Source organism: Corynebacterium sp. HMSC27B11, assembly GCF_001815985.1.
GTDB lineage: Bacteria > Actinomycetota > Actinomycetes > Mycobacteriales > Mycobacteriaceae > Corynebacterium.
Map to the genome: position 1 here is coordinate 1 of NZ_KV823583.1, position 57,671 is coordinate 57,671.

Sequence of the window (57,671 nt, forward strand, 5' to 3'; positions counted from 1 at the left end):
AAACAAATCGACGAATCCGGACACACATTTTGTCGTTTAACCCGAGGTTTCGCGTTTCCTAGGCTCAGCCCCCGTTAGCCGTTGATCACACTGGCGCTAAAGATTCCGCCCCGCTGCTGTGCAGCGGGGCGGAACGGAGTAAGGGGGGGGACTTTAAGCCTGTGTCTTGTCAACCTTCTTGAGGCGGGAGTAGACCAGAGCAGTGAGCCCGACGAAGGCGATGATGCCGATCCACTGCGCCGGTCCGGCGAAGCTCTCGCCGACCACGGCCAAGGCGTCGCCGTTGGAGGTCGCCGCAATGATGCCAGCGTTGATGACTCCGAAGAGAGATTCGCCGACGATCAGGCCGGTGGCCATGAGGACGCCCATGCGCTTGCTGCGCTGCGGATTAGCCTGCTTGTCGGCCCACTTGTTGTAGACGTAGCCCAGGGCAGCGCCGATGGGGATGATCAGCGTGAGAGAGGCCGGAAGGTACATTCCCATGCCCACCGCCAGAGGTGGCAGGGAGTAGCGGGAGGCCTTGCTCAGGACCTCGTTGATGACGATCACCACGGCGCCGATGGCCGCGCCCAGGCCGATGAGCCCCCAATCCAAGGAGTCTCCGAAGATGCCCTCGGCGACGGAGCTCAGCAGTGCAGCCTGAGGCGCTGCGAGAGCGTCGGGGCCGGCGCCCGGAGCGCCAGCGAAGCCGAAGCCCTTGCGCATGAGCTCCATGATCGGCGGGATGATCGCAGAACCGAAGATGACACCCAAGATGAGGGCCACCTGCTGCTTCCACGGGGTGGCGTCGACCAACTGGCCGGTCTTGAGGTCCTGGAGGTTGTCATTGGAAATCGTCGCGATGCCGAAGACAACCGACGCGGTGAACAGGGTGTAGGCGACGAGTGCGGTGGAGTCGGCCTCTCCGCCCACGACGACCTTGATCAGCAAGGCAGCAGACAGCACGACGATGATGCCGACGCCCGAGATGGGGGAGTTCGAGGAACCGATGAGACCGGCCATGTACCCGCAGATCGACGCGACGATGAGTCCCACCAGGAGGGTGTAGATAATCGACAGGGCGATGAGGCCGGTCATGTGGTGCGTGATGGTGGTGTCCTTCACGAAGAGCCACAGGAGCAGGCCCACTGGCAGCATCGACGCCACCGTGACTCCGGCGACGATGGGGAACGGGATGTCCCTTTCGGTGAGGTCCACAGCCTGGCCATCGTGGCGTGCGCGAGAGGAGGCAAGAGCCTCCTTGATGCCACGGATGATGGGGCCGATGATCTTCAGGAGGGTCCATACCGCAGCGATGGCCATGGTGCCTGCGCCGATGAAGCGAACTTCGGAAGAGAAGGTGGCCGAGACGATCTCGGAGATGTCGCCCTCGGCGGGGATGAGGCCCGACGTGCGCAGTGGCATGAGCACCCCGTAGGAGATGATCAAGCCAACGATCATGGCGATACCGACGGACATGCCGACGAGGTGACCGACGCCGATGAGTGCCAGCGAGAGCGAGCCACCCATCATCGTGGCGCCAGGGCCGAGGCGGAAGTAGGAAGACACCGAGGAGGCTGCGAGCTTCATGGCGCTGAGGATGGACATCACCGCAGACGCGATGGAGCCGAGGATGATCAGACGCAGCCCGGTCTTGTTTTCCTCAGCGGAGTCCTGGTTTTGGGTGTCGCCGACCTTGAGCACCTCGGCGGCTGCCACGCCCTCGGGGAAAGGGAGGTCTGAGCCTGTGACGAGCGCCCTGCGTAGCGGAATGGAGAAGGTCACGCCAAGGATGCCGCCGATAGCAACTACGGAGGCGGTGGTCCAGTAGGGGAAGCCCTGCCACCAGCCGACCATGATCAGGCCGGGGAGGACGAAGATGATGGCCGAAAGTGTGCCTGCCGCCGAGGCGATGGTCTGCACGATGTTGTTTTCCTGGATCGTGTGATCCTGGAAATTGCGCAGAATGGCCATGGAGATCACGGCTGCGGGGATCGAGGTGGCGAACGTCAGGCCAACGCGCAGCCCGAGGTAGACGTTGGCCGCCGTGAAGACGAGCGTGATGATGCCGCCGAGGAGCACCGCACGGAAGGTGAACTCTCGGACGGGGGAGCGGCGGGGTGCTGCAGAACCGGTGCTGACAGCAGCACTGCCGGTGCCTGGTGAGCTGGACATGGGGCGAACTTTCTAGTCAAAACTTCATGTTCTGAAATGATCGTAGACCCCAAAAGCCCTAGAGGTGAATCTCGATTTCCTTTGCCGTTTGCCGCAGCGCGTCCCCGAACTTCTCAGCAGGGGAGTCACCCATGCGGGCGACGGGCCCGGAGACGGATAGCGCAGCTACCATCGTGCCGGTCGAGTCGAAGATTGGGACGGAGGCGGAAGCCAGGCTGGCGTCGCGTTCTGCGACGGATTCGGAGATCTGGGTTTGACGCACGCGCTCCAGCTCCGCGGCGCTGTACGCGGCGGTGGGCAGCACCGCCTGCTGCAGTGAGACGGGGGCCCAGGCGACCAAGATGCGGGCCGCGGAGCCGGCGTTGAGGGTCATCCGGGTGTTGCGAGGAACGGTGTCGCGAAGGCCCGTGGCAGGTTCCGCGTTGGCCACACAGAGTCGCTCGAAGCCGGAGAGCTGGTAGACCTGGACGGATTCCTTGGTCTGCTCCACGAGCTTCGGGAGTAGGTGCTCGGCCGCTTCCTCCAGGCGCGGGCTGGTGCGCGGGGCGAGCTCGGCGAGCGCGGGCCCGGCTGTCCACTGACCGTCGGCCTGGCGCTCAATCAGCCGGTGTTTCTCCAGTGCCACGGAGATCCGGTGGGCGGTTGCCCGTGGCAGGCCGGTTTCGTCGCAGACTTCCGAGAGGTTGTGCGGACGGGCTGCGATGATGGAGAGGATGTAGACCGCGCGGTCGAGAACCTGGATGCCGCTGATCGCCGGGATGTCTGGCTTCTCGGCGCCAGCAGGGTGCGCGTCCCCAGGGTCGACCCCCAAGTGGGGTGGCTGCGGTGCCGAGTTGGTATTTCGCTCAGATGTATATCCCATGATTTGATACTATACATTCCATCAAGTGGAACTGGCGAACTTTCGGGTGACTCCCGAGGTTCGCAAGATTCTGGAAATGAGGAGAGCGTAGTGAACACCACAACTAATACCACCCGCGGCGCAACAGAAAAGCCGCTGACGCTCGCCGAGAAGGTCTGGCGCGACCACCTCGTCGCCAGTGGATCGGACGGCGACCCGGACCTGCTGTACATCGACCTCCACCTCGTCCACGAGGTTACCTCGCCGCAGGCCTTCGACGGGCTGCGCCAGGCCGGTCGTCCCGTCCGTCGTCCTGACCTGACCATCGCAACCGAGGACCACAACGTCCCCACGACCGGCGTCGTCGGTGGAAACCTGCTGGATATCGAGGACCAGACCTCCCGCCTGCAGGTCTCGACCCTGCGCAAGAACGCCGAAGAGTTCGGCATCCGCCTGCACTCCATGGGGGACATCGACCAGGGCATCGTCCACACCGTCGGCCCACAGCTCGGCCTGACTCAGCCGGGCATGACGGTGGTGTGCGGTGACTCCCACACCTCCACCCACGGTGCCTTCGGCTCCATCGCCATGGGCATCGGCACCTCCGAGGTCGAGCACGTGCTGGCCACCCAGACTCTGCCGCTGAAGCCCTTCAAGACCATGGCCATCGAGGTCAGCGGAGAGCTGCAGCCGGGTGTCTCCGCCAAGGACCTGATCCTCGCCATCATCGCGAAGATCGGCACCGGTGGCGGCCAGGGCCACATCATTGAATACCGTGGTGAGGCCATCGAGAAGCTGTCGATGGAAGCCCGCATGACCATCTGCAACATGTCCATCGAGGCCGGCGCCCGGGCCGGCATGGTTGCTCCCGACCAGACCACCTTCGACTACCTCGAGGGCCGCCCGCACGCCCCGCAGGGCCAGGACTGGGAGGACGCCGTCGAGTACTGGAAGTCCCTCCGCACCGATGAGGGAGCGGAGTTCGACACGGTCGTCCACATCGACGGCTCCAGCCTCACCCCGTTCATCACCTGGGGAACCAACCCGGGCCAGGGCCTGCCGCTGGGCGCGACCGTGCCCGCGCCGGAGGACTTCACCAACGACACCGACCGCGCCGCCGCCGAGAGCGCCCTGGAGTACATGGATCTGACCCCGGGAACCCCGCTGCGGGACATCCCGGTGGACGTGGTCTTCCTGGGTTCCTGCACCAACGCCCGCATCGAGGACCTGCGCGCCGCCGCGGAGGTTCTGGACGGCCGGAAGGTTGCGGACAGCGTCCAGATGCTCGTCGTCCCGTCGTCCACGCGAGTCAAGCAGCAGGCAGAGGAGGAGGGCCTGGACAAGATCTTCCTCGCCGCGGGCGCTGAGTGGCGCACCGCAGGCTGCTCCATGTGCCTGGGCATGAACCCGGACCAGCTGACCCCCGGCCAGCGCTCCGCCTCGACTTCCAACCGCAACTTCGAGGGCCGCCAGGGCAAGGGTGGGCGCACCCACCTGGTCTCCCCGCAGGTCGCAGCGGCAACCGCCGTGCAGGGCACCTTCGCAAGCCCCGCCGACCTCTAAGCGAACACGTCACCCACAAGTTCACCCACGGAACCCACGAAGGAAGCCACACCATGGAAAAGTTCCACACCCACACCGGTGTCGCAGCGCCCCTGATGCGCTCCAACGTCGACACCGACCAGATCATCCCCGCCGTGTACCTGAAGCGCGTGACCCGCACCGGCTTCGAGGACGGCCTGTTCGCTGGCTGGCGCCAGAGCCCGGACTTCGTCCTCAACCAGGATGCGTTTAAGAACGCTTCCGTGCTGGTCGCGGGACCGGACTTCGGCACCGGCTCCTCCCGTGAGCACGCCGTCTGGGCGCTGCTGGACTACGGTTTCCGCGTTGTCCTCTCCTCCCGCTTCGCGGATATTTTCAAGGGCAACTCCAGCAAGGCCGGGCTGCTGGCCGCTATCGTCGAGCAGTCCGATATCGAGCTGATGTGGAAGCTCATCGAGCAGAACCCCGGCATCGAGATGACCGTGAACCTTGAGGATCGCACCGCGACCCTGGGCAGCCACACCTTCAACATCGAGGTGGATGACTACACCCGCTGGCGCCTGATGGAAGGGCTGGATGACATCGGCCTGACCCTGCGCAAGGAAGAGCAGATCGCCGAGTTCGAGTCGCAGCGCCCGAGCTTCAAACCGAAGACGCTGCCAGCCCGCACCGCGGACTAAACGGCCGGAACGGCTGAAAAGACCCCGCCCCAGTCGGCCACAGAGCCGATCGAGGGGCGGGGTCTCGCCGCTATAGGGCGGCAGGTCACCGGCAATGGGCGCCTACCGCCCGGCCAGCCGGATTACTTCACCGGCAACGCGCTAGCTAGGTAGTCCGCACCCAGCAGTTGATCATCCTTGAAGTGCAGCACCCACACGCTGCCCTTCTTCACGCGCACGTCCTCGACCTCAATACCGCTCTCGGAAAAGAGGTGCTCCAGCATCGCCGGGATCGCCGCACCCTGGGAGGACACGGCGGCGACCTTGCGCTGCTCAACCGTCGCCTTCAGCGCAGCAACAGCCGCCGGGACGTCCGCCACGACCTGATCGTCGGAGAAGGTCGAGGACACCGTCAGCGGAAGGTCGAAAGCCTGGGAGAGCGGGGAGACCGTGTCGAAGCAGCGATCCGGGCGAGCCGAGAACACCGCCGACGGCCCATAGGCCCCCAGCTGGGAGACGAGCATCTCGGACTGGCGACGGCCACGCTTGTCCAGAATGCGCTTGTCATCATCACCGCTCCACGTCCGCCGTGGCAGCGCGCGGGCATGGCGAGTCAGCAGAACCCGACGGTTTGCCCCCAGGGCCAGCAGCTCCAAAGCAGCATCCAAAACCTGCTGATCGAGCGGGTAAGTTAGCGATTTGCGCGCCTTCTTCGGCGACAACCAACGCAGCTCGTCGACCTCGTCGTCCACATCATCGTTGCCCTCGAAGTAGCCGTCCACGGCCTCCGCAGTCCAGTAATAAACCACCTTCGTGCGCTTGCGGACCGGGTAGTGGACGTAGCCCAGCAACCAGCCGAGTTCCACGCGGTAGCCGGTCTCCTCCAGGATCTCACGGAACGCGGTGCCCGCGAGGTTCTCGCCGGGGTCGACCTTGCCTTTCGGCAGCGTCCAGTCGTCGTAGCGGGGGCGGTGCTCCACCGCGATCTCCAGCTCACCCTGCTCGTTGTGCCGCCACAGCACCGCGCCTGCGGCGAACGTCGGGCGCTCGAACTCTTCGGTGGGGTGGGAGCCGATGCGCGCCACGTGGCCGCGCCCGTTGATGGACTTGGCCAGGGATGTGGATAGGTCGCCGTCGCCGTTGTTCGTGATCACGAGGAAAATCCTCCCGTCGGGGGACTAGAATTGGGAAGCTGACTTAACAACAGTGATCCTATACGAGGCCATACAGGACCAGATACGTAGGCATTCGGCACATAAATTTTAGGCGGTGTTCGCACGATGGTGCAGGTAGCAGTGATGGGGGCTGGTTCGTGGGGGACGACCGTGGCGAAGGTTTTCGCCGACTCCGGCAACCCCGTCACCCTGTGGGCTCGCCGCGATGAGGTCGCCGCCGACGTCAACGAGAATCACCGCAATAGCGCCTATCTCGGGGACGTGGACCTTCCCGAAGGACTTTCAGCGACGACGGACCCCGCCACGGCACTTCACGGTGCGGAGATCGTGGTGCTCGGCGTCCCCTCCCAGACGCTGCGCAGCAACCTGAGCAGCTGGCGGGAACACATTGAGCCGAATGCCACGATCATCAGCCTGGCCAAGGGCATCGAGTACGAGACCGGGATGCGGATGAGCCAGGTCATCGCGGACGTCGCCGGGGTCGCCAGCGACTGGGTCGCCGTGCTCACCGGTCCGAACCTCGCCAAGGAAGTCGCCCAGGGGCAACCCGCCGCCACCCTCATCGCCTGCGAGGACGACGACCGCGCCCGCTTCGTCCAGTCCGCCGTCGCCGCGCCGTATTTCCGGCCCTACACCAGCCAGGACGTCCTGGGGGCCGAGGTCGCTGGTACCTCCAAGAACGTCATCGCGTTGGCCGCGGGTATCGCCGCAGGCTGTGGCTTCGGGGCAAACACCAATGCCACCGTCATCACCCGCGGGCTTGCCGAGACCACCAGGCTGGCCCTCCAGCTCGGCGCGGACGCGCGCACCATGGCCGGGCTCGCGGGAATGGGCGACCTGGTCGCCACGTGTACCTCGCCACTATCCCGCAACCGCAGCTTCGGCCAGCGCCTTGGCGAGGGCGCAGGTCTAGAGGCAGCTGCTGAGGCCACCAAGGGGCAGGTCGCCGAGGGCGTGGTCAGCTGCCGCTCCGTCCAGGCGCTGGCGCGCAAGGCCGGGGTGGAAATGCCCATCACGGATGCGGTGGTGCAGGTCTGCTACGAGGGCGCGACCCCGGAGCAGATCATCAACCAGCTGCTGGGGCGCACCCGCAAGCCCGAGTGACGGCCCGAGTGCCAGGGGCGCGCCGTCCCCGCGGTGGGCTACCGCGATTCGCTGCCCCAAGCGGGTAGGGTTAGCGCTGTGACTGCAGCTGAAAAACTCACCGTCGCCGTCGTTTACGGTGGCCAATCGACCGAGCACTCCGTGTCCTGTATCTCCGCGGGCGCGATCATCGACAACCTGGACCCTGAGCGGTTCACGGTCGTCCCCGTCGGCATCACCAGCGGGGGAGCGTGGGTGCCGGGGACCACGGATACCGCACAGCTGCGAGCCGACGGTCGCGAGCTGCCCACCGTCGCCGATCAGGGCGAGCGCATCCAACCCATGCTGGGTGCCGCCGGTGAGGCCACCGAATTCCGCTTCGTCTCCGGTGACCGCGCCGGGGAGGTCTTCGCCACCGCGGACGTCATCTTCCCCGTCCTGCACGGCGCTAACGGCGAGGACGGCACCATCCAGGGTCTCTTCGACCTGCTGGGCGCCCGCTACGTCGGCAACGGCGTGCTGGCGTCTGCCGCGGGCATGGACAAGGAGTTCACCAAGAAGATCGCCCGGGAGGCCAACATCCCGACCGGACCCGAGGTCGTTCTGCAGGGCCGCACCGAGCTGACGGACGAGGAGCGCCAGCTGCTCGGCCTCCCGGTCTTCGTCAAGCCCGCCCGGGGTGGCTCCTCCATCGGCATCTCGAAGGTGGACAGCTGGCAGGACCTGCCCGCCGCCATCGAGGAGGCCGCCTCCCATGACCCGAAGGTCATCATCGAGGCCATGATTACCGGCCCCGAGGTTGAGTGCGGCGTGCTGGAGCGCGAGGACGGCACCCTGGTCGCATCCTCCCCAGCCATGCTGCAGGGCACCGATGCCGGCGAGGAGGGCTTTTATGGCTTCGACGCCAAGTACCTCGACGACACCGTCAGCGCCACCATTCCGGCACCGCTCGACGAGGCCACGACGCGCCGGGTGCAGCAGCTCGCGATCGAGACCTACCGGGCGCTGGGCTGCACCGGCCTGGCCCGCGTGGACTTCTTCGTCACCGATGCTGGCCCGATCCTCAATGAGATCAACACCATGCCTGGCTTCACCCCAATCAGCATGTACCCGCAGATGTTCCTGGCCGATGGTCTGAGCTACGCCGACCTGCTGACCACCCTGGTCGCCGGGGCGCGTCGCCACTCATAGTCCCTAAGACAACGGGAAACGCCCGCCACGGTCATCGTGGCGGGCGTTGTCGTGTGCGGGGGCTGCCCCGGAATAGCCCGGGACGTTCATCACGCGCCGGGAGGTACTAGGAGCGCTCGGCGCGCTTCGACATGCTCTCGGTAATCGCCTTCGTCACCGTGGGCAGCACATCGCCGCTGCTGAACTGCGGCATCGCGACGGCGACGACCTCCTCGTGGCCGATCGCGTACCAGTGACCGATCGTCGAACCCTGAGCGAGAGCAGGGGCGTCGAACCACGGAACGTCGTCGATCTGGGAGAGGCGCTCGCCGCGCTCATAGGACTCCGGGAAGGCAACGCCACAGCGGACAACGACCGGCTCGTTGCCTTCCTTCTCGGGCTGGTAGACGACCAGAGAATCCGCCGCGGCGCGTTTGGCCTGCTCGATGAGGCCCGAGAGCTTCGGGTCTCGCAGTGCGTCCTCGCCGGCCACGGCCTTGGCGTTGTTCTCCATCAGCTCGCCCAGCTCCTGGCTGCTCAGGCGGCGGAAGCCGGCGATCTCCGCAGGCAGGGCCTCGTCGAAGGAACGGCAGGTCTGCTCGTTGCGGTCCTTGGCTACCGGCTCGTCGGCCAGCGGCAGGGCAGCCGGGGTCACGGGGGATTGAGAGGATGCGACCTCGCCGAGAACGGGGGAGATCTCCGCCACCGCGTCTTTGATGAGGCCGCCGTCCGCCTCGGACGTCACCGCAACGGTCGGCTCGCCAGACACGGAGTACCAGGTGGCCAGGGTGGAGCCCGGGGTGGCGTCCTGGGCGATGAACCAGCTCGCCCCCTCAGCCGCGGAGACCGGGCTGATGACGGTGTACTGGTCCGGCATCGTGACACCGCAACGGACGGTCAGCTGGGTGCCGTTGGTGTCCCGGTAAGCGACGGTGCCGTCTGGAACCGGATCCAGAATGCCCACCTTCCGGAACTTACCGGCCTTCTCCGGGGCCTTCTCCACCAGCTGGGAGCACTCCGCGGCCTTCGCATCCGGCGCATCGACGGCGCCGACCGAGACGTCCGAATACTTCTGCCGATCCGAAAGAATCTTGGCTCCCCCCAACACCGCGACGGTGAAGACGAGAGCTAGGATCAGACTGATCGTGACGAGTGAACGGGGAGCCCCTGCTCCACGGCCCTGGGCATCAGTCCCCGTAGTCGGGCCCTGCGAGGCAGCCGGGGAAGCACCCTGTGGATTACGCTGTGTGCTCATAGGCACACATCTTATAAGGAGGCGGGCGGATGTCCCGATACACCGGGCCTACGGTGCGCGAGGTGGGGGAGGCGGCCACCATCCAGGCGATCCGTCGTGCGGCCCCGAGCGAACTCAACGGGGACGACGCGGCGATCCTGCGGCCCACAGCACCGAATTCGCGCCACGTCAGCTGCACCGACATCCTCGTCCTCGGGCGCCACTTCCGGCCCGAATACTCCACGGCCTACGAAGTCGGTGTGAAAGCCATCACCCAAAACTTCGCCGACATCCAGGCCATGGGAGCCCGGCCCACCGCGGCCCTGCTTGGGTTGGCGATCCCGGGTGAGACCCCGCTGAGCTGGGTCAGCGAACTCGCCGAGGGGATTGAGGCCGCCGCCGAACCCTGGGCCGCCGAACTGGTGGGTGGCGACATCGTGCAGGGCAAAGAACTCCTCATCTCCATCACCGCGCTCGGCGAGCTCACCGGCCCCGCGCCCGCCCTGCGGGTCAACCGCGCCGCGCCGGGGCAGCAGGTCATCGTGCACGGCAAGCTCGGGCACTCCGCGGCGGGGCTGGACGTGCTGCGCCACTACGGCAGCCGGGCAGCGATCCCGGACGATGAAATCCTGCAGGAACTGGCCAGCTGGCACTGCGCACCCACCCTGGTGGCGGGGCAGGGGACCGTCGCCCGGGCAGCCGGTGTGGCCAGCATGACTGATAACTCCGACGGGCTGATCTCCGACCTCAACCACATCGCGACGTCCTCCGGGGTCACCATCGACGTCGAAAAGGCCAGCATCGCCCCCGACGAGATGCTCCAGCACGCGGCAGACGTCTTGCAGGCGGACCCGTGGAAGTGGGTCTTGGGCGGCGGGGAGGACCACAGCCTTTTGGCCACCACCGCAGCCCGCATCCCCACCGGCTTCCGGCGCATCGGGAGCACGGGCTCGCAAACCGGTTCGGGACCGAAGGTCACCATCGATCGCGCCACCCCGGTCTACACCGCGGGCTGGTCCTCGCTCTAAGCCCCACACGACACCGGCTAGGAGGCCCACCATGATCTACGTGCACCCCAATTGGCAGCTACCCGGGCTGGAGGAAACTCTGCACAAAGCGCAGGCCGCCCACGCGCCGGGCCAACAGGTCCTCCCGCCGGAGGAATACATCCTGCGGGCCTTCGAAGTCGACCCGGCTGAGGTGAAGTGCCTCATCGTGGGGCAGGACCCATATCCCACCCCTGGGCACGCGGTGGGGCTCGCGTTCTCCTCCGAAGGTGAGCAGATCCCGAAGTCCCTGCAGAACATCTTCACGGAATACAGCGAGGACCTGGGCCTGCCCCGGCCCACCACCGCGGACCTAAGCCCCTGGCTGGACGAGGGGGTGCTGCTGCTCAACCGGGTGCTCACGGTGCTCGCGGGACAGGCGAATAGCCACCGGGGCTTGGGATGGGAGGCCATTACGGAGGCCGCGGTCCGCCAGGTCGCAACCAACGAGCACTTCTGCGCGATCCTCTGGGGCAAACAGGCCCAGCAGCTGGCGGGCATCATCGGGGCTGAGCGCTGCATCATGTCCCCGCACCCATCGCCGCTGTCTGCCTACCGCGGGTTCTTCGGCTCCCGGCCCTTCAGTCGGGCCAATGAAATCCTGCGGGCCCAGGGTGCCGATCCCGTGGATTGGCGCCTCGACCGTTAAGCTGGCAGGCATGTCCGAAACGATTTCCGCGCTCGCCGTCACCCATTGGGTGCGCCGGGCAGCAACACTGCTCGAGGAATCTCAGGCGGAAATCAACCGCATCAACGTGTTCCCCATCGCGGACTCCGACACCGGGTCGAACATGGCCCACACCGTCCGCGCCGCCTGCGAGGAACTCCAGTCGGCGGTCAGCGAGGGCACGCTGCCGGAACCGGAGGACGCCACCGACGCGAACCTCCCGGCCATCACCGCGCTATTGGCCACCGGCGCGGTCAAGGGTGCGCGAGGGAACTCCGGAATGGTGCTGAGCCAGGTCTTCCGTGCCCTCGCGGATGCCTCCGCCCAGGGGCCGATCGACGCGGCCGCGCTGGTTCGGATGCTCCAGGACGCCGTGGGATTTGCCGAGTCCACCATCGCCGCCCCCGTGGAAGGCACGATTCTCACTGTCCTGCGCCAGGCCGCCACAGGTGCGAGCACCGCCCATGAGGCGGGCCAGGGGATGAGCGAGATCGTCGACGCGTCGCTCGACGCTGCCCGCGAGGCACTCTTCGATACCCCCAACCAGCTCGAGGCCCTCGCCGAGGCTGGGGTCTACGATGCCGGCGGAGCAGGATTCATCCTCATACTCGAGGCACTCAAAGACGTCCTGAGCGGTGGGCCCGCAGGGACAACGCTGAAGGACTCCGGCGCAGCGGGGCACGAGGGTCCAAGAGTTGATAGCGCATCCGGTAGCCACACCGAATCTCACGGTGTCCCCGCCGAGCTGGAGTTGCTCTTCTTCTTCCACGGCGACGTCGACCCGCTGCGCGAGGTACTCGCCACGCATGGCGATTCAATCGTTATCGCCCCCGTGTCCGAGGGACAGGCGAAGGTACACGTCCACACGCTTCAGGCCGGCCCGCTGCTCGAACAGGCCTTCGGCCTGGGACAGGTGACCGAGTTGCGGATTGAAGTGCTGCCCAACCAACCGGGCACGCCTGCAGCCGCGACGCGCCGGGCCTCCCGTCCCATCATCGCGCTGGTTTCCGGTCACAACGAGGGCGCGAAAGATGCGGTAGGCGATTCCGGTGAGGATGTTGGGCAAGATATCTTCGCGGCCGTGGGGGCCGTCAGCCTTGACCCAGCAGCCAGCGAGGAGCAGACCCGGGCCGCACTGGAGCAGCTGCCCGCCGGTGATATCGCTGTGCTCACCAACGGGGCGGACCCCGCGGCCATCCTGGAGGTAGCCCAGCGGGAGGGCAGTGGCCGTCAGCTCAACATCATCGACACCGACTCCCTGGTTGGGGGCCTGGCAGCGCTTGCGGTGTTCGATCCGACGAACGATTGGGAGGACAACACGGCGGACATGCTGGACGCCAGTGTGTCCCAGCGTTGGTGGCAGGGCCCGCCTGAGCAGCTGCCGCAGGCCGTGGCTGACCTGTTGGCTGATGGTGGGGAACTCGTCACCTTCATCACCTCCGAACCCGCTGTGGCTACGGCCGTGGAGGCCTTCGTGCAGCGCGCTCGCGAGCAGCACCCCAGCGTGGAATTCCACGAGCATCGCGCTCGGGGCTTGGGTGCTGCGGTGCAGGTGGGTGTCGAGTAGATGCTCGGTTGGCAGGACACCCGCCCGCTCACCACGGCGACCACCCCCGACCGGGCGAAGAACCTGGCGGATAAGCCGGGGCTGAAGACCCTTCAGGATGTGTTGCTGACCTTCCCGACCCGCTACGCCAGGCTGGGGACGTCTGACCAGCTGGACATGCTCGTGCCAGGCGAAATGTACACCTGCGTGGCTCAGATCCTGGGGGTCGAGCAGAAAGAGAACTTTTCGGGCCGCGGGCCGCGAACCTTCATCCGCTTCCGCTTCACCGACGGCAGCGTGCAGATGGAGTCCGCGCTCTTCGGTAACCCGAAGATGCACCTGGGGGTGATCCAGCCCGGCGCGATCCTGCTGCTGCACGGCAAGCTGGATACGTTTCGCAACCAGTGGCAGCTGAAGAATCCCAGTTATGTGACGATCGACCCGGGCCCCAGCGCGCGCTTTGGGGCTTATGGCTCGCTGAAGACCATCGTCACGATCGCGGGCAGCCAGGAGGCGGCCGAGGAGCTGCTGCGCATGCCTTACCTACCTGGTTATCCGCGCAAGCGGGGTACTTCGACCGCGGAACTGATCGGCGTGGTGGACCAGATCCTTCGCGGCCCGCTCGCGCCGACGCCAGGGGGTGAGACGATCCCGGAGATGCTGCCGGATCCCACCGCGGCGGGGACGAGCGTGGACGGCGCCGAATCGGTGCCTGCGTGGCCGACCGGAGCTGACGGTGCGCCGCTGATTCGTTTCGATGCGGCCCTACGAGGCATTCACCAGCCACCGGAGGAGGGGCCGGGTGCTGCGATCGAACGTTTGAAGTTTAATGAGGCCCTGGAGCTACAGCTCATCATGGCGCTGCGGGCGGCGGACTCCACGCGGCGCACCTCACCGCGGGTGGATGCGCTGCACTCCGAGCTGCTGGCCTCCTTCATCCACAGCCTGCCCTATCGGCTGAGCGAGGGGCAGACGACCGCGTGGGACCGGGTCGCCGAAGCGCTCGATTCCACGGTGCCGGCGAACCTCATGCTCCAAGGCGACGTCGGTAGCGGTAAGACCCTGATCGCAGCACTCGCGATGGTGGCGGCCGCGGATGCTGGCTTGCAGTGCGCCTTCATTGCCCCGACGGAGGTGCTGGCGGTGCAGCACGCGCAGACCTTGACACGCCTGGTCGAGGGGCTCCCGATTACCATCACGGTTCTCACCGGCAGCCAGAACTCTGAGGTACGCCGCCGAGCCCTGCTGGACATCGTCAGCGGCCAGGCACACATCGTGGTCGGCACGCACGCGCTGATCCAGGATTCGGTGGAGTTCTTCAACCTGGGGCTCGTGGTCGTCGACGAGCAGCACCGCTTCGGCGTGCGGCAGCGCGATTATCTGAAGAACAAGGCCGCGACAGGCAAGACCCCGCACATGCTGGTCATGACGGCCACACCGATCCCCCGCAGCGTCGCGATGACGATGTTCGGTGATCTCGAACCCATCGTCCTGCCTGGGCTGCCGAGTGGACGCGGTGAGGTGCGCACCGCCGTCGTCCAGGCCGGTCGCCGCGCGTGGGTGGACCGCATGTGGCAGCGAATTTCCGAGGACGTCGCCGCCGGTCACCAGGCTTTCGTCGTGGTGCCGCGCATCGAGGGCGAGGACGGGGTTCTGGCCTGGGCGGAGAAGCTGGCGTCGGGCCCGTTGGCGCACTGCACGGTGGATGTACTGCACGGCAAGATGGCTCCCGAAGAGAAGGCCGCCGCGATGGCGGATTTCGCTGAGGGACGCACGGATGTGCTGGTTGCCACCACGGTCATCGAGGTCGGGGTGGACGTCCCGAACGCGACGGTGATGGTGATCATCGATGCCGAAAACTTTGGTGTTTCCCAGCTGCACCAGCTGCGTGGCCGCATCGGCCGAGGCTCGGCCGATGGCTGGTGCATGTTGCACACCACCACACTGCCGGGGTCTGCCAGCTATGACAGACTTGAGGCGGTTGCGGCGACGACCGACGGCTTCGCGCTGGCCGAGCTGGACCTCGAGCAGCGAACCGAGGGAGATATCCTCGGCGATGACCAGTCCGGGGCCGGTTCCCGCCGAGCGAGCCTGCTGAACCTCGCAAGCGATGGTGAGATCATCATGCGGGCTAAGGATTACGCCCGGGAATTGGTGGCTAAGCAGGAAGAACTAGCCCGGAGGCTCGTCGCGGACATTGAGTTGGAAGACCAGGCGTATATCCAGCGCGGCTAGCCCACAGGGCCATACAGCGCGGTCATTGGGTAGGCGCCAGGTGTGTAGAGGAACAAGGAGAGCCAAGGACTAATGAGCCGCATCATCGCCGGGCAGGCGGGAGGCCGCAGCATCAAGATCCCCAAGCAGGTCACCCGGCCGACCTCCGACCGGGCCCGCGAAGGGTTGTTCTCCTCCCTGGAGGCCCGCTTCGGGCTAGCCGGGGAGGTTGTCCTCGACCTTTATGCCGGCTCCGGGGCGTTGGGGCTCGAGGCCGCCTCCCGGGGCGCGGCGGATGTCACGCTCGTCGAGGCGCTCGACGGGGCGGCAAGCACCATCAAACGGAATATCGCGACGGTGGGGCATCCGAACACCCACGTGGTTCACGCCAAAGCCATGACCTTCCTGGCGACCGCGCCGAAGCAGCACTACACGATGGTGCTTGCCGACCCACCCTATGAACTGGCCGACGACGCGGTGGCGGACATGCTGGCAGCCCTGATCCCGGCGCTGGCGCAGGACGCCGTCGTCGTCGTCGAAAGAAACAGCAAGAGCCCGGAGACCGCATGGCCTGAAGGATTCGAGCCGACGGGTCAGAAGGTGAAGAAGCGCACCTTTGGCATCGCGCGCTTCGATATGGCGATCTGGCGGGGCTGAAGCAATTTGCATAAAAGGGGAGGGGAGCGGCGGGTGCCCGGCGGGGCGGCCAGCGCTACACTAAGACACCATGCGAGTAGTCTGCCCAGGATCTTTTGACCCGGTGACGAACGGTCACCTCGACATCTTCACGCGCGCTGCGGCCCAGTGGGATGAGGTCATCGTGTTGGTGACCTATAACCCCAACAAGAACGGGCTGTTCAATGAGCAGGAGCGGGTGGCACTCATCGAGGCAGCCATCGCGGACCTGCCGGAGGAGCGGCGTCCGAAGAACATTCGGATCGACACGTGGGACCGCCTGCTGGTGGACTACCTCACCGAGAACAACATCTCCGCACTCGTTAAGGGGCTGCGCAGCTCCCTGGACTACGAGTATGAGCTGCCGATGGCTCAGATGAACCAGCGACTCTCGGGGGCGGATACCTACTTCCTGCTCACGAGCCCGGAGTACGGTTACGTGTCCTCCACCCTGTGTAAGGAAGTCGCGAAGTACGGCGGGGATGTCTCTGGGCTGCTGCCGGAGCCCGTGGCTGAGGCAGTGAAGGCGAAGTTCGCCGAGTCCTAAAGCTCCGTGACCACCGACTCCAGCGAAAGAAAAAATTGTTAATTCCTGTGACCGGTGTGTTTCTCCGCGAGTGATGCCCTGGAACATGGAATAGTGGTGAGCATGTACAAAACCTTCCAAGGCATGGACGATCTCCAGCACATGGTGGAGCAGGCTTATAGCGTGCCCATGACATCCAATTGCATGGTGCCGCGCCGCGAGGTGCTCGACATCCTCGACGAGATGCGTAACGCCATTCCCATCGAGATGGACGACGCCCAGGACGTCCTCGACCACCGCGACAAGATCCTCCACGACGCTGAGGATCGCGCCGACGGCATGGTCGCCGACGCTGAAGCCGAGCGCGACCGGATTCTTGAGGAGGCACACGCCCGCGCGGAGGCGATGGTGCGCGACGCCGAAGAGCGTGCCACCACCACGGTCGCCCAGGCTGAGGACGAAGCTGACCGCCTGGTTACCGAGGCCCGCAACGAATACGACCACGTCACCTCCCGCGCCGCCGCGGAATCCGACCGCCTCATCAAGGCCGGCAACGATTCCTACCAGCGCTCCGTGGACGAGGGCATCGCCGAGCAGCAGCGCCTTGTCTCCGAATCCGAGGTTGTCCGCAACGCCGAGGCGGAGTCCCAGCGCATCGTGCAATCCGCCCACGCGGACTCCGACCGCCTGCGCAACGAGTGCGACCGCTACGTGGATTCCACCCTCGCGGAGTTCGAGGAATCCCTCTCGGCAACCCTGCGCAGCGTGGGCCGCGACCGCGCCGCACTGCGCAAGGGGGCTGGCGTCTCCGGACTGCGCAGCGACTCCAACTACGGGGACCACAGCTACGAGGGCTAAACCTCGGGCTCAACGCGCGGGACGAAGCGAACAGGGCGTCGTCCCAAATGGCGGCGGGGAGGCTAAAGCGGGTACAAAAGGGGTATGAGCAACCCCTTCATCCTCGATGTTCAGGACATTCTCGGCCAGCAAGGTGGCCCGGAGCACGTTCACACCACCGGTGAAACCCCGCACAACCTCGGCGGGGAAATGTTCGGAATCGCCCCCGGCACCAGCGTTGATATCGACTTGATCCTCACCAACCTGGGCGAGGCCATCATGGCCCAGGGGACTGTTAGTGGCCAGGCCAGCGTCGAATGTGGCCGCTGCCTCCGCCACTTCACAACGGACCTCAGCATCAAGGTCGACCAGGTCTTCGGCACCTCGGCGGACTTCATCACCACCGAGGACGAGGACTCCGACGAGGAGGGCGACGAGCTGCCGCCTCTGGTCGAGGACGATCGCATCGACCTGACGCAGACGGTGCTCAACGAGGCCGGGCTCAACGCCCCGTTCAACCCCGTCTGCGCTGATTACGGCCTCGAGTGCGAGACCAACGTCCCAGAGCCGGACGGCATCTCCGAGGAAGAGGCGGAAGAGGAGAAGGTCGACCCGCGCTGGGCCGGCCTGTCCGCCATTAAGTCCCGCCTGGCCGGGGGTGACGATGGCTCGCAAGCGTAGGCTCACCGGCGAGGCAGCACTTCGCGCCGCATACTCCAAGCACGACCACGCCCCGCTGCTTCAGGCATGGGGGATTGACCTTTCCGATGAGATGTTGCGGCTGGCGCTCACACACCGTTCCTTCGCGCACGAGAACGACAATGTGCCGAATAACGAGCGCCTCGAGTTCCTCGGCGACGCGGTGCTCGGGCTCTCGGTCGCCGAGCAGCTGTACACACAGTTCCCGCAGCGTAGTGAGTCCGATATCTCCAAGATGCGCGCGGGTGTGGTGAATATGTATGCGCTCGCTGGCCTGGCCCGCAGCCTCGGGCTGGGGGAATATATCCTGCTCGGCCGCGGCGAGATGAAGACCGACGGGCAGGATAAGGACTCGATCCTCGCGGACACCGTCGAGGCAATTCTCGGCGCGATCTACCTGGAGCATGGCTTCGCTGTTGCGAAGGCGACCGTGTTGCGGCTGTTTAAGTCCATGATCGACAAGGCCCCGACCGTGGGGCTCACCATGGACTGGAAGACCACCGTGCAGGAGCGTCTGCGCGAACACGATCTGCCGATGCCGGAATACGAGGTCACCTCCTCCGGGCCGGAGCACGACAAGGTCTTCTTCGCCACGCTCCTGCTGGACGGCAAGGAGCGCACTCGCGGCCAGGGGCGTACGAAGAAGGAAGCGGAGCACCAGGCGGCTCGCGCCATGGTGGAGGAACTCGGCAACCGTGCCTGAGCTGCCTGAGGTGGAGGTCGTCCGCCGCGGGTTGGAAGAGCACCTCCGCGGTGGTGTTATTCACGACGTCGACGTCCGTCACCCCCGCGCCGTTCGCGCCCAGCCCGGCGGGGCAGCGGAACTCGTCTCGCTTCTGGACGGCGCCCGCATCCAGTCCTTCGAGCGCCGGGGCAAGTACATGTGGCTCGTGCTGGATAGTGGCCACGCGCTGTTCGTCCACCTCGGGATGAGCGGGCAGATGCTGATCCACGAAGCTGCCGATCAGGCTGCCGTGCCTCATACGCATGTCCGGATTCGCGCGCGCGTCGACGTGGGGGTCAAGGAGCTGGTGCTGAGTTTCGTGGACCAGCGCACCTTTGGCCAGTGGCAGGTCACACCCGTCGTGACAGACCCGCACGGGGGCTTTACGGGGGTGCCGGTTCCGGTCGCGCACATCGCCCCTGACCCCTTCGAGGCGGTCTTTGACCCGGTGGTCGTGGCGCGGCGCCTCCGGGCGAAGAAGACCGACGTGAAGCGCGCACTCCTGGACCAAACGCTGGTCTCCGGCATCGGAAACATTTACGCCGACGAGGCGCTGTGGGCAGCAGGCGTTGCTCCCGGCCGACGTACCCGGGGTATGCGCCAGCGCGATGCCGTGGCTGTATTGGAACAAGCCGAGGCGGTGATGCGCCGGGCGCTCGCCCAGGGCGGGACCAGCTTCGACTCGCTCTACGTCAACGTCAACGGCGCGAGCGGTTATTTTTCCCGCTCGCTCAACGCCTACGGCAGGACTGGGAAGCCGTGCCCCCGCTGCGGGGAACCGATCGTTCGGGTGCAGTGGACGAACCGCTCCTCGCACTTCTGCCCGCAGTGTCAGCCCAGCTAGCGTTCAGAACGGGGCTGGGTAGCGGGCAGGCTATTCCAAGAATTGGTGGCGGAGCTCTACAATGCCCCTATGGAAAAACTCACTGAGCTCGTTGATGGCTCGATCAACGGTGTCATCTGGAACATCATCCCGTGGCTGTTGATCGGCGCGGGCATCTACTTCGGCTTGCGTACCCTTTTCGTCCAGGTCCGCCTGCTGCCCGCGATGTTGAAAGCCGTCGCGGAGAAGCCGCCGGTCGCTCGCGACGAGCAGGGCAACGAGATCAAGGATGGCGAGCGCGTCGGCATCTCGGCCTTCAAGGCCTTCACGATTTCCGCCGCCTCCCGTGTGGGGACCGGCAACATCGCCGGCGTGGCGCTGGCGATCTCCATCGGTGGGCCGGGCGCGGTCTTCTGGATGTGGATGATCGCCATCGTCGGTGGCGCCACCGCCTTCGTGGAATCCACCCTGGCTCAGCTGTGGAAGTCCCGCGACGCCGACGGCCATTATCACGGTGGCCCGGCCTTCTACATGACCCGCGGCCTAGGCTGGAAGCCGCTCGCCGTCATCTTCGCCGTAGCGCTGTCCTTCACCTACGGCTTCGTCTACAACGCGATTCAGACGAATTCCATCGTCGACGCGGTGGGTGTGTCCTTCAATAGCGAGTCCATGACCCTCAAGCTGATCGTCGCGGTCGTCGTCGCCTCCCTGACCGCGCTCGTCATCTTCGGTGGTGTCACCCGCATCGCCAGCGTGACGCAGATCGTCGTGCCCCTGATGGCCGTGGCCTACATCATCGTGGGCCTCATCGTCGTGCTCATGAACCTCGGCGAGGTGCCCGGCATGATCGGGCTCATCGTCGGCCACGCCCTCGGTATTAAGCAGGTCGCGGGCGCGGGCATCGGCATGGCCTTCGGCATCGGCATGCGTCGCGGACTGTTCTCCAACGAGGCAGGCCAGGGCTCCGCGCCGAACGCCGCCGCGACCGCGACCGTCTCCCACCCGGTTAAGCAGGGTCTCGTCCAGACCCTCGGTGTGTATTTCGATACCCTCGTTGTCTGTACCATCACGGCTTTTGTGGTGCTGCTGGGTCCTGCCGTGGCCTACGGCCGCGACGACATTCAGGGCGTGTCCCTGACTCAGGCCGCGCTCGCCGACTCGGTTGGCGCGTGGGGTGCGCACTTCATTACCTTCATCCTCTTCTTCCTGGCCTTCTCCTCGGTCATCGGCAATGTCTACCTGGCCCAGGCCAATATCGAGTACCTGTCCGAATCGAAGAAGGTTATGACGATCTTCCGCCTCGGCGTGATCGCTTTCGTCTTCTTCGGAGCCTTCGGCTCCCTGCCGCTGGTGTGGGCGCTGGGCGACACGATGGCTGGCACCATGGCGATCATCAACATCATCGCGATCGTCCCGCTGGGCGGCATCGTCTTCAAGCTGCTGAAGAACTTCAACGATCAGCGCAAGCAGGGTCTGGACCCGGTCTTCCACCGGGATATGCTGCCTGAGGCGAAGAACGTCGAGGTCTGGGACGGTTCCGACTCGGCGACCCGCCGCGGTTGGCTCCAGCGCCGCTCCCTGCGCGAGTTCACCTAAAAGCGACGAGAAGACTGCGCCCGGATTACGGCGAGCTAAGGAGAAACGGAAGTGACTGAGCAACCACAGGTCCGCCTCACCGCCTGGTGCCACGGCCACGTCCAGGGCGTCGGCTTTCGCTGGTGGGTCGCCGGCCAGGCCAAGGCCCTGGGGCTGGCAGGCTCGGCTACCAACTACCCGGACGGGCGGGTGCTCGTTGTCGCGGAGGGGGCACGACACCTGGCCGAAGAATTGCTCGACCGGCTCCAACCCGGCGCGTTGACGAACCCGCAGCGCCCGGGTCAGGTCACCACGGTCGTCGAGCTGTGGGGCGAACCCAAGGGTGCGGTCGGCTTCGAGCGCCGCTAACGCGCGAGCCTGTGCTTAGAGCTTGTCCGCACGCAACGATAAGATAACCGCATGCACCTCAAGTCGTTGACCCTCAAAGGATTCAAGTCCTTTGCGTCTTCGACGACCCTGAAACTCGAGCCGGGAATCTGCGCGGTCGTCGGCCCCAACGGCTCGGGTAAGTCCAATGTCGTCGATGCCCTGGCATGGGTGATGGGGGAGCAGGGGGCGAAGACCCTGCGCGGCGGCAAGATGGAGGACGTCATCTTCGCCGGTGCCGGTGACCGCAAACCGCTGGGGCGCGCGGAGGTCACCCTCGTCATCGACAACTCCGACGGCAAGCTGCCGATCGAGTACTCCGAGGTCGCGGTCACCCGCCGCATGTTCCGCGACGGGGCCAGCGAATACGAGATCAACGGGGCCAAAGCCCGGCTCATGGATATTCAGGAGCTGCTCAGCGACTCGGGTATCGGCCGCGAGATGCACGTCATCGTCGGTCAGGGGAGGCTCTCCCAAATCTTAGAGTCCAAGCCCGAGGAGCGCCGCGCCTTCATCGAGGAAGCCGCGGGCGTGCTGAAGCACCGCCGACGCAAGGAGAAGGCGCAGCGCAAGCTGGTCGGCATGCAGGCCAACCTGGATCGCCTCCAGGACCTCACCGATGAACTGCACCGCCAGCTGGGGCCGCTGGCCCGGCAGGCCGACGCCGCGCAGCGTGCTTCCACCGTGCAGGCCACCATCCGGGACCGTCGCACCGTCCTGGCGGCCCACCACGTCCGCACTCTGTCGGAGAACCTCCACGAGGCCAACGCCGAGGCCGAGCGACTCATCGAGGAGCGCGAATACCTCACCGAACAGCTTGAGGAGCACTCCGGTGAACTCGCAGAGGTGGAGGAAGAGCTGCGGACCGCGCTGGAGGACGCGGAGTCTGCCCGCACCCTCTGGTACCGGCTTTCGGCGGTCGCGGAGAAGAACTCCGCCTCCCTACGCATCGCGGCTGACCGCGCTCAGGCCAGCGAAGAGACCGCCTGGCTGGGACCCGACCCCGCTCATCTGTTGGAGCGCGCCGAGCGGGCAGATGCCGAACAGGAGGAGCTCGACGAGGCCGTCGAGATTGCCCAGGAGAAACTCGAGGGCATCAGGGAGACCGTCGCCGAGGCTCAGGACGCCGCCCGGCAGGCAGAAAACGAGCACCTCGCCCAGGTCCGGGCCATCGCGGACCGGCGTGAGGGCGTGGTGCGGCTGCTCTCCCGCCAGGAAGCAGCCAGCGAGCGGTTGGCTAACGCACAAGCCGAGGTGGAGCGCAGCGAGGAGGCCGTGGGCGAGCACACCGAGGAGCTAGAAAACCTCAGCGAGGAACTTGCGGAAGCCGCCGACGCGCTGGCGGATATCGAAGGCGGGGGCGAGGAACTCCGCGCAACCGCAGAGCAGCTCGCCCGTGAGGTGCAGACCGTCGAGCAGCGCGCAGAGGAGCTACGCAACCAGGAACGCGCGCTGGAGCGCGAGATCGCTGGCCTGGAGGCCACCATCACCGGCTGGCAGGAGCGGCTTCGCCCCACCGACGGTGCTGCCCGTGCGACCTCCGCCGCCGAGGAGCAGGGGCATGCGGTGAGCACCCTGGCGGAGAACATCACGATCACCGGCGACTGGTCCGCCGCAGTGGCTGCCGTCCTAGGCGCGATCGCGCCCACCGGGGTCGTGACAGCATCAGACGACGCCGTACTCAGCGCACTCGAGGGCAGCGATGAAGGCCGCGCCCTCGTCATCGAATCCGGCTCCGAAACCAAGGAGACGGCCGGCTGGCGCCTCGATGCTTCCCTGCCCGCGGGGCAGTGGCTGCTCGACGTCATCGAACCCAGCCATAAGGTCGCCGCCGCGCTGAACGCGATGCTCGTCGACGTGGTCGCCGTGGCAGACGCCGCTGAGGCTCGCCGCGTCGTGGTCGCCGACACCAGGCTGCGGGCAGTGACCAAAGCCGGCAGCCTCTTCGGTCCCGGTTGGTTCGCGGCCGGCCGCGGGGGAGCCACCCCAGCGGTGGAGCTTGCTGCGAAGATTGACCAGGCCACCGCGGACGTCGCCGAGAAGAAGGAACAGCTCGCCGACCTGAAAGCGAGCCTCGACGCCGCACTGGAAACCACCGCGGAGCGTCGCGCCGCTGCCAGCAGCGCCAAGGCCGCCGTCCAGGAACAACGGGCACGCGTCCAGGCGGCCCAGCACCGCTTCAAGGCGGCGGAGAACGCGGAGGAATCGGCGCGCCGCAGCCTGGAGCGCGCTACCGTCCAACGCAACCAGGCCGAGGAGCGGGCGCGGCAGGCTGATGAGGAGCTCGCCGAGGTGCGGGATCGCCTCTCGCGCGTGCAGGAGCCTGAGGAGCAGGAGGAACCCTCCACCGCGCAGCGTGACCGCACGGCCCAGGAACTCACACAGGCCAAGGCCATGGAGATGGATGCGCGTCTGCAGCTGCGCACGGCGGAGGAGCGCGCCGCCGCCACCCGCGGCAAGGCGGAAAACCTGCGGCGCCAGGCTCGCCAGGAGGAGGCCTCCCGCAAGCAGCACGAAATCGCGAGGGCCCGCCGTGAAGCCAAGCGCCAGGCCGCGCTCATCGTGCAGGAACAAGCCGAACGGGTCGGCCAGCGCATCGCCGACGCGCTCCACCGAGCACAGGAGTCTCGCACCCTGACCGAGCAGGCGCACCGCCAATGGCAGGAACGGATGCGCCAGCAAAAGGCTGAGGTCAATAAGTACAACAGCCAGCTCGGGGCGGTCACCCAGCGGGCGCACGAGGCGGAGCTGAAACGCAACCAGGCACAGCTCAAGCTCGAGCAGGCCGCGGAATCCGCGATGGAGCAGCTCACCATGACTCCCGAGCAGCTGCTGGCCGTCGAGCTTCCGGAGGATTTCGACCAGGCCACAGCGCGTAAGGAGCTCAAACAGGCGGAGAAGGATCTCAACTCCCTCGGCAAGGTCAACCCCTTGGCTCTGGAGGAATACAAGGCGCTGGAGGAGCGCTATTCCTTCCTTGCCAGCCAGCTCGACGACGTCCAGCGCGCCCGCGAGGACCTCAACGGGGTCATCAAGGATGTGGACAACACCATCCTCACCCTCTTCGTGGACGCCTGGCACGACGTGGAGGAGCAGTTCCCCAGGGTCTTCGAGACCCTCTTCCCGGGCGGGTCCGGCCGACTGGTGCTGACCGACCCGGAGGACATGCTCACCACCGGCATCGAGGTGGAGGCCCGCCCGCCGGGCAAGAAGGTCAAGCGGCTGAGCTTGCTCTCCGGCGGTGAGAAGTCGCTGACCGCGCTGGCCCTACTCGTCGCCATCTTCCGTGCGCGACCTAGCCCCTTCTACGTCATGGACGAGGTCGAGGCCGCTTTGGACGACGTCAATCTGCGTCGCCTGATCGCGCTGTTCGAGGAGCTGCGGAAGGACTCCCAGCTGATCGTGATCACGCACCAGAAACCGACGATGGATGTGGCCAATGTCCTTTATGGCGTGACCATGCGCGGGGACGGCGTGACGCGCGTTATTTCGCAGCGCATGAAGCCATTGGAAGCCGGTTAGCCCAGGCCAGCCCGCACACAGGGGGAGCGGGCCGGGGCGCGCGGAATCGCCGCGGGGCCAAAGGCTAGGATTGGCGGACGTGACTACCAGCCCGATTGCAGACCTGAATGACACGCTCCTCGCCTGGGCCTCCAGCGCCGAGGCGGAACTCGCGACGAAGCTCAAGGACGTCCAGCTTTTTGTGGAGTTGGACATCAATGGTGATGAACTCGAGCGACTCACCCGCTTCTATGGCACCTTCCTAGGCCGCCAGATCGCTGCCGGCGCGGACGATGCCGCGCTGTTGCAGACCTGCCCGGCGCTGACCGCCGCGGTGCTGATCTCGCGCGCCGCGAAGCTCAACGAGGTTCCCCAGGTGGCCGCCGAGTTCTGGGCCGGGCTCGGCCTGGAGGCCACCGAGGACCGGGTGGCGCTCATCGAAGGCCATTTCGCGGAGATTCTGCAGGCGGCTGGGTTGGACCCGATGGATGACCTCGCCGGCGGTCCGGACGGTGAGATGGGGCGGCTCTTCGGGCACGTGGGCATCGCCAGCGACTGGACGCCGGAGCTCATCGAGCTTATCGACACTCGTCGCATGTCGGGAGAGGCTACCGAGGACCTCAGCGAGGAGGCGGCAGCGGTCGTCGCAGAGCTGGCCACACAGCGCCTGCAGCTGGGGCCGCTGTGCGCGACCTCCCCGGAACTGGCCCAAAAGCTGATTGAGCCGGTCGTCCGGGTGGTGCACCAGGGGGCCGTGGAAGGGCAGTGGCACCGCGCGCTGCAGAAGAACTCCGTCTTCCCGCTGGTCGCCGAGGAGATCGCGGCGGAGCTGCGGGAGCGCCCCATCGGCACCGTGGATCGCCGCTACACGGTGGGCGTGGCCCACGCGGAGGATCGACCGCGCCTGCGCCTCGATGTGCTGCGCCGCCGGGTGCTGTTGCGCCTGCCGGAGCAAGAGCTGGCAGATAGCCACTTCACCAACCCCGATGAGGTGCGTTGGCGCCTGGACTTCGACGGCAGCCCGTCCGCATTCATCACCAGCAAGGCGGACCGCCCGGGCGCGAAGACCAGCGAGATTTTCGACATTCCGGTGCGCCGGCCCCTGCGTGAGATTTGGGTGCGCAACGTTGCCTCCCGAGAGCAGTGGCAGGTTTCCATGGTCAGCACGGATAATCCCAGCCTGATCTTCACCGAGCGCGGCGGCGACCTGACGGAGATGGCCACCCTGCACCACGCTGCGGTGTGGGTGGTCTGCCCCTCCGACGCCCGCGCGGTGGACCCGGTGCGTGATCAGGAGATCCCGGTACTTGAGGAGCACGAGGTCAAGGCCTGGGAAGGCTGGACTATCCGCCTGCTCGATCTCTCCGAAGCTCTCTCGCTACACCTCGAACGCCCAGGGGAGCGCCGCCCGTCGATCGGGAGCGTGCGCGCCGTCGACCCGCGGCAGCGCGTGCGGTTCGTTGAGCTCGGCGAACCCGTCCCGGGTCTGCGCACCCAGTCCGGTCGGCCAATCCATTCGGAGTCACTTCTTGTGGAGTTCCCGCCGACCCAGTCGGGAGCGGTCGAGACTTGGTTCTTGACGATCGGTGCCTACGCGGGCCCGGGCGAGTACGGCGACACGGTCGCCGATGAGGAACCCCTTGAGGTTCCGCCGGAGGGCGGGTCCTTCGAGGTCTTTGACCCGGAGGCCTATGACAGCCCATGGGCCGGCGAGTACCTGGTGCGCCTGCGTGGACCGCGTAACGAGTCCTTCCGGCACGAGTACGGACTGGTCGAGGGGCTCAGCACCGACGTCGAAATCGATGGTCCCTCCGCGCTGACCCGGTTGCCGCAGGCCGGGGGACTGAGCCCGACCACGGTGAAGCTGCTCGCCGGTGATAAGCCCTTCTCCCGCCGGGTGAAAGCCACCGTCGGCCCCGATCAGAAGTACGTCACCACGGTCGTGGAAACCGATGCCGGCGACGCGCTACCGGTTGTGGTGCACCCACCACGGCTGCGCTACCAGCTCACGCTGCGTGGCGAGGAGCCGATGTGGCGCACGGAAGCCGTGCGCACCAGCTCCTCCTGGCTGGACCAGGACACCAAGTTCCGCGTCCGCCCCGGCAGCCCCCTGTACCAGCCGCTCGAGCGGCCTAGCCTTGTCATCCGCGACCGCCACGGCGCCCCGGTGCGCACGCTGAAGCTGGAGACGGAGGACAACATCACTTGGTCCGCGGAGCTCGCCGCCGCAGCGTCTTCCCTCGCCGTGCTGTCGCAGGGCAGCTTCGAGCTGGAGTTCATCGACTCGGTGGCCCGCCGCCGCGTCTCCGTCCGGCTGGCAAACATCGTCCCGGCACCGACCTGGAATGTGTCCTACGCCGACGGTTCGCTCGTCTTCGACACGGGCGCGGATGCTGACGCCCCCGACCTCGGCTGCTGGAGCGCGTGGGTCTGGCCCGTCACGGCACCGTGGCAGCCCGCCCGTACCGTCACCATCGGTGCCACGGGTGAGCCTGTCGAGCTTCCCGCCGAACTGCAGGACGCCGGTCCGCTCGCCGTTCAGCTGTTCGCCCCGGATCGTTTCTCCTTCCTCCGTCCCCCCTCCGGCCCGGGCGAGCGCGCGCAGACCGTCGAGGCCGAGGGCTACTTCGGGCGAGGGGAGGACACCCCGTGGTCGCACCTGTCTGCTTTCCTTGTCGGTCAGGCCGAGCAGGCCCCGTCTGACCCGGAGATTCTGCCGACCCTGTGGGACGTGCAGGCCGGTTGGCTGCAGAAGCGCGCCCAGGTGCCGCCTGCGCTCTCTCAGCGGGTGCGCGAGGCGCTGACCCACGATGCGCGCGCGTCGGTGCACGCGATGGGGCGATCTCTGGTCGCCACCGCGGATCGCCCGGCGCAGTTCATCGCCTCCGGCCTGGTGCATTCCTCCTTTGACGTCACCCAGGAGGAGCTGATGAGCCCCGCGGAGCAGAAACGGGACGAGATCGGCACCCCATGGATCCACGCCTTGGATATCCTGGGCGCGATCGCTCGACTGGATGAGGATGATGCCGAGCAGCTGCCGAGCATCAAGGCGCTGAAGAAGCAGCTGGCAGCCACCGCCGGTGAGGGGGCCGTCAAGACCCTGGAGATGGGGCACGACCGATCCCTGGAGAACTCCTGCATCGACGCTACCACCGTCCAGATCGCGCACATGAACGAGGATCAGCAGAAGGCAGTGCTCGCCATGTTCTTCGGCGACGCCGGTCTGGTCCCGGGTGCGATTTCGGACGAGAACAGCCGACTCATCGCCGTGTTCGATACCTTCACCCACCGTGTGGCGCTCTCCGAGCTGCTCGGGGACCCGACGTTGATGACCACGGCGGTGGCGGTGTTGCGCCGGATCAAGTCCGCGAACCGACAGCTGTACCTGTCCGCGCGGGTGCGCTTCGAACGCCTCGACGGGGTGGATACCGATGATCCGCAGAACCGCTGGGCACTGGCGCCGGTGATCTCCATGGTCTTCGCGCTGGCCACGCGCATGCACGCGCACGGCCACCTGCCGACCCTGGGCAAGCTGCCGCAGGCCTATGAGGGCTGGGCGAAGATGGCCCAGCTGGTTCCAGACCTCGTGACCGGCGATGTGGTCCTCGCCGATGCGATGGTTCTCGGTGTGTTCGGGCCAAATCTGAAAGACTAGGGATTATGAACGTTTTCATCTGGGTACTCATTGGCCTGGTGGTGCTGGCCGCCATCGTGGCGATCATCGTCGTGGCGGGCCTGCGCCGCAACAAGTCCAAGCAGATCTCCTTCGAGAAGAGTCCGGAGATCGAGAAGAAACCGTCCTCGGGGGACTACCAGGCCAAGGGTGGATTTAACTTCACCTCTGGCGGGGAATCCCCGGCGCCGACCTCGGAGGATGCAGGCCGCCCGACGATGGATATCGGCGGGGTGAGCGTCCCGGCTCCCTTCGAGAAGGAGAAGGAGACCCAGCCGCGGGGCGAGGCTCCTGCGGAGGCTTCTGAGAAGCCGGCACCGGCGAAGACTGAGCCAGAGCAGCCCGCGGCTGAGAAGGCTGAAGCGGAAAAGGTCGAGGCGGAAGAATCCGCGCCCGCTGTACCGGAGGAAGAGAAGCCGGTTCCGCCAGCAGCGCCCGCTGCTCCGGTAGCCCCTGCCGCTGAGCAGGAGGAGCCGGTCGCGGAGAAGGCAGCCGACGAGCCGCAGGGCGAGCAGGCTGGAAGCGAGAAGCCAGTCACGGCCGAGCCTGCCCCGAAACAGGAGACCACCGCACCGGCTGACGTCCCGGCTGCGCCAGCCGAGACCCCGGAGGCGCCTGCCGCGGAGAAGGAGGTCGGGCAAGCCGACGAGACCGCCGCTGCGACAACGGCTGAGGATGAGCCCGTAGACGCGGTTGAGCACGCCGCCACCCCGGCAGAGAAGCAGGAGGCCGCCCGCACCCAGGAGATCGCGCCAGTGGAGGGGCGCCTGGGCAAGCTGCGTGGCCGCATGGCGAAGTCCCAGAACGTCATCGGTCGCGGCGTGCTCGGCATTCTCAGTGCAGGCGACCTGGATGAGGATGCCTGGGAGGAAATCGAGGACACGCTGCTCATGGCGGACCTCGGTGCCGACACCACGATGAAGGTCGTGGACTCCCTGCGCGAGCGCATCGCCTCCCAGGGCGTGGAGAGCGAGGAGCAGGCGCGCGCGATGCTGCGCGAGGTGCTCATCGAGGCCGGCAAGCCGGAGTTGGATCGCTCCATCAAGGCGATGCCTTATGAGGGCAAGCCAGGCGTGATCATGGTTGTTGGTGTCAACGGCACCGGCAAGACCACCACCACCGGCAAGCTCTCCCGCGTGCTCGTCGGCATGGGTAAGCACGTCGTGCTGGGTGCCGCAGACACCTTCCGTGCGGCCGCTGCCGACCAGCTGGAGACCTGGGGCAACCGGGTTGGTGCTCGCACCGTCCGCGGCAAGGAGGGCGCGGATCCGGCGTCCGTGGCCTTCGACTCGGTGAGCCAGGGTATGGATGAGCAGGCGGACGTCGTCCTCGTGGACACCGCAGGCCGACTGCACACCTCCGTCGGGCTGATGGACCAGCTCGGCAAGGTCAAGCGTGTCGTGGAAAAGCGCGCCCGCGTGGACGAGGTGCTGCTCGTTCTGGACGCCACGGTGGGGCAGAACGGCCTGATGCAGGCCCGCGTATTCCGCGACGTCGTGGACATCACCGGCGTGGTGCTGACCAAGCTGGACGGTACCGCCAAGGGCGGCATCGTCTTCCAGGTACAGGAAGAGCTCGGCGTGCCGGTCAAGCTCGTCGGCCTCGGCGAGGGAGCGGACGACCTCGCACCATTTGAGGTGGAGAGCTTCGTGGACGCGCTCCTGGGATAAAAAGAGTTTTTCAGCCGCAGTTTTTGGGGTTTGAGCGGCGGAACCTAGTCATGGGTTCCGCCGCTTTTTTGTATTTTTCTCTGTTTTTGCGTGGCCGGATAGTGATAAATTTATTTTCTGTAATCACACTCACCCGACCGAGTTCTTCGGTCTCGCGCACAGTATCTTCGACGCCTCCGGGAATCCTCTCATCGATGCCGACGGCATGCCGAACGCCGTCAACGTCCTGTTTCAGATGACTTTTGCCATGATCGCCACCGCGATCATCTCCGGCTCACTGGCCAACAGGGTGAAGATCCACACCTGGCTGATCTTCACTGCAGTATGGGTCGTCCTGGTGTATGCGCCGATGGCTCACATGGTCTGGGGTGGTGGAATCCTCGGCGAGGGAGCCAACAGCATGTCCGCGTGGCTCTTCGGGGCCCATGTGGAAGGCGCCGAGACTGTCGCGAATATTGCCCCCATCGACTTCGCAGGCGGCACGGTCATCCACATCAACGCCGGGGTGGCTGGCCTCGTGCTGGCTTCTTTTAGCATCTCGCTGAAGTACACCCTCGGCTGGCGAATTAGCGCCGAGGAGGAGAACACGGGCATCGATGTGACGCACCACCGCGAACGGGCCTATCACGCGCTCGTCGATGCGGCGGTCGCTCAGCGGGAGTAGCCCCGCAACTGACTCTCACACGCCCGGTCGTTGCCGGACAACGCCCCCGCCGCGCTAAGGTGGCAGGGATAACTACTTAACGTTGTTCGCCCCGGCCGGGCGTTGAGACGTTTTCAGCGATCGTATTAAGGGAGACACGAGAACGTGTTTGAGTCACTTTCAGACCGGCTATCAGGTGCCCTCAAGGGGCTGCGTGGCAAGGGCCGCCTCACTGAGCAGGACATCAACACCACCGCACGCGAAATCCGTCTCGCGCTGCTCGAGGCGGACGTCTCCCTGCCCGTCGTGCGCGCCTTCATCAAGCGCATCAAGGAGCGCGCCAACGGCGTCATCGTCTCCGAGGCGCTGAACCCGGCCCAGCAGGTCATCAAGATCGTCGACGAGGAGCTCAAGGAGATCCTCGGTGGCGAGACGCGCCGCCTGACCCTGGCCAAGCACCCGCCGACCGTCATCATGCTCGCCGGTCTGCAGGGTGCGGGTAAGACCACCCTGGCCGGTAAGCTCGCCCGCTACCTGTCTAAGCAGGGCCACACCCCGATGCTGGTGGCCTGTGACCTCCAGCGCCCGGGCGCGGTGCAGCAGCTGCAGATCGTCGGTGAGCGCGCTGGTGTGACCACCTTCGCCCCGGACCCGGGCACCAGCCTGGAATCTCACGACCACGAGATGGGCACCTCCACGGGCGACCCGGTCGAGGTCGCCGAGAAGGGTATCGAGGAGGCCTACCGCACCCAGCACGACATCGTCATCATCGATACCGCAGGCCGCCTCGGTATCGACGAGACGCTGATGACGCAGGCGCGTAACATCCGCGACGCCGTTGAGCCCGACGAGGTGCTCTTCGTCATCGACGCCATGACCGGTCAGGACGCCGTGACGACCGCCGAGGCCTTCCGCGACGGCGTTGACTTCACCGGTGTGGTCTTGACCAAGCTGGACGGCGACGCCCGCGGTGGTGCCGCACTGTCCATTCGTGAGGTCACCGGTAAGCCGATTCTGTTCGCCTCCACGGGTGAGAAGCTCGAGGATTTCGATGTCTTCCACCCGGACCGCATGGCCTCCCGCATCCTGGGCATGGGTGACGTCCTCACCCTGATCGAGCAGGCCGAGCAGGTCGTGGACCAGGAGAAGGCCATGAGCTCTGCCGAGCGCATGGCATCGGGTGAGCTGACGCTGGAGGACTTCCTCGAGCAGATGATGATGATCCGCAAGATGGGTCCGCTCGGCAATATCCTGAAGATGCTGCCTGGCGGCTCCCAGATGTCCCAGCTCGCGGACATGGTCGACGAGAAGCAGCTGGACCGCATTCAGGCCATCATCCGAGGTATGACCCCGGCGGAGCGCAACGACCCGAAGATCCTGAACGCCTCCCGCCGCAAGCGCATTGCTGCCGGTTCCGGCGTCCAGGTCTCCGAGGTCAACCAGCTGGTCGAGCGCTTCTTCGAGGCGAAGAAGATGATGGGCCGCATGGCCGGTCAGTTCGGCATGCCCGGTGGGCGTTCTGCGACGAAGAAGCAGAAGAACCACCGCAAGGGCAAGGGGAAGAAGGGCCGTAACAAGAACCGTCGTTCCCCGCAGCGCATGAACCGTCAGGGCATGCCGGGGATGCCGGGGATGCCAGGCATTGGTGGCGGAATGCCGTCGATGAAGGAACTCAAGGCGCTGCAGGACCAGCTGCCCCCGGGCATGGAGGGCATCGATGTGGAGAAGATGTTCGGCGGAGGCAAGAAATAACCTCCACCCGCTCCGCGTCAGCACGTCGCGGCTGGGGAGTGCCGCTAGTGTTTCCTGCTGGCGGCTAGCGGCTGGCGGCTAGGTGCCGCACACGGTGCGGAAGCCCGTTGGGGAGGGGGTGGGCTTCTCCCAGCGCTCCAGGCCCACGCGGCGGGTGAAGGGGGCGCGCAGAGCGTCCCACAGCTGATCGAAGGGGGCGTAGTCGCCGCCGAGGGCCGCTGCCAGGGCCTCCTCGACGTGGGCGTTGCGGGGGTAATACACCGGGTTGGTGCGGGCCATGAGCTCTCTATCGGGTTGTGCACCCGACCACTGCTCACGCCAGTGCGAGAGATCGTGCAGTGCAGCGCGGTTATCGCCCAGCGCGCCGTTGGCTGACCACGTGTCGTGCCACGCTTGGCTACCGAGCCCTGCCGGGTTGGCATCGGTGTCGGTGAGCTGGCGCAGGACCTGCGCTACATCGAGCTGATGCTCCTCGGCCAACACCTGGAACTCGCTCAGCACGTGTTGGTGGGAAGGCTGCTGCGCGTCGAGGCCGAGTGCGTCGGCGAATTCCGCATCGAGCGCGTGCCGGTAGATCGCCGAATACTCATCCAGCACGTCTTGCGCCGCGGCCACCGCGCTGCGATTCGCTTCGGCCGAGTCCATGCCCGGCGCTGGGGACAATAGCGGCAGCATCGCCTCGGCCAGGCGCGCCAGGTTCCAGCCACCGATCGCTGGCTGATTGCCGAAGGCATAGCGGCCGTGGGCGTCGATCGAGCTGAACACGGCCTGCGGGTCGAAGCGATCCAGGAAGGCCGCGGGGCCGTAGTCCAGCGTGAAGCCACCGATGGCGGTGTTATCCGTGTTCATCACCCCGTGGACGAATCCGAGCCGCATCCACTGCGCGATCAGCCGGGCCTGCGCTGCCGCGACATGCCGGTACAGCTCCAGGTAGCGCTCCGGGGCCGAAAGCTCGGCGAGTTCAGGGAAGTGGCGTTGGATTGCCATGTCTGCCACCCGCCTCAGTAGACCCGAGGCGTTCTCCGGGTCCCGCATGCGCGCTGCCTGAAAGGTCCCAACCCGTAGGTGGCTGGTGGCGACCCGGACGATGGCCGCTGCTGGCTCGGTGCGGTGTCGACGCACCGCCTCGCCGGTGCTGAGCACCGCCAGGCTGCGGGCGGTAGGGACACCCGCGGCATGCATAAACTCACTGAGCAGGAACTCGCGCAACGCTGCCGTCAGTGGCGCCTTGCCGTCCGAGCCGAGACGCGAGTACGCGGTGGTGCCCGCACCCTTGACGTGAAGGTCCAGCAGTTTTTTGGTGTCGGGGGTGCGACGCTCACCCAGCAGGACGGCGCGCCCGTCGCCCATCTGCGGGTTGAAGCTGCCGAATTGGTGGCCGGTGTAGAACTGGGCGACTGGGCGAGCCTCGGAATCAGTTCCGCGACCGAGCAGAAACTGCACGCCAGCGGGGGAGCCGAGCCAGTCAGCATTCAGGCCCAGCTCGGCTGCCAGGGGTTCGTTCAGCACGAGGATCCGTGCCCCAGGTAGTGGGGTGGCAGGCTCATAAGGCGCGGTGAGCTCCGGAAGCTGGTGGGCGAAGTTGTATTCGAGCGTCGGCGAACCCGTGGCGCCGTCATGGGGGTGATGGCCACTGGGTGCCGCGGCCTCGCTGGAGTTTCGGAAACACATAGTGCCCACGGTATCGGCTTATGATGACCGGGTGATTCGTGAAACGTTAAAGATCGCCTTCGCCTTCGTCGGTGTGATCGTGGGCGCTGGGTTCGCCTCTGGCCAGGAGGTCATGCAGTACTTCGTGGGCTTCGGCCTCGACGGCCTGTGGGGCGTGGGCCTATCCGCCCTGGTGGTCTGCTCGATGGCGCTGATCATCCTGCAGCTGGCCTCCTACTTCCAGGCCAAGGAGCACGGCGAGGTCTTCGACCGCGTCTCCCACCCGGTGCTCGCGCGAGTGCTCGATATCGGAGTGAGCCTGACCCTGTTCGCCACCGGCTTCATCATGTTCGCTGGTGCCGGCTCCAACCTGAACCAGCAGTGGGGTCTGGAGACCTGGATCGGCGGGGTCCTCATGGTGCTGCTGATCCTCGGCGCAGGTCGGTTGGACGTCGACCGGGTGACCACGATGATCGGAGCTGCAACTCCCTTCATCTTCGGTTTCATCGGCCTGGCCAGCCTGTACGTGATCTTCTTCGTCGACCACCCGCCGCTCGCGGAGCTGGACGCTGAGGCGCTGGCTATCGGCTCGCCGCTGCCGCACTGGTCTATCGCCGCGGTGAACTACGTGGGCTTCAACCTGATGGTCGCGGTGTCCATGGCGGTCGTCATCGGCGGGCAGATGTTCAACCCCAGGCTCGCGGGACGAGGCGGGTTCTTGGGCGGCGTGATCCTTTCTCTGATGATGGCGATCAGTACCATCACGCTGTTCCTCGCGGTCCGCGAGGTGGGGCACGACGACCTGCCGATGCTGAGCCTTATCGTGCATATTCACCCGGCTCTGGGGCACATCATGGCGGTCGTCATTTACGCGATGATTTTCAATACCGCGCTCGGAATGTTTTACGCGCTGGCCCGCCGCATGAGCGCCTCCCGACCGGAGTATTTCTATCGCTATTACGTGGGAACAGTGGTGGTGGGCTTCGTGCTCTCCTTTGCGGGCTTCAAGAATCTGATCGGCTGGATCTACCCGGTGTTGGGGTACATGGGTCTGCTGCTCATCGCGGTGATGACATTCGCCTGGGTTCGGCGCTATAAGCAGATCGCTCAGGAAGCTGACCGCCGCCTGCGCCTGGTGGACCTGTGGCGGGCCGGCCGGGAAGGGGAACCCGCCGGTGATGCGCAGTAGCGCTGAAACTTAAGCGATAGCACTGCCGGGTTTGGGTTTCCTGGCGCAGATGGCTAATATGGTTCGGGTTGTGGCTACGGCGGTTGTGCTGTGGCCATGCCATGCGAACGCCCTGCGGTATACCGATCCCGACCACGGTCGGCCGGTAGTCACCCGCAGGATAAACATCAAGGGTTGAACCGGTTTCCCATCAAGGGGAAGCGACAAGAACTGCCCAGTGACCAGAAAAGGAGCCACATCATGGCTGTCAAGATCAAGCTTCAGCGCGTTGGTAAGATCCGCACCCCGCAGTACCGCGTGGTCGTCCAGGACGCTCGTGCCCGCCGCGGCGGTGCCGTCATCGAGAACCTGGGTATCTACCAGCCGGCAAACCAGCCTTCCGTCATCGACATCAACTCCGAGCGTGCTCAGTACTGGATCGGCGTTGGCGCTCAGCCGACCGACACCGCACTGGCACTGCTGAAGCTGACCGGTGACTGGCAGAAGGCCAAGGGCCTCGAGGGTGGCGAGAACACCGTGAAGCCGCAGCCGGAGAAGAAGTCCAAGCTGGACATCTTCAACGAGGCACTGGCTGAGGCTGCCGAGGGCCCGACCGCTGAGGCCATCACCGAGAAGCGTCGCAAGGCGAAGGAAGAGGCCGAGGCTAAGGCTGCTGCTGAGGCAGAGGCCGCCGAGAAGGCGGAGGCTGAGGCAGCTGAGAAGGCAGAGGCTGAGGCTGCAGAGGAGTCCGAGGAGGCTTCCGCCGAGTAATCAATGCCCCCTTTGGGGTGTGATTTCCTCATAACGGGGAGTCGCTGCGCACAAGCGTGGTGGCTCTCCGTTGTTCTTTATCTGATCGTTGGCTGGCGGGGGCACCCGAGGGGAGGGGTGCCCCCAGCGGGGTGGTTCCGCGTTCCGATTGACGAAAAAGGCGCCCCGAGTGGTGTAATCAAGATCTCACAAAACCTTGGGCAATTAAATAATTATTGTTCAACAAGTTCTTGTGGGATCGGGTGCATCGTGACCAGCGTTGTTTAGCTCCGACCCAGTGTTCGGGCTGACCACGCAGTGGAATATGATGTACATCACGTGAGATTTAGCATCCGTAGAGGAGAAACCGGTGGACGTTGATAAGACCGTCAATCAGTACTACGAACAGATCCTGAAGCGAAATGCAGGCGAACCGGAGTTCCATCAGGCCGTCGCAGAAGTTCTGCAGTCGCTGAAGTACGTTCTGCACAAGGACGAGCACTACGCGCAGGATGGGCTCATCGAGCGCATGTGCGAGCCAGAGCGCCAGATCATCTTCCGCGTGCCCTGGATCGACGACAACGGCAAGGTGCAGGTCAACCGCGGCTTCCGCGTGCAGTTCAACTCGGTGCTGGGCCCTTACAAGGGCGGTCTGCGTTTCCACCCTTCGGTGAACCTGGGCATCATCAAGTTCCTCGGTTTCGAGCAGATCTTCAAGAACTCCCTGACCGGTCTGCCGATCGGCGGCGGTAAGGGCGGTTCCGACTTCGACCCGAAGGGCCGCTCCGATCACGAGATCATGCGCTTCTGCCAGTCCTTTATGACCGAGCTGCACCGCCACATCGGTAAGGACACGGACGTCCCGGCCGGCGACATCGGCGTCGGTGGCCGCGAAATCGGCTACCTCTTCGGCCAGTTCCGCCGCATGAATAACCGCCACGAGTCCGGCGTGTTGACGGGCAAGGGCCTGAACTGGGGCGGCTCCCTGGTCCGCAAGGAGGCCACCGGCTACGGTGCCGTGTACTTCGTCCAGGAAATGATGATGGCCGAGAAGGAACGCCTCAACGGCGCCCGCGTCATCGTCTCCGGCTCCGGCAACGTCGCGATCTACGCGATGGAGAAGGCTCAGGAACTCGGCGCCACCGTCGTGGCGTTCTCCGACTCCTCCGGCTACGTCTCCACCCCGGAGGGCGTGGATCTCGAGCTGCTGCACCAGATCAAGGAGGTCGAGCGCGGCCGCGTGTCCGACTACGCCAAGCGCATCGACGGCGTGACCTTCCACGAGAAGGGCAACATCTGGGAGGTCGAGGCTGACGTCGCCCTTCCATGCGCCACCCAGAACGAGCTCGATGGCGACTCCGCGGTCATCCTGGCCGATAACGGCTGCCGCTTCGTGGCAGAGGGCGCGAACATGCCGAGCACCCCGGAAGCCATCAGCGTCTTCCGCAAGCGCGGCATCCACTTCGGCCCGGGCAAGGCCGCCAACGCCGGTGGTGTGGCGACCTCCGCCCTGGAGATGCAGCAGAACGCCTCCCGCGACTCCTGGTCCTTCGAGTACACGGACAAGCGCCTCCGCGACATCATGCACCGCATCTTCCGCACCGCCCAGCGCGCAGCTGCCGAGTTCGATGCCGAGGGCGATTACATCATCGGCGCCAACATCGCGGGCTTCCGCAAGGTGGCAGATGCAATGCTGGCGCAGGGAGTGATTTAATAGCCTGCATGCCAGATTTGCAGATTGGTCGAGTCATCAAGCCCCACGGGGTGAAGGGGGAGGTCGTGGTGGATCCGTCGACCGACCACGTGACGGAGCGCTTCGCCATCGGCGAGGCGCTTCGCGCCGTTCAAACGGGTAAAGAACGCCAGCTCACGGTCGCCGGTCTACGCCGTCACCAGAACCGCCTTCTCGTCACTTTCGAGGAGGTCCGGGACCGCGACGAGGCCGAGTCCCTGCGCGGGGCACGCTTCATGGCCGCGCCCCTGCAGGATGATTCTGACGACGGCTACTACGACCACGAGCTCATCGGCCTGCGGGTGCTCAACGTCGGGGCCGTGGATGCCGATACCGCCAATCGCCGTGCCTACGAGGGGGAGCAGCCCGAGCCCGTGGACATTGGCGAGGTCACCGGGGTCAGCCACGGCCCGGCCGGAGCGACCCTCGAGGTCGCCGTGGACGCAGATGTGGACCTGCCCACCGCGGGCTCCACGATCCTTATCCCGTTCAAGCTGGCGATTGTGCCCATCGTGGACCTCGACAACGAGGCCCTCGTCGTCACCCCACCGGAAGGGCTGCTGGAGCTGGCATGAGACTCGACGTTGTCACGATCTTCCCCGAGTACCTCGACCCGCTGCGCCACGCGCTGCTGGGTAAGGCCATCGAATCCGGCCGTCTCGAGGTTGGTGTGCACGACCTGCGGCAGTGGGCTACCGATCGCCACAAGTCCGTCGACGACACCCCCTATGGCGGTGGTCCTGGCATGGTGATGAAGCCCAGCGTATGGGGGCCCGCCCTCGATGACGTCATCGCGGGCACCGGACCCGCAGCCACCGCACGCGACCTCGAGACCTCCCTGGCCCACAAGAAGCTGGCACCCCTCGACGATCCTGCTCCGGCGGGTGGGGGAGAAGCGAAGGACGACGGCGACGGAGACGGTAACACCGCACCCCGCGGCCCCGTGGTCGTCGTCCCCACGCCCGCGGGCGCACCCTTCACGCAGGAGATGGCGGCCCGGTGGTCCAAGGAGGAGCACCTCGTCTTTGCTTGCGGCCGCTACGAGGGCATCGACCAGCGAGTCGTTGACGACGCTGCCCGCAACTACCGCGTCGAGGAGGTCAGCATCGGCGACTATGTGCTCATCGGCGGGGAGGTCGCCGTCCTCGTCATGGCAGAGGCCGTTGTTCGGTTGATTCCCGGTGTGCTGGGTAACCAGGCCAGCCACGAGGAGGACAGTTTCCAGGACGGGCTGCTCGAAGGCCCCGCCTATACCAAGCCACGGCAGTGGCGGGGGGTGGATGTCCCGGAGGTGCTCTTCAGCGGCAATCACGGTCTCGTTGACCGCTGGCGCCGCGAGCAGGCCTTGCTGCGGACACAACAACGCCGCCCGGAGCTCATTGAGAAGCTCCGAGCGGCGGGTGGGCTGAGCGCGGCGGACGAGCAAGTGCTCGACGCTCACCGCGAAGCCTAAGCGGCTGTTAACCGCGCGGGCACCGGGCGGGCGCTTGGCCGCGCCCGGTGGTGGTATTTACCAGTCCGCGCCGTCGATGGCCTTGGTGTGATCGCGGACCTGCTCACCCTCAGCGTAGAGCGGCATGTCCTTCTTCGCCTGGTAGAACGGCACGTTGATCGGTGCCTCTGGCTTGCGGCCGCGGATCAGGTCTGCGGCCTTCTCGGCCAGCATCAGGACCGGGGAGTAGATGTTGCCGTTGGTGACGATCGGCATGGCCGATGCGTCGACGACGTACAGGCCCTCCACGCCGTGGACCTGCATGCTCTCCGGGTCCACGACGGCCATCTCATCGTCCGCGGAGCCCATCTTGGCGGTGCAGGATGGGTGCAGCGCGGTTTCGGCGTCGTTGCGCACCCACTCCAGGATCTCTTCGTCGGTCTGCACGGCGGCACCCGGGGAGATCTCGCCGTCGGTGAACTCGCGCATGGCATCGGTGTCCAGCAGCTCGCGGGACACCTTGATGGCCTCGACCCACTCGCGGCGATCCTGCTCGGTCTTCAGGTAGTTGAAGAGGATCTCCGGCTTCTCGTGCGGGTCGGTGCTCTTGATCTTCACGTGGCCGGAGGTATCGGAGTACATCGGGCCGACGTGGAACTGGAAGCCGTGCTCACCCTCCGGCTGGCTACCGTCGTAGCGGATGGCCATTGGGAGGAAGTGGAACATGAGGTTCGGGTAGTCCTCGTTCTCATTGGAGCGAGCGAAGCCGCCGGCCTCGAAGTGGGAGCTAGCAACCGGGCCACGGCGGGTCAGCAGCCACTGCAGGCCGATGATCGGGCGCATCCACATCTTGTAGTACGGCTGGGAGCTGACCGGCTGGGTGCAGTTGTACTGGACATAAACCTCCAGGTGGTCCTGCAGGTTCTGGCCCACGCCCGGCAGGTGCTTGCGCACGTCGATGCCCAGGGAGCTCAGGTGCTCCTTATCGCCGATTCCGGAGAGCTGCAGCAGCTGCGGGGTGTTGAACGCGCCGCCGCACAGGATCACCTTGTCCGCGTACACGCGACGGGTCTTGCCCTTCCAGGTGTACTCTGCGCCGATGGCCTTCGGTGCGGAGCCGTCGGCCGGCGCATCCTCGAAGAGAACCTTGGTCGTGAACGCCCGGGTGCGGATGTCCAGGTTCTTCCGGTTCATGATCGGGTGCAGGTATGCGCGCGCTGCAGAGTGGCGCTTGCCGTGGAAGATGGTGCGGTCGAAGGGGGCGAAGCCCTCCTGGCGGTAGCCGTTGACGTCGTTGGTCAGGTTGTAGCCTGCCTCCTGCACGGAGCGGAAGAAGGCCTGGAACAGTGGGCTGGTAGCCGGACCACGGGTCAGCTTCAGCGGGCCGTCGTGGCCACGGCGTGGGTCGTTCGGGTCGGCCGCCAGTGCGGTCTCCAGCTTGTTGAAGTAGGGGAGGACGTGGGCGTAATCCCAGTTCTCCATGCCCGGCAGTTTGCCCCACTTCTCGTAGTCCATCGGGTTACCGCGCTGGTAGATCATGCCGTTGACGGAGCCGGAACCGCCCAGCACCTTGCCGCGGGCGTGGCGACCCTGTCGGCTGTCTCCGGCGTGGATAAAGGCATCAAGCGCCTCTCCGAGTTCAACGTCATCCTCGCCATCACGCTGGCTGTCTACATCGTGGTCTCCGGGCAGACTGCCTTCCTCTTCGACGCACTCATCATGAACATCGGCGACTACGTCACGCAACTGCCGAGCATGTCCATGGACACCTATGCCTTCAGCGAGACCCCTGAAGAGACCAAGGAATGGCTGGGGGCCTGGACCCTGTTCTTCTGGGCCTGGTGGGTGGCCTGGGCGCCGTTCGTCGGCCTGTTCCTGGCCCGCATTTCCCGCGGCCGCACCCTGCGCCAGTTCGTGTTCGGCGTCCTGACCGTGCCGTTCCTGTTCATCCTGGGCTGGATGAGCTTCTTCGGAAACACCGCACTCAGCCGTGTCATCGGTGGCGATTCCGCCTTTGGTGAGGCCGCGGTTGCCGAACCACAGCGCGGCTTCTACGACCTGCTGGCATCCTCCCCGGGAGCGACCTTCCTGGTCGGCCTTTCCACGATGGTTGGTCTGCTGCTGTACATCACCTCGGCGGACTCCGGCGCACTGGTGATGTCCAACTTCACCTCCAAGGTGACCGACTCCCGCCAGGACGGTCCCGTGTGGTCCCGTATCTTCTGGGCTGTCCTGGTCGGTGTTCTGACGATCGTTCTCCTGCAGATCAATGGCGTGGAGACCGTCCAAAACGCCACGGTCGTCATGGGTCTGCCTTTCGCGATCGTGATGTACTTCATCATGCTGGGCCTGATCCGCTCCCTGAAGCTGGAGACGATCCACAACGAGGCCCGGAGCGTGTCCATTCACGCCGCCATGTCCGGCCGTAGCTCTGGCGAGAAGGAGAAGGGCGCCTGGCTCCGTCGCCTCTCCCGCGCGTCGACCTGGCCTGGGGCGAAGGATGCTCAGAAGTTCATGTCCGAGACGGCCCGCCCTGCTCTGCAGGACGTCGCCGAGCAATTCAACAGCCGTGGTCTCAACGCCACCCTCGTCTCCGCGAAGGTGCCGGGTATCGACGTCAAGCAGCTGGATCTCACCGTCACCTTCGACGAAGAGCAGAGCTTCCGCTACCAGATCTACCCAGTCGAGCTTCCGGTCCCGACGTTCACCCGCTCCACCAGCGACGGCAGCGTCTACTACCGCCTGGAAGTCTTCGACCTCATGGGCTCCATGGGCTTCGACGTCTACGGCTATACGCAGGAACAGATCAAGGACAACATCATGGATCTGTACGAGCGTCACCTGGAATTCATCCACATCCAGCGCAACCTGCCGGGTACCTCTGACCACTCCGACGGCGCTGAGCCCGTGCGAGCATGGACTGACGACCCGGGCCTTGCGGTAGACACGGACGAGAAATAAGCCGATCACCACCCACGTGATCCAAGAAAGGAAAACAGAATGAGCACTGAGAAGCTCTTCGACCCAGCCGCCTCGCCCCTGCTGAAGGGCGTCCACAACAACGACGCGGTGGCGTCGCTGTTTATCGATGGCCAGTGGCAGCCCGCCGCCGACGGCGAGACCCGCACCATCATCAACCCGGCAGACGGCTCGGAGGTCGGTATCGTCTCCGAGGCGAGCGAGAAGGACACGATCCGCGCGATTGAGGTCGCCCGCCGCACCTTCGACAACGGTGAGTGGCGTGCTGTCCCCGCCGTGGAGCGCGGCAAGATCCTGGTCAAGGTCGCCGACTTGATCCGCGAGAATAAGAGCGAGTTCGCCCGCGCCGAGGCCGCCGACACCGGTAAGCGCCTCCCCGAGGCCGAGGCCGATATGGACGACATCGCTGACTCCTTCGACTACTTCGGCACCCTCGCCGGCCACGCCGCCGGACGCGTCGTCGACGCTGGGGATCCGAACGTCCGCTCCCGCATCGACGCCGAACCCGTCGGTGTATGTGGCCTGATCACCCCGTGGAACTACCCGCTGCTGCAGGTGGCCTGGAAGGTCGCCCCAGCGCTCGCGGCGGGCAACACCTTCGTCCTCAAGCAGGCGGAGCTCACCCCGCACACCGCGATGATGCTGATGACCGTGCTGACCGAGGCCGGCGTGCCGGCTGGCGTGGCCAACCTCATCACCGGCGCTGGCGCTACCGCCGGCAACCCATTGTCCACCCACCCGGACGTGGACATGGTCTCGTTCACCGGTGGCCTGGTGACCGGAAAGCTCGTCGCCAAGCAGGCGGCGGAGACCGTCAAGCGCGTCGCCCTCGAGCTGGGCGGCAAGAATCCGAACGTCATCTTCGCCGACGCAGACTTCGACGCCGCGGTGGACAACGCCCTCAACGGTGGCTTCGTCCACTCCGGGCAGGTCTGCTCCGCAGGCGCCCGCATCATCGTCGAGGAATCCATCCACGAGAAGTTCGTCGACGAGCTCGTGCGCCGTACTGAGGCCATCAAACTGGGCGGGCCGCTCGACGAGGCCGCTGAGACCGGCGCCCTCATCTCTGCTGAGCACCGCGACAAGGTGGCAGCCTACGTCGATCGCGCCCGCGAGCAGGGCGCGGATATCCGCACCGGCGGCAAGATCGCCGATGAGGCGGATAACCACGGTCCGCACGGCACCGGTAACACCGACCTGTCGAAGGGCTACTTCTACCTGCCGACCGTCATCGACGGCGCCACTCGGAAGATGGACTGCGTGTACGACGAGGCTTTCGGTCCGGTCGTCACGGTGGAGACCTTCCGCACCGAGGATGAGGCTGTGGCGATCGCTAATGACACGGAGTACGGCCTCGCCGGCGCCGTGTGGACCAGCGACGCCGGTAAGGCGGAGCGAGTCACTGCGCGCCTGCGTCACGGCACGATCTGGATCAACGACTTCCACCCGTACCTGCCGCAGGCAGAATGGGGCGGCATGAAGCAGTCGGGCAACGGCCGGGAGCTGGGACCGACCGGCCTGGCTGAATACCAGGAGCAGAAGCACGTCTACCACAACATCGCGCCTGCGGTGACCGGCTGGTTCCAGGGCTAAAGTCTCTGCCCAGAACCTCAAAGGCTCCTGCGGGAAACCTGAGACTCCACTAGGGTGGAGGAGTGGTATAGCGCACATTTGCGGCTGACCAAAGGTTTTCTCCAAGGAGTCAGGAATGGCAGATTCTGCACGCACAGCGGCGGGGAGCGAGGCTCCAGCCAAGGAAAAGGGTGCCTCCCGCATCCGAACTTTGCTTGGCAAGCCCGCACCCGCCGAAGCAAAAATGAAAAAGGGTGACGAGGCCAACTGGCCCGTCATTATCACGACGCTCGTGGTCACGGTCGCCGTCGCTATTTGGGCGGCCGCCGGGGCCGAGAGCTTCGACAAGATCGTCGGCGGCACGGCCAGCTGGCTGACCGGAAACTTCGGCTGGCTATACGTCGCCGTCGTGGCGATCACTCTGATCTTCATGATCTGGCTGGCCGCCTCCAAGGCCGGCAATATTCGGCTGGGACCCGATCACTCCCGCCCCCAATACTCCCTCTTCTCTTGGTCCGCGATGCTCTTCGCTGCGGGTATTGGCATTGGAATCCTGTTCTACTCCGTCGCCGAGCCGCTGGCGCAGTACGCTAATCCGCCGGTTGGTCCGGGCGAGACCGAGGAGGCGATGAAGGAGGCCGTGCTGTGGACTCTGTTCCACTACGGCATCTCCGGCTGGGGGCTCTACGCCCTGATGGGCCTGGCCTTCGGCTACTACGCCTACCGCCTCAATATGCCGCTGGCGATTCGTAGCGCCCTGTATCCGCTGATCGGTAAGCGAATCCACGGACCCATCGGCGATGCGGTCGATATCGCCGCCCTGCTGGGCACCGTCTTCGGCGTCGCCGCCTCGCTGGGTATCGGCGTGGTGCAGCTGAACTTCGGCCTGAACCTCGTCTTCGACCTGCCAGAGGGCAAGGCCATGCAGATCGCGCTGGTGGTGCTGGCTGTCGCTGCGGCCACCCTTTCCGCCGTGTCGGGCGTGGATAAGGGCATTAAGCGCCTCTCGGAGTGGAACGTCTACCTCGCCGTCGCGCTGCTCGTCATCGTCGTCGCTGGTGGCCGCACCGGCTGGCTCTTCGACTCCCTCGTGAAGAATATGGGTGACTACCTGACCACCCTGCCACGCTGGACCTTCGAGACCTTCTCCTACACGACCACCCCGGCCTCCACCCAAGAGTGGATGGCCAACTGGACCCTGTTCTTCTGGGCCTGGTGGGTGGCCTGGGCGCCGTTCGTCGGACTGTTCCTGGCCCGCATTTCCCGTGGCCGCACCTTCCGTCAGTTCATCGTCGGCACCCTGCTGGTTCCGTTCCTGTTCCTGGCGCTGTGGGCATCCTTCTTGGGCAACATGGCCCTCGACCGCGTCGTTAACAACGGCGACCACGACCTGCTGGAGCAGACCGTTAACTCACCGGAACGCGGTTTCTACATGGTGCTGGAAGGCCTGCCGTGGCCGACGCTGGCGCTGGTGCTGGCGATGATCGTCGGCCTGCTGTTCTTCGTCACCTCCGCGGACTCCGGTGCGCTGGTGATGGCGAAGTTCTCCTCCCGCACCACCGACCCGGCAGCCGATGGCGCGGTCTGGCTACGCGTGCTGTGGGCTGTTGCCGTCGCTGTGCTGACGGTCGCGATGCTGCAGGTCGACGGCATCGGCACCCTGCAGATGGCGACATTGATCATGGGACTGCCGTTCATGATCGTGGTCTTCCTCATCATGGCCGGCCTGGTGCTCTCAGTCAGACAAGAGGTCCTACAGATGGACTCCCGTGCAGTCGCCCTGCACGGGGCGATCTCCGGGCGCACGGATAGCCAGCATGGTGATTGGCGCACCCGCGTGGAGCGCGCCGGCACGTGGCCGACCGCCGAACAGTCGCAGTCCTTCATCATGGAGGTCGCCAAGCCGGCTCTGAAGGACGTCACCGAGGAGCTGATGAACAATGGCCACGAGGCAACGTTGACCACGGTGGCTGACGAGCACACCGGTATCAACCAGCTCGACCTGTTCGTCACCTTCAAGGGCGATCCGGACTTCCGCTACCAGCTCTACCCAATCGAGGAGCGCCTGCCGAAGTTCGCCCGCCGAGGCAGCCACGGCGCGAATTACTACCGCGTCGAGGTCTTCGGCATCAACGGCTCCCTGGGCTACGACGTCTTCGGCTACACCCGCGAGCAACTCATCGCGAACGTGCTGGACCTGTTTGAACGACACATGGAGTACCTGCACATGCAGCGGAACCAGCCGGGCGAGACCGACCTCTCGGCCTACAACACCGAGATCCCGGAGTGGCAGGAGGACTTCGGCGAGAACCACGCCAACTAATAAGCGTCTTGCGCCAGCACAGGCTCGCTCCGGGTGAACCTGGTGCAAACCGGCACAGCCCGGCACCTACAATGGCTTAAATGATCGCAGAGATTTTAGCCGAGGAACTAGGTGCCGGGCTGTCGCACGTCCAGGCCACCATCGCCCTGCTCGACGAGGGCAATACGGTTCCCTTTATCGCCCGCTACCGCAAAGAAATCACTGGCGGGATGGATGATTCCCAGATCCGCCAGCTGGACACCCGCCTGAATTACCTGCGGGAGCTGGAGGAGCGTAAGGAAACTATTCTCAAGGCCATCGAGGAGCAGGGCAAGCTGACCGACAAACTTGCCGCCGAGATCCGCGCCGTGCAGACGAAGTCCCGCCTCGAGGACCTCTACCTGCCCTATAAGAAAACTCGGAAGACCAAGGCCACCATCGCCCGCGACGCTGGGCTGGAGCCACTCGCGGACACGCTGCTGGCCCCGGGGGTCGCCGAAGACCCGGCAAGCATCGCCGAGGGCTACCTCTGCGAAGGATTCGAGGACACCAAGGCAGCACTGGCCGGGGCACGCGCCATCGTCGTCGAGCGAATCGCCACGGACGCGGACCTGGTTGGCGAAGTCCGTGAGGAGTTCTTCAACCGAGGTGTCGCCGAGGTCGGCGTCGTCGATGGGAAAGAAACAGAAGGGGCGAAGTACCGGGACTACTTCGACTTCTCCGAGCCACTCGACAAGCTCCCCAGCCACCGCATCCTCGCCATCCTGCGTGGCGAGAGTGAGGGCGTGCTCCACGTGAACCTCACGGGAGGGGAGGAGGACGAGTTCTACCAGGGAATCATCGCCGACAGGTTGGATCTCGGCCCGCAGGAGGATGCGGCCGATAAATTCCGCGCCGAGTGCGTCCGCTTCGGCTGGCGCACCAAGCTCGCCGTCAGCTCCGCCGTGGACGCCCGGGTGAAGTTGAAGGAGCGGGCGGACGCCTCCGCCGTGGATGTCTTCGCGAAGAACCTGCGCGACCTCCTGCTCGCCGCACCCGCCGGCCAGCGGGCCACCCTGGGGCTGGACCCTGGCTACCGTAACGGTGTGAAGTGCGCGGTCGTGGACGCCACCGGCAAGGTGGTGGACACGATCATCGTCTACCCGCACTCCGGGGCCGCGAAGTGGGAACAGGCTCGTACCCAGCTTGCGGGTCTGGTTGCCGAGCACGGCGTCGAACTGCTCGCGGTGGGTAACGGGACGGCCAGCCGCGAGACCGAGAAGCTCGCCCGGGAGATTGCCGATCTCATCGCCGAGGCCAGCGGGAAGCGCCCGACCCCGGTCATCGTCAGCGAGGCAGGGGCCTCCGTCTACTCTGCCTCCGAGGTTGCGTCGCGGGAGTTCCCGGACATGGATGTCTCCCTGCGTGGCGCGGTCTCGATCGCCCGGCGCCTGCAAGATCCGCTGGCTGAGCTGGTGAAGATCGACCCGAAGTCCATCGGGGTGGGGCAGTACCAGCACGACGTCAACCAGACGTGGCTGACCCACTCCCTGGACTCGGTGGTCGAGGATGCCGTGAACTCGGTCGGGGTGGACGTCAACTCCGCCAGTGCCGAGCTGCTCGAACGGGTCGCGGGAATTACGAAATCCGTGGCAGAGAATATCGTCACGCACAGGCACGACAACGGTGCCTTTCGCTCCCGCAAGGAACTGCTGAAGGTGCCGCGCCTGGGCCCACGCGCCTTCGAACAGTCCGCCGGCTTCCTCCGCATTCATGACGGGGAGGACCCGCTGGACGCCTCCGCCGTCCACCCCGAGGCCTACACTCTGGTGCGCGCCATCACGGAGGACACCGGGGTGGCGGTGCCACAACTGATCGGCAACTCCGCGGTGCTCACGAAGCTGCGACCGGCGGATTACGCAAACGAGACTTTCGGTGTGCCGACGGTGCGCGACGTGCTCGCAGAGCTGGATAAGCCAGGCCGTGACCCACGCCCGAGCTTCAAGACTGCGAGCCTGGCCGAGGGGGTGGAGAAGGTCTCCGACGTGCGCCCCGGCATGGTGCTGGAGGGCACGGTGACCAATGTGGCCGCCTTCGGCGCCTTCGTCGATATCGGAGTGCACCAGGACGGCCTCGTCCACGTCTCCGCGATGGCCGACCGATTCGTCCAGGACCCCCACGAGGTGGTCCACTCCGGTCAGGTCGTCAAGGTGAAGGTGATGGACGTCGACGTCGACCGACAGCGCATCGGCCTGAGCCTGCGCCTGAGCGACGAGCCAGGTGGTGACCAGGGGTCCGGCTCCGGTCGGGCAGGTCGCCGCGGGGAGGCAGGAGAGAGGAATTCCCGGGCTGGCCGGGGACGCAATCGTGGTGGACAGCGTGGCGACAATCGTGGTGGTTCCCGTGGCAAGCGGGGTGGACAGCGCGGCGGCGGTTCAACAGCCGGTGGCGCAATGGCCGCTGCTCTCAAGCAGGCCGGCTTCTAGCTGGTTTGGTTTCTGCCGAATCGGCTGGCATACTATCCGAGTTAACTATGTTCCGGGTACGAACCCGTAGGCGCGATGAGCATCGAAAAGCCGCGAGGATCCTCTATCCAGGCAAGCAAAGGATTAATCCATGCATATTCTTGACAAGGTCGATGCAGCACAGCTGCGCGACGATATCCCAGAGTTCCGCGCAGGTGACACCGTTGACGTGCACCTGAAGGTCATCGAGGGCAGCAAGTCCCGCGTGCAGGTCTTCCGTGGCGTTGTGATCAAGCGCCAGGGCTCCGGCATCCGCGAGACCTTCACCGTCCGCAAGGTCTCCTTCGGCATCGGCGTGGAGCGCACCATCCCAGTGCACTCCCCGAACATCGACAAGCTCGAGGTTCTGTCCCGCGGTAAGGTCCGTCGCGCGAAGCTGTACTACCTGCGCGATCGCCACGGCAAGGCAGCCAAGATCAAGGAGAAGCGCTAATCTGCGCCACCGCACATTGTGCGCGTGAGAGGGGAACGGAAGTCACTTCCGTTCCCCTTTTTTCTTGCCTGACTGAGGTGGTGACCCGGGGAATGGAACGTCCCAGTGCCGCAGGTGGCCGCCTGGTAGTCTGAACCCTTGTGACTACCGATCCCAAGAAGCACCAGCCCAACCCCGACGCAACGGCCCCGCACGCAGGCGGCGCTGAGCCTCAGCAGGCGACAGGCCATGCCGCTGCGCAGCCGGGGGATGGGCCAGCACGTGCAGGGGAGGCCACGGCCACCGACAAGCCCAAGGCCACCAGCGAGTCGCAGGATAAGGCCAAGGAGAAGAAGACCTACCCGTGGTGGGTGGAGATGCCCATCATCCTGGTTGCCACCATGCTGATTCTTGGCATGTTCAATATCTTCGTCGGCAGGCTCTACCTGATCCCGTCCGAATCCATGGAGCCCACCCTGCACGGCTGCGAGGGGTGCACGAATGACCGGATCTTCGTCAATAAGCTCGCCTACCTCGGTGGTAAAGAGCCGAAGCCGGGGGACGTCGTCGTCTTTGTCGGTGAGGACTCCTGGAACACGACCTACGTCTCCCAGCGTTCGGACAATGGGCTGATCAAGGGGCTGCAGAACGCCGGCAGCATGATCGGCATCATTGCCCCGGATGAAAACGCCCTGGTCAAGCGAGTCATCGCCACCGGTGGGCAGACTGTCCAGTGCCGCCCCGGCGACCCCGGCGTGATGGTCGACGGCAAGAAGGTGGACGATTCCTACACGATGAGCCCGTTGGTGAACCCGGTGGACCCGGCAACCGGCTCCGATGCCTGCCAGGGAGAGTACTTCGGCCCCATCACCGTGCCGGATGACCACCTGTGGCTGATGGGCGACAACCGCACCAACTCCCTGGACTCCCGCGGCCACGTGGGCGACGAGCACCAGGGCACCATCCCGGTGGAGAACGTGGTGGGTAAGGTCTCCGCACGTGTGCTGCCGATCGACCGCATCGGCGGGGTCGCTCACCTGGATATCCAGCAGTAGCCATGGCGCGTCCCACCCCACAGTCGGCAGCACGCGCCCGCGGCGCCGAGCTGGTGCAGCAGGCGCTCTCCGAGGGCTATAGCTTCGTCGACGACTACCTGCGATTCCACGGGTTTACCCACGTGGCCGGGGTGGACGAGGCCGGTCGCGGTGCCTGCTGCGGCCCCATCACCATCGCCTCCTGCGTCCTGCCTGATCACGACGTTCCCGAGCTGGAGGGACTCAACGACTCCAAGAAGCTCACCCCGCGCCGCCGCGAGAAGCTCTTCGGCGCCATCACCGAGCACGCGGTGGCCTACAAGATCGTCCATATACCCGCCGCCGAGATCGACCAGAAGGGGATCCAGTACGCCAACATCAACGGCATGTACCGCGCCGTTGCGGGGCTATCCGTGGAGCCAGACGTGGTCCTCACCGACGCGGTGCACCTGCCGGAGCTTGCGTGCGAACACGCGCCCCTGGTCAAGGGGGATGCGTTGTCCCCGGCGATCAGCGCCGCGAGCATTCTGGCGAAGGTGTCCCGGGACCGCCTGATGGTGGAGATGGACGGGCAGTATCCGGACTATGGCTTGGCCGGCCACAAGGGTTACGGCACGGCGAAGCACATGGCTGCGGTGCGCCTCCATGGTGGCTGCCCGGAACACCGTTACACTTACTCTAATGTCGCCACCGCACATGCCGAGTGGGCGAGCACACAACCGCGTGAGGAAGGACATCCTGGCCAGTGAGCGCTGAAGAGCTAGACGACTACGAGGCAAACGTTGAGCTGTCGATGTACCGCGAGTATCGCGACGTCGTGAGCCAGTTCTCCTATGTCGTGGAAACCGAGCGCCGGTTCTACCTAGCCAACGCGGTGGAACTCACGCCCCGTAACTCCGGCGGCGAAGTCTATTACGAGATCCGGATGTCGGACGCCTGGGTATGGGACATGTACCGCCCGGCCCGCTTCGTTCGCTACGTCCGCGTGATCACCTACAAGGACGTCAACATCGAGGAACTCGACAAGCCCGAGCTGCAGCTGCCGGAGCACTAGCCCGGTACCTCTCGCGGGCTTCCTGCTCCGTTTGCCCCGCTGTTATCCACACCCCAGCGCCTATCCACAGGCTCCTGGGGTTTTCTTCTTCCCGCTTTCTTTTCAGGACGTCAACGCCCTGGCCACCGTGCTTGGCTAGCCTCACACGCTGCCCTGGTACGACAGCTGCGTGGGCAGGGCATGGGTGAAGGAATTTTCCACGCGCAGCGGAAGACAACGACAGCGAGGTACGGGGGATGGATAGCGCAACGCAGGTGGCACAGGTCGGCCGAAACGTGACCGGTCGGGGTTCGGTTCGCCAGGGCTCGGTCGGCCAGAGCTCGGTCGGACCGAGCACAGCGGATTCGACGGTGGGGGTAGGCCGACAAGGTGAGAACCTGGCCGGGGAATATCTGGTGAGTCAGGGCTGGAGAATTGTGGAGCGCAACTGGCACTGCCGGTTCGCGGAGCTCGACATCATTGCTCTCGACCCCGCAGGCGAGATGGTGTTCGTGGAGGTCAAGTACCGCAAGGACACCGCCCACGGCACCGGCGTGGAAGCAGTGACACAGACTAAGCTGCGCCGGATGCGACTGGCTGCGGGGAAGTGGCTGGCGGAACAGCAGCGCGGGGTCGATGTGGTGCGTTTCGACGTCATCGACGTGGGCCCCGCTGGCGTGCGGGAACACGTGGTGGGGGTGGCGTGATGGCAGTCGGGCAAGCCAGAAGCATGGCCCTTCACGGGTTGGACGGGATGCTCGTGACCGTGGAATGCGACCTGGGGCGGGGGCTGCCCGGGGTCAGCGTAGTCGGGCTGGGGGATGCAGCGGTGGTGCAGGCTCGTGACCGGATTCGCGCGGCGATGCTGAACAGCACACTGCCGTGGCCGAAGTCGAAGGTCGTGATGAGCCTGTCGCCGGCAGACGTGAAGAAGGAGGGCTCCAGCTACGACTTGGCGATGGTGGCGTCGATCCTGGCAGCCCAGGGTTTATCCGAGTTCGCGCTGGAGCTCCTGAGTGACACGGTGGTCGTCGGGGAGCTCGGACTGGACGGTACGGTGCGCGCCGTCGCCGGGGTTGTCCCCATGATTCTGTCCGCACAACGCCGGGGGATGCGTCGCATCGTGATCCCAGAGGAGAACCTGCCCGATGCTCAGCAGCTCGTCGACGTGGTTGCCGGTCTGGACATCCTCGCCGTGGGCAGCCTGAAGGAATTTCACGCATGGCTGCGTGGCTCCGGCAGCATTGTCCCCGTGAGTAAACCCGTGGGCGCGCTGACCCCGGATTCCGGGCACGGGGCACGGGATGAGGAGGTCGACATGGCCGACATCGTGGGGCAGGCCGAAGCGCGCCGGGCGCTGGAGATTGCCGCCGTGGGCGGGCACGCCATCATGCTCACCGGACCGCCGGGCAGTGGAAAGTCGATGCTCGCAGAGCGCCTGCCGACGATCCTGCCTCCGCTGTCGGCCACCGAGCAGGTCGAGGCGGCCGCGATTCACTCGATTGCCGGTGGCCGGGGAGACCTTGGCCCGATCTGGGCCGGGGTGAGACCCTTCGTCTCCCCGCACCCTTCGGTGACCCAAGCCGCGCTTGTTGGTGGCGGGCCGAACCTGCAGCCCGGCGCGATCAGCCTGGCCCACCACGGTGTGCTGTTCTTGGACGAGGCAGCGGAGACCCGCTCGGGGGTGCTGGACTGCTTGCGGATCCCGATGGAGTCCCGCCGGGTGGAGATCGCGCGTGCCCGCCGCAGTGTCTCCTACCCGGCGGGATTCCAGCTGGTGATGGCGGCGAACCCGTGCCGTTGCGGTGCTGAGGATCCAAGCATGTGCACGTGTAGTTCGACGGACCGCCGCCGCTATTATGCGCGGGTCTCGGGTCCCATCCGCGACCGGATTGACGTCTTCGCACAGACCCGCAGGCAGCGGCTGATCGGTCAACAGTTCCCGGTGAGTGCGCAGGCAACGGCCACGAGTGGAGCCGACAGCGAGGAGGGACGAGCGGAGAGCTCAGCGGTGGTGGCGGAACGGGTCGCCCAGGCCAGGGAGCGTTCCCACCACCGTTGGCGAAAACTCGACCTAGGGGAGGCCGTGACGAATGCGACGATTCCCGGCAGGCTGCTGCGCTCCGAGTGCGCGGCGAGTTTCGAGGGAATGGTGGCGCTGCAGGAAGCCTATGCCTCCGGTGCGCTCTCGCAGCGTGGGGTGGACCGGGCGTTGCGGGTGGCGTGGAGCCTCGCCGACCTCGCCGGGGTGGCCCGGCCCGGGGTTGGGGAGGTTCTGGACGCTGCCGAGCTCTTTTCCGACACTGAGGAGGTGCCAGCATGAGCCCTGGTGGCACCACGGAGGAACGCCAGAACCTGCTCGCGTGGATCTACCTGCGGCAGACCATCGAAGCCTCAAATACGGATATTCTCAACCTCCTCTGGCCTGAAGGGTGGGAGAATCGGCTCGCGGACCGGGACGCGGGAAAGGGAGTGGCTCCCGATGTGCGGGGGCTCGCCAGCCGCATTCGCCACCGTGACCCCAGCCTGCCGCGCAGGATCCTGGAATCGACTGCCACGCGCGTGGACTGCGATCCGGAAGCCGAACTCGATGCCGCAACGGCTGCGGGGTTCCGGCTGATCACCCCGCTGGACCAGGAGTGGCCAGAGACCCTGGATCACGCCTTCGCCCGGATTGATGACCGCGGCAGCGACCAGAACTCGGCCGTCCGGGGCCTTGCCGCAGCACCCTTTGCCCTCTGGCTACGGGGCAACGGCAACCTGCGGAACTTAAGCCGCCAGTCGGTGACCGTCGTTGGCACCAGGCAGCCCAATGCTTATGGGGCGCAGCTGAGCACCCAGCTCAGCACGGACCTCGCCCTGGAGGGCTACAGCATCGTCTCAGGCGGAGCCCGCGGAGTGGACCGCTGCGCCCACACCGCCGCCCTGCGCGCCGGGGGCGCGAGCATCGCGGTGCTCGCCTGCGGACTCGACGTGGATTACCCCAGGCAGCACGTGGGGATGTTCAACCAGATCGCGGAGTCCGGGGTTGTTGTTAGCGAGTACGCGCTGGGTACCCACCCCGCCCGGCACCGCTTCCTCACCCGGAACCGACTGGTCGCCGGCCTGTCCGCAGGCACCATCGTGACTCAGGCCGCCAACCGCTCCGGGGCGCTGAACACCCTCAACTGGGCGGAGGTCATGCTCAACCAGCCCATGGTGGTGCCCGGGCCCGTGGATACAGCACTCAGCCAGGGGGTGCTCCATCGCCTGCGGGACGGCCGGGCCCAACCGGTCTGGACCGCCAGCCACGTCCGGGAGCTGGTGGAGGCCTCGAGCCAGTTCCACGCCGAGGTGCCCGAACAGCAGGCGATGGTCTTCGGCTCCGGCACCGGGGTGCAGAGCATGTCGCTGAACCAGGTCACCGTCTACGACGCAGCCGGATTGCCTGGCGGAGGCGGTGGAACGCTGCGCGACATCCAGCAGGAGACCGGGCTCTCCATCCAGCTGGTGATGCGGACGCTCAAGGAACTCGACAAGCAGGGACTCATCACCAGGGAAGGGGAGCGTTGGGTCCGGGTGGATGGGGAGGCATAGCCAAGGGGCCGATGAACCACGACAACAGCTCTGCTGAACCACAACAGCTATGCTGAGCTGCATGCCGAAACCCCGCGACCCGCAACTCCTCCTCGAGGACTACGTGGACTACCTGCGCTATAACCTCGGCCGGTCGGAAAACACGATCCGGGCCTACCAGCGGGACCTCACCGACGCTCTCGAGGGGCTGCGGGATATTGAGTCCTTCACCCTCGACCACGCACGCGACGTGCTGGGGTACGCGGCCGACGATGGCGCCAGCCGGTCCCGGCTCTCCCGTCTGGCCTCCAGCATGAAAGGCTTCGGGAAGTTTCTCGCCCAGCGCGAGGTGCTCCCCGCGAACCCGGTCTCTGCGCTCCGGCTGCCCAAGGGAGAGAAGACACTGCCACGCGTGATGCGCAGTGACCAGGCCCGCACCCTCCTCGATGGGCTCAAGCGTGATGCCCTCGAACCCCCGACCGCCGACCACGACGTCGACGACGCTCCAGCAGCCACGCAGCCAACAGGCGAGAAGCAACGGCGACGCGCCACAGCGCGCCGGGTGCGGGATTGGTTCATCGCCGAGCTGCTGTTTGGCACCGGCATTCGTGTTGGCGAGGCCGAGGCCATTGACGTCGAGGATTTCGACCGGGCCAACCGGCTCTTGCGTGTCACCGGTAAGGGAAATAAGACCCGCGTGGTTCCCTACGGCGGAATCATCGATGAGGCTCTCACACACTGGCTTTCCCACCGCGGTGAGCTTGCCCCGCGTGGTAATCCGGCGCTGCTCGTTGGGGTGCGCGGGGGTCGGCTCAACCAACGGGAGATCCGCCGAGTAGTTGACCAGGCCATCCGCCGCCACCCGGAGCTCACAGTGGGGCACATGTCCCCACACGGGTTCCGCCACTCCGCAGCAACCGCCGTGCTCGAAGGCGGGGCGGATCTGCGGGTAGTCCAGGAACTTCTGGGGCACGCCTCGATGAACACCACCCAGATCTACACTCACGTCGGCGCCGAGCGGCTCAAGGCCGCCTACCGCCAAGCCCACCCGCGCTCGGGAGAATAACGGCCCGCACCACGAAGCCCGCAACATGCGCCCCACACCACGCGGAGCTAGCGCAATAGACGCACGCGCACCGAGCCCAAGAGCTCAAACGGATCGAGGTATCGCTTCCGCCCATCCGTGCCCTTGACCCACGCGCCCCAGGACAACCCATCCGGCTTCCGGGCACTATCGCCCAACAACGCCGCATTCGCGAGCCGACCGATTCGCTGGCCCCGGGATACGGACTCACCCTTGGTGACCTCCGCGTATACGGGCTCGTAGGTGGTGTGCACCCCATCCCGGTGCCGGATCGTCACCACCGGTGTGCCCGCGACTGTGCCGACGAAGCTGACTTGCCCGCCCATACTGGCGAGGACGTCCGCACCTGGCGCTGCCCGCAGGTCCACAACGCGGTGGCCGGGTAGCCAGTCCTTCTCCGGAATATCGAGTGGCCGGGTCACCAGGGTCTCCGCTGCAGCGGGGGAGGTCGGGGAGTCCGTGACGAGCGGCACGCGGTGGGAACGGTTCAGCCGATCAGTGCCCCGCAGCACGCCCCCGCGATCTTGTTGCGCTTCCTCCACGGCGGAAGCCACTGGCGGAACCGGAGCCACCGCGATGGTCGACGTCAAGCTGAAAACACAGGCCGCTGCGAACAGTCGGCCACAGAAACGAGCGGAAGAAAGAAAGCGGAACATGCCTCAAACCTGCCGCAGGCGACGTCCTCAAAAGAAGGGCGAAGAACGGGCTGTGGACAGGGAAGATCGACGGATACACACCGGGTAGGGAACCACTTGGATTAACAAGCCAGAGCGACTAAAGTATCCGGGTGCAGTGTGCTCACGTTTCCCGCACTACCCGGGGATGATGCGCCGCGCGAACCGTGCCAGCGGAGAACACGAGGCCTCCCGCTAGTGGCGATCGCAGCGACGTCAAGAACACAACACCCCGGGCAACCGGCGGCGAGATAGCGAGCAGACTGACTACACGTAGATGCCTCGTGTCCCCAACAGGTTCCACCTACGGTCCCGCTGATTGCGGGTCAATACAGGTGGCGCAGCCCGGGGAGTCTGCCGGCCGGTCGCATAAGCCGAATGGAAGTTCGTCGAGTGCGCCGAAGAAGAAAACCGTAAAACCCCAAACTTTCGAAAGCGAGGAAGGGGCGGCAACGCTACAAGGCGAGGAAAACGCTTCAAAGCTGCCCCTGTAACACCATGGCTGTTGTTACTATGCGCGAACTGCTGGATGCAGGCGTCCACTTTGGTCACCAGACCCGTCGTTGGAACCCGAAGATGCGTCGTTTCATCTTCACCGACCGCAACGGCATCTACATCATCGACCTGCAGCAGACCCTGACCTACATCGACGAGGCCTACGAGTTCGTCAAGGAGACCGTCGCCCACGGCGGCAACATCCTGTTCGTCGGCACCAAGAAGCAGGCTCAGGAGGCCGTTGCCAACGAGGCTGAGCGCGTTGGCATGCCGTACGTCAACCACCGCTGGCTGGGTGGCATGCTCACCAACTTCCAGACCGTCTCCAAGCGCCTGGCCCGCATGAAGGAACTGCAGGCTATGGACGCAGCCGAGGACGGCTACCAGGGCCGCACCAAGAAGGAGATCCTCCTTCTGAACCGCGAGCGCGAGAAGCTGGAGCGTGTCCTGGGCGGCATCGCCGACATGACCAAGGTCCC

At 65.7% G+C, this 57,671-nt stretch carries 44 protein-coding genes and 2 pseudogenes (1 of these 46 running past the window's edge); 39 read left to right on the plus strand and 7 right to left on the minus strand.

From position 1 onward, the window contains the following. Positions 1-153 precede the first annotated feature (153 nt). Both HMPREF3097_RS09035 and HMPREF3097_RS09040 read right to left on the minus strand, forming a co-directional pair. Complete coding sequence (locus HMPREF3097_RS09035; protein WP_083317988.1) at positions 154-2,154, minus strand: OPT family oligopeptide transporter; 2,001 nt, start codon at positions 2,152-2,154, stop codon at positions 154-156. A 58-nt stretch (positions 2,155-2,212) separates the two neighbouring features. Continuing rightward, entirely contained in the window at positions 2,213-3,016 is an 804-nt protein-coding gene (locus HMPREF3097_RS09040; RefSeq protein WP_210398579.1) for an IclR family transcriptional regulator, read from the minus strand. A gap of 90 nt (positions 3,017-3,106) precedes the next feature. Between HMPREF3097_RS09040 and leuC the strand changes: the two genes are divergently transcribed. Both leuC and leuD read left to right on the plus strand, forming a co-directional pair. Then, positions 3,107-4,558 (plus strand): 3-isopropylmalate dehydratase large subunit, encoded by a 1,452-nt coding sequence (leuC, locus tag HMPREF3097_RS09045; protein WP_070761968.1) that lies wholly within the window; start codon positions 3,107-3,109, stop codon positions 4,556-4,558. A gap of 53 nt (positions 4,559-4,611) precedes the next feature. Beyond that, positions 4,612-5,217, plus strand: coding sequence for a 3-isopropylmalate dehydratase small subunit (gene leuD / locus HMPREF3097_RS09050; protein WP_070761969.1), 606 nt, complete (start codon positions 4,612-4,614; stop codon positions 5,215-5,217). Between the two features lie 122 nt (positions 5,218-5,339). Here leuD and HMPREF3097_RS09055 read toward each other — a convergent pair whose 3' ends face one another. Then, the gene (locus HMPREF3097_RS09055) at positions 5,340-6,350 is read right to left on the minus strand and encodes an NUDIX hydrolase (protein WP_070761970.1); all 1,011 of its coding nucleotides are present in this window, start codon (positions 6,348-6,350) and stop codon (positions 5,340-5,342) included. 126 nt (positions 6,351-6,476) lie between these two features. Between HMPREF3097_RS09055 and HMPREF3097_RS09060 the strand changes: the two genes are divergently transcribed. Both HMPREF3097_RS09060 and HMPREF3097_RS09065 read left to right on the plus strand, forming a co-directional pair. Next, positions 6,477-7,475: an NAD(P)H-dependent glycerol-3-phosphate dehydrogenase gene (locus HMPREF3097_RS09060; RefSeq protein WP_070761971.1), complete on the plus strand. Its 999-nt coding sequence runs from the start codon at positions 6,477-6,479 to the stop codon at positions 7,473-7,475. A gap of 78 nt (positions 7,476-7,553) precedes the next feature. Then, complete coding sequence (locus tag HMPREF3097_RS09065; RefSeq protein WP_070761972.1) at positions 7,554-8,645, plus strand: D-alanine--D-alanine ligase family protein; 1,092 nt, start codon at positions 7,554-7,556, stop codon at positions 8,643-8,645. A 106-nt stretch (positions 8,646-8,751) separates the two neighbouring features. On the opposite strand, the gene HMPREF3097_RS09070 is transcribed toward HMPREF3097_RS09065, so the two are convergent. Continuing rightward, positions 8,752-9,879, minus strand: a complete 1,128-nt coding sequence (locus tag HMPREF3097_RS09070) for a DUF3515 domain-containing protein (protein WP_070761973.1) — start codon at positions 9,877-9,879, stop codon at positions 8,752-8,754. Positions 9,880-9,908: 29 nt separating this feature from the next. Here HMPREF3097_RS09070 and HMPREF3097_RS09075 point away from each other — a divergent pair, with 29 nt between their 5' ends. The 17 genes from HMPREF3097_RS09075 to ffh all read left to right on the plus strand — a co-directional run bounded on the left by HMPREF3097_RS09075 (position 9,909) and on the right by ffh (position 32,816). Next, a complete protein-coding gene (locus tag HMPREF3097_RS09075; RefSeq protein WP_070761974.1) occupies positions 9,909-10,886 on the plus strand; it encodes a thiamine-phosphate kinase in 978 nt (325 codons plus the stop codon). A 31-nt stretch (positions 10,887-10,917) separates the two neighbouring features. Further along, a complete protein-coding gene (locus HMPREF3097_RS09080) occupies positions 10,918-11,553 on the plus strand; it encodes a uracil-DNA glycosylase (RefSeq protein WP_070761975.1) in 636 nt (211 codons plus the stop codon). Positions 11,554-11,563: 10 nt separating this feature from the next. Further along, positions 11,564-13,138 carry a DAK2 domain-containing protein gene (locus tag HMPREF3097_RS09085; protein ID WP_246821356.1) on the plus strand — a complete coding sequence of 525 codons (1,575 nt, stop codon included), beginning with the start codon at positions 11,564-11,566 and terminating at the stop codon, positions 13,136-13,138. Next, complete coding sequence (locus HMPREF3097_RS09090; RefSeq protein WP_070761977.1) at positions 13,139-15,352, plus strand: ATP-dependent DNA helicase RecG; 2,214 nt, start codon at positions 13,139-13,141, stop codon at positions 15,350-15,352. Positions 15,353-15,424: 72 nt separating this feature from the next. Further along, positions 15,425-15,988 (plus strand): RsmD family RNA methyltransferase, encoded by a 564-nt coding sequence (locus HMPREF3097_RS09095; RefSeq protein ID WP_070761978.1) that lies wholly within the window; start codon positions 15,425-15,427, stop codon positions 15,986-15,988. 70 nt (positions 15,989-16,058) lie between these two features. Beyond that, a complete protein-coding gene (gene coaD, locus HMPREF3097_RS09100) occupies positions 16,059-16,553 on the plus strand; it encodes a pantetheine-phosphate adenylyltransferase (RefSeq protein ID WP_070758831.1) in 495 nt (164 codons plus the stop codon). Positions 16,554-16,655: 102 nt separating this feature from the next. Then, entirely contained in the window at positions 16,656-17,390 is a 735-nt protein-coding gene (locus tag HMPREF3097_RS09105; protein WP_070758832.1) for an ATP synthase F0 subunit B, read from the plus strand. 84 nt (positions 17,391-17,474) lie between these two features. Then, a complete protein-coding gene (locus HMPREF3097_RS09110; protein WP_070761979.1) occupies positions 17,475-18,050 on the plus strand; it encodes a YceD family protein in 576 nt (191 codons plus the stop codon). Further along, positions 18,034-18,771: a ribonuclease III gene (gene rnc / locus HMPREF3097_RS09115; protein ID WP_070761980.1), complete on the plus strand. Its 738-nt coding sequence runs from the start codon at positions 18,034-18,036 to the stop codon at positions 18,769-18,771. The genes HMPREF3097_RS09110 and rnc overlap by 17 nt, the downstream gene beginning before the upstream one ends. Further along, positions 18,764-19,636 carry a bifunctional DNA-formamidopyrimidine glycosylase/DNA-(apurinic or apyrimidinic site) lyase gene (mutM, locus tag HMPREF3097_RS09120; RefSeq protein ID WP_070761981.1) on the plus strand — a complete coding sequence of 291 codons (873 nt, stop codon included), beginning with the start codon at positions 18,764-18,766 and terminating at the stop codon, positions 19,634-19,636. Before rnc ends, mutM begins: the two co-directional genes overlap by 8 nt. 69 nt (positions 19,637-19,705) lie before the next feature. After that, positions 19,706-21,211 carry an alanine/glycine:cation symporter family protein gene (locus tag HMPREF3097_RS09125; protein WP_070758836.1) on the plus strand — a complete coding sequence of 502 codons (1,506 nt, stop codon included), beginning with the start codon at positions 19,706-19,708 and terminating at the stop codon, positions 21,209-21,211. Between the two features lie 51 nt (positions 21,212-21,262). Continuing rightward, positions 21,263-21,559, plus strand: a complete 297-nt coding sequence (locus tag HMPREF3097_RS09130; RefSeq protein WP_015381516.1) for an acylphosphatase — start codon at positions 21,263-21,265, stop codon at positions 21,557-21,559. A gap of 51 nt (positions 21,560-21,610) precedes the next feature. Continuing rightward, positions 21,611-25,099 carry a chromosome segregation protein SMC gene (gene smc / locus HMPREF3097_RS09135; protein ID WP_070761982.1) on the plus strand — a complete coding sequence of 1,163 codons (3,489 nt, stop codon included), beginning with the start codon at positions 21,611-21,613 and terminating at the stop codon, positions 25,097-25,099. Positions 25,100-25,178: 79 nt separating this feature from the next. Then, entirely contained in the window at positions 25,179-28,733 is a 3,555-nt protein-coding gene (locus HMPREF3097_RS09140; protein ID WP_246821357.1) for a hypothetical protein, read from the plus strand. Between the two features lie 5 nt (positions 28,734-28,738). Further along, on the plus strand, positions 28,739-30,421 hold the full coding sequence (gene ftsY / locus HMPREF3097_RS09145; RefSeq protein WP_070761984.1) for a signal recognition particle-docking protein FtsY: 1,683 nt from the start codon (positions 28,739-28,741) through the stop codon (positions 30,419-30,421). A gap of 190 nt (positions 30,422-30,611) precedes the next feature. Further along, positions 30,612-31,085, plus strand: coding sequence for a hypothetical protein (locus HMPREF3097_RS09150; RefSeq protein WP_371260110.1), 474 nt, complete (start codon positions 30,612-30,614; stop codon positions 31,083-31,085). Between the two features lie 144 nt (positions 31,086-31,229). After that, entirely contained in the window at positions 31,230-32,816 is a 1,587-nt protein-coding gene (gene ffh / locus HMPREF3097_RS09155; protein ID WP_070761987.1) for a signal recognition particle protein, read from the plus strand. A gap of 78 nt (positions 32,817-32,894) precedes the next feature. Here ffh and HMPREF3097_RS09160 read toward each other — a convergent pair whose 3' ends face one another. Next, positions 32,895-34,487: a protein adenylyltransferase SelO gene (locus HMPREF3097_RS09160; RefSeq protein WP_070761989.1), complete on the minus strand. Its 1,593-nt coding sequence runs from the start codon at positions 34,485-34,487 to the stop codon at positions 32,895-32,897. Positions 34,488-34,518: 31 nt separating this feature from the next. Between HMPREF3097_RS09160 and HMPREF3097_RS09165 the strand changes: the two genes are divergently transcribed. From HMPREF3097_RS09165 to trmD, 5 genes are all read left to right on the plus strand, one after another. Further along, the gene (locus tag HMPREF3097_RS09165) at positions 34,519-35,655 is read left to right on the plus strand and encodes a YkvI family membrane protein (RefSeq protein ID WP_070758843.1); all 1,137 of its coding nucleotides are present in this window, start codon (positions 34,519-34,521) and stop codon (positions 35,653-35,655) included. 240 nt (positions 35,656-35,895) lie between these two features. Beyond that, positions 35,896-36,405, plus strand: a complete 510-nt coding sequence (rpsP, locus tag HMPREF3097_RS09170; RefSeq protein ID WP_070761991.1) for a 30S ribosomal protein S16 — start codon at positions 35,896-35,898, stop codon at positions 36,403-36,405. A 349-nt stretch (positions 36,406-36,754) separates the two neighbouring features. After that, complete coding sequence (gene gdhA / locus HMPREF3097_RS09175) at positions 36,755-38,098, plus strand: NADP-specific glutamate dehydrogenase (RefSeq protein WP_070758845.1); 1,344 nt, start codon at positions 36,755-36,757, stop codon at positions 38,096-38,098. Between the two features lie 8 nt (positions 38,099-38,106). Further along, entirely contained in the window at positions 38,107-38,691 is a 585-nt protein-coding gene (gene rimM / locus HMPREF3097_RS09180) for a ribosome maturation factor RimM (protein WP_015381525.1), read from the plus strand. Then, positions 38,688-39,569, plus strand: a complete 882-nt coding sequence (gene trmD, locus HMPREF3097_RS09185) for a tRNA (guanosine(37)-N1)-methyltransferase TrmD (protein WP_070761993.1) — start codon at positions 38,688-38,690, stop codon at positions 39,567-39,569. The genes rimM and trmD overlap by 4 nt, the downstream gene beginning before the upstream one ends. Positions 39,570-39,626: 57 nt before the next feature. On the opposite strand, the pseudogene HMPREF3097_RS09190 reads toward trmD, so the two are convergent. Continuing rightward, positions 39,627-41,138: pseudogene (locus HMPREF3097_RS09190) on the minus strand (choline dehydrogenase); the annotation flags it as partial. On the opposite strand from HMPREF3097_RS09190, the pseudogene HMPREF3097_RS09195 reads away from it, so the two are divergent. From HMPREF3097_RS09195 to HMPREF3097_RS09250, 12 genes and pseudogenes are all read left to right on the plus strand, one after another. Beyond that, positions 41,118-42,509: pseudogene (locus HMPREF3097_RS09195) on the plus strand (BCCT family transporter); the annotation flags it as partial. The pseudogenes HMPREF3097_RS09190 and HMPREF3097_RS09195 sit on opposite strands and share 21 nt — an antisense overlap. A 39-nt stretch (positions 42,510-42,548) precedes the next feature. Then, complete coding sequence (locus tag HMPREF3097_RS09200) at positions 42,549-44,120, plus strand: aldehyde dehydrogenase family protein (RefSeq protein WP_070761994.1); 1,572 nt, start codon at positions 42,549-42,551, stop codon at positions 44,118-44,120. Between the two features lie 115 nt (positions 44,121-44,235). Then, positions 44,236-46,422, plus strand: a complete 2,187-nt coding sequence (betT, locus tag HMPREF3097_RS09205) for a choline BCCT transporter BetT (protein WP_070761996.1) — start codon at positions 44,236-44,238, stop codon at positions 46,420-46,422. Between the two features lie 80 nt (positions 46,423-46,502). Continuing rightward, the gene (locus HMPREF3097_RS09210; protein ID WP_070761997.1) at positions 46,503-48,866 is read left to right on the plus strand and encodes a Tex family protein; all 2,364 of its coding nucleotides are present in this window, start codon (positions 46,503-46,505) and stop codon (positions 48,864-48,866) included. Between the two features lie 130 nt (positions 48,867-48,996). Further along, complete coding sequence (gene rplS, locus HMPREF3097_RS09215) at positions 48,997-49,338, plus strand: 50S ribosomal protein L19 (RefSeq protein ID WP_012360058.1); 342 nt, start codon at positions 48,997-48,999, stop codon at positions 49,336-49,338. A 140-nt stretch (positions 49,339-49,478) separates the two neighbouring features. Continuing rightward, complete coding sequence (gene lepB, locus HMPREF3097_RS09220) at positions 49,479-50,372, plus strand: signal peptidase I (RefSeq protein ID WP_070761999.1); 894 nt, start codon at positions 49,479-49,481, stop codon at positions 50,370-50,372. A 2-nt stretch (positions 50,373-50,374) separates the two neighbouring features. After that, on the plus strand, positions 50,375-51,100 hold the full coding sequence (locus tag HMPREF3097_RS09225) for a ribonuclease HII (RefSeq protein WP_070762000.1): 726 nt from the start codon (positions 50,375-50,377) through the stop codon (positions 51,098-51,100). Continuing rightward, on the plus strand, positions 51,097-51,405 hold the full coding sequence (locus tag HMPREF3097_RS09230) for a DUF2469 domain-containing protein (RefSeq protein WP_012360061.1): 309 nt from the start codon (positions 51,097-51,099) through the stop codon (positions 51,403-51,405). Before HMPREF3097_RS09225 ends, HMPREF3097_RS09230 begins: the two co-directional genes overlap by 4 nt. Positions 51,406-51,641: 236 nt before the next feature. Continuing rightward, entirely contained in the window at positions 51,642-52,091 is a 450-nt protein-coding gene (locus tag HMPREF3097_RS09235) for a YraN family protein (RefSeq protein WP_070762002.1), read from the plus strand. Further along, a complete protein-coding gene (locus tag HMPREF3097_RS09240; protein WP_070762004.1) occupies positions 52,091-53,707 on the plus strand; it encodes a YifB family Mg chelatase-like AAA ATPase in 1,617 nt (538 codons plus the stop codon). The genes HMPREF3097_RS09235 and HMPREF3097_RS09240 overlap by 1 nt, the downstream gene beginning before the upstream one ends. After that, on the plus strand, positions 53,704-54,960 hold the full coding sequence (gene dprA, locus HMPREF3097_RS09245) for a DNA-processing protein DprA (protein WP_070762005.1): 1,257 nt from the start codon (positions 53,704-53,706) through the stop codon (positions 54,958-54,960). Before HMPREF3097_RS09240 ends, dprA begins: the two co-directional genes overlap by 4 nt. 61 nt (positions 54,961-55,021) lie before the next feature. Continuing rightward, on the plus strand, positions 55,022-56,005 hold the full coding sequence (locus tag HMPREF3097_RS09250) for a tyrosine recombinase XerC (protein WP_246821358.1): 984 nt from the start codon (positions 55,022-55,024) through the stop codon (positions 56,003-56,005). A gap of 47 nt (positions 56,006-56,052) precedes the next feature. Here the strand turns inward: HMPREF3097_RS09250 and HMPREF3097_RS09255 are convergent, their stop codons facing one another. After that, positions 56,053-56,679, minus strand: coding sequence for a M23 family metallopeptidase (locus tag HMPREF3097_RS09255; RefSeq protein ID WP_070762009.1), 627 nt, complete (start codon positions 56,677-56,679; stop codon positions 56,053-56,055). Positions 56,680-57,195: 516 nt separating this feature from the next. Between HMPREF3097_RS09255 and rpsB the strand changes: the two genes are divergently transcribed. Then, positions 57,196-57,671 carry the 5' portion of a 30S ribosomal protein S2 gene (gene rpsB / locus HMPREF3097_RS09260; protein ID WP_070758859.1) on the plus strand. 334 nt of this gene lie beyond the right edge of the window, so only the first 476 of its 810 coding nucleotides appear in the window; the start codon lies at positions 57,196-57,198; its stop codon lies beyond the right edge, outside the window.

Coding starts and splice junctions, on each gene's coding strand:
- HMPREF3097_RS09035 (WP_083317988.1), bottom strand. CDS start 2,154: ATGTCCAGCTCACCAGGCACCGGCAGTGCTGCTGTCAGCACCGGTTCT.
- HMPREF3097_RS09040 (WP_210398579.1), bottom strand. CDS start 3,016: ATGGGATATACATCTGAGCGAAATACCAACTCGGCACCGCAGCCACCC.
- leuD (WP_070761969.1), top strand. CDS start 4,612: ATGGAAAAGTTCCACACCCACACCGGTGTCGCAGCGCCCCTGATGCGC.
- HMPREF3097_RS09060 (WP_070761971.1), top strand. CDS start 6,477: ATGGTGCAGGTAGCAGTGATGGGGGCTGGTTCGTGGGGGACGACCGTG.
- HMPREF3097_RS09070 (WP_070761973.1), bottom strand. CDS start 9,879: ATGAGCACACAGCGTAATCCACAGGGTGCTTCCCCGGCTGCCTCGCAG.
- HMPREF3097_RS09075 (WP_070761974.1), top strand. CDS start 9,909: ATGTCCCGATACACCGGGCCTACGGTGCGCGAGGTGGGGGAGGCGGCC.
- HMPREF3097_RS09080 (WP_070761975.1), top strand. CDS start 10,918: ATGATCTACGTGCACCCCAATTGGCAGCTACCCGGGCTGGAGGAAACT.
- HMPREF3097_RS09085 (WP_246821356.1), top strand. CDS start 11,564: ATGTCCGAAACGATTTCCGCGCTCGCCGTCACCCATTGGGTGCGCCGG.
- HMPREF3097_RS09090 (WP_070761977.1), top strand. CDS start 13,139: ATGCTCGGTTGGCAGGACACCCGCCCGCTCACCACGGCGACCACCCCC.
- HMPREF3097_RS09095 (WP_070761978.1), top strand. CDS start 15,425: ATGAGCCGCATCATCGCCGGGCAGGCGGGAGGCCGCAGCATCAAGATC.
- coaD (WP_070758831.1), top strand. CDS start 16,059: ATGCGAGTAGTCTGCCCAGGATCTTTTGACCCGGTGACGAACGGTCAC.
- HMPREF3097_RS09105 (WP_070758832.1), top strand. CDS start 16,656: ATGTACAAAACCTTCCAAGGCATGGACGATCTCCAGCACATGGTGGAG.
- HMPREF3097_RS09110 (WP_070761979.1), top strand. CDS start 17,475: ATGAGCAACCCCTTCATCCTCGATGTTCAGGACATTCTCGGCCAGCAA.
- rnc (WP_070761980.1), top strand. CDS start 18,034: ATGGCTCGCAAGCGTAGGCTCACCGGCGAGGCAGCACTTCGCGCCGCA.
- HMPREF3097_RS09125 (WP_070758836.1), top strand. CDS start 19,706: ATGGAAAAACTCACTGAGCTCGTTGATGGCTCGATCAACGGTGTCATC.
- smc (WP_070761982.1), top strand. CDS start 21,611: ATGCACCTCAAGTCGTTGACCCTCAAAGGATTCAAGTCCTTTGCGTCT.
- ftsY (WP_070761984.1), top strand. CDS start 28,739: ATGAACGTTTTCATCTGGGTACTCATTGGCCTGGTGGTGCTGGCCGCC.
- HMPREF3097_RS09160 (WP_070761989.1), bottom strand. CDS start 34,487: ATGTGTTTCCGAAACTCCAGCGAGGCCGCGGCACCCAGTGGCCATCAC.
- rpsP (WP_070761991.1), top strand. CDS start 35,896: ATGGCTGTCAAGATCAAGCTTCAGCGCGTTGGTAAGATCCGCACCCCG.
- rimM (WP_015381525.1), top strand. CDS start 38,107: ATGCCAGATTTGCAGATTGGTCGAGTCATCAAGCCCCACGGGGTGAAG.
- trmD (WP_070761993.1), top strand. CDS start 38,688: ATGAGACTCGACGTTGTCACGATCTTCCCCGAGTACCTCGACCCGCTG.
- HMPREF3097_RS09200 (WP_070761994.1), top strand. CDS start 42,549: ATGAGCACTGAGAAGCTCTTCGACCCAGCCGCCTCGCCCCTGCTGAAG.
- betT (WP_070761996.1), top strand. CDS start 44,236: ATGGCAGATTCTGCACGCACAGCGGCGGGGAGCGAGGCTCCAGCCAAG.
- HMPREF3097_RS09210 (WP_070761997.1), top strand. CDS start 46,503: ATGATCGCAGAGATTTTAGCCGAGGAACTAGGTGCCGGGCTGTCGCAC.
- rplS (WP_012360058.1), top strand. CDS start 48,997: ATGCATATTCTTGACAAGGTCGATGCAGCACAGCTGCGCGACGATATC.
- HMPREF3097_RS09225 (WP_070762000.1), top strand. CDS start 50,375: ATGGCGCGTCCCACCCCACAGTCGGCAGCACGCGCCCGCGGCGCCGAG.
- HMPREF3097_RS09235 (WP_070762002.1), top strand. CDS start 51,642: ATGGATAGCGCAACGCAGGTGGCACAGGTCGGCCGAAACGTGACCGGT.
- HMPREF3097_RS09240 (WP_070762004.1), top strand. CDS start 52,091: ATGGCAGTCGGGCAAGCCAGAAGCATGGCCCTTCACGGGTTGGACGGG.
- dprA (WP_070762005.1), top strand. CDS start 53,704: ATGAGCCCTGGTGGCACCACGGAGGAACGCCAGAACCTGCTCGCGTGG.
- HMPREF3097_RS09250 (WP_246821358.1), top strand. CDS start 55,022: ATGCCGAAACCCCGCGACCCGCAACTCCTCCTCGAGGACTACGTGGAC.
- HMPREF3097_RS09255 (WP_070762009.1), bottom strand. CDS start 56,679: ATGTTCCGCTTTCTTTCTTCCGCTCGTTTCTGTGGCCGACTGTTCGCA.